Genomic DNA, 57671 nt, shown 5'->3' on the forward strand with positions numbered 1-57671 from the left:
CTCACCAGACAATAACTGCGCTTCAGCGGGCGGTGCTCAACCGGAATACTGGCGGTGCTCAGAAGTCCGAATACTCAGTCAAGACATCGTGCGGCCAAAAGTGGGTGTTATCGGCCCCGATAACACCCACTTTTGGCCGCACGCGCTCGATGCCCAGCTGCAACGATGTTGGCGGCGAGACTGATCGTCTAGCGGCGGGGGAGCGCGAAACCTGTAGCCTCGAGCGGGGTGTCGAGTTCGTCTAGCGCCCGCTGCACACTCTGGGCGTAAATCTCGCCACCGCTCGGGTTCGGGTGGATCTCGTCGCCCGCGAGCGCTCCCTCCACGCCGGTGACACTGGCTTGCCAGTCGGCGACGACGACGCCGCGGTAGGAGTTCGCGAACGCCGTGATCGTGTCGTTGACACCGGGTATCCAATCGCGGTCACCGTAGGCGTTGACAAGCACAAGCTGTCGCCCCGCCGCGGTCTGCCGTATCGCTTCGAGCTCATCGGTCGTAACCGTGCCGTTGGTGCCCAAGCCCACCACGAGCACGTGGCGAAGCGCGCCCTGCGCGGCGGAGTCGGCGATGATCCCCACGCCCGCAGCCATTCCGCGCGACACCGCGGCGTCGATGGATACACCGGGAAATACAGCGTCAAGTTCGGGCGCGCTTGCCAGCATCACCGAGTCGCCGACGGCAGTAATGTCGCCGCCAGCAGCGCGTGGAGCGTCGGGAACGCTGTGTGCGGTCTTCTTGTCGGCGTCTTTGCTTGTAGTGTCCTTGCCAGCGGTGTTCTTGTCAGCGGTGTTCTTGCCGGCGGCGTCCTTGGTGCCCTTTTCGTTATCGGCGCTCTTCTCTCCCGCTATTTTGTCGCGGGCACCGCCCGGGGCTTCAGTGGCGGCAGGAACTCCTGGCGAAGCCGAAGCGGGCGCTGACGCCTCCACGAGCGCGGCCCCGCGCTCGATCGCTGCCTGGGCTGAGCTCTGCGAGGGCGCGGTGCTGACGGCGAACGCGGTCGCAGGCACCGAGGTGATAAGCACGGCGGCGAGCGTGGCGGCCACGATCCGGCGCTTGGGAGTGTAAGAACGTGGCTGCAGCAGCATGCGCAGTGAGCCACGGAGGCCGTATTTGCGCACGGGCTGTTCGACATACCTATACGACAGCGCGGTACAAAACAGGGTGACAGCCAGCGTGACGGTAGCGACCTGCCAGCCTGCGGCAGCAGGGAAAGCGGCGGTCGCAATGAGCAGTAGCGGCCAGTGCCAGAGGTAGAGGCCGTACGAGCGTTCACCGACCCAGCGCATCGGCGCAATATCGATTGCCCGTCCGATCCACGCGCCAGGCCGGGTGACGGCCCACACTGTGGCGAGCGCCGCCAGCGTGGCGAGCTGAAACCCGCCTTGAAAGCTGAGCGCGCTGCCCTCGGGGAGCGCGATAGCGAGCGCGCCAAGCACACCAAAGCCTGTCAGCGCGACGGCGAGGTAACCAAGCTGCGCGCGCGGCCGCGGTGCGAAAGCTGGCCCAGACCGCGTCACGACGATCGACATGGCGGCACCGAGTATGAGCCCAAAGGCGTGCGTGTCAGAACCAAAATAGACGCGTGAAGCGGTGGCGTCGGTGAGCGAGAGCGCCGCCATCCACACCATCGAAGCAACACCGCCTGCGACAAACAGCAGCGCTACTGTGCGCCTGCGAATAATGCGCAGCAGCAGTAACACCACGAGGGGAAGCAGAATGTAGAACTGCTCCTCGATCGCGAGTGACCAGGTGTTGCGAAACAGTTCGGGCGTATCACGCGTGAAGTAATCGGAACCAGCAGCGACGAACACCCAGTTGCTCACGAAGGTCGCCGCGCCCGCGAGCTGTCGCCCGATACCCACCAGCAGGTCGCCGCCGACGAGCGCCGCGAGACTCGTGCACACGAGCAGCACGAGTGCGAGCGCGGGCAATAGCCTGCGCGCGCGACGCTGCCAGAACCCCGACAGTGACACTCGACCGTACTTCTTCTTCTCGCGAATGAGCAACGACGTGATCAAGAAACCGCTGATCACAAAAAAGATGTCAACGCCAAGAAACCCGCCGGGCAGCGCCTGCGGGAAGAAGTGGTAGACAAGCACGAGGCCGACTGCGATGGCGCGCAGTCCATCGAGTCCACCGAAGCGTGCTGTCGAAATGGTGGGAGTGAGGTTCATGCGGTCCGGTTTCATGCTGGTCGCGGTGCCTCATGGCAACGCATACAGCCTTCGAGTGTACGCCGTGTCGGTGAATCTCGCACGTGCGAAGGCCCCACGCATGGCAAGATCAAGGGGTGACAGAAGAAGTAGAGCTCACCCGGCTGCGTATCGACCTGGCGTATGACGGCACCGATTTCTCTGGTTGGGCGGCACAGCCTGGTCTGCGCACGGTTGAGGGAGAGCTCGAACGGGCGCTCTCGACACTGCTGCGCACGGGCCCCGCACTGCAGGCGCCGCCGCGGCTCACGGTCGCGGGACGCACCGACGCTGGGGTGCACGCGCGCGGCCAAGTCGCGCACATCGATGTGAGCTGTGCCCAGCTGCAGAAGTGGGGCGGCGACAGCCGCTTGCGGGTACGCAAGCTCGGGGGCGTGCTGAAGCGCGGGGCCGCCGACATCGTGATTCACGGTGTCACAGAGGCTCCCGCGGGCTTCGACGCCCGCTTCTCTGCTCTGCGCAGACGCTACGAATACCGGCTGCGTGGCGAGGGTGTGCGCAAAGACCCGCTTGCAACACGGTTTACGGCAGATGTGCCGCGTCCGCTCGACCTCGCCGCGATGCAGCGCGCGAGCGATGAGCTAATCGGGCTCAACGACTTCACCACGTTCTGCAAAGCTCGCGAGGGTGCGACTGCGGTGCGCGAGCTGCTCAGCTTCGAATGGCACGAAGCTGCTGACGGTGCCTTTGCGGCCCGGATCGAGGCCGACGCCTTCTGTCACTCGATGGTGCGCGCGCTCGTCGGCGCGGTCGTCGCAGTCGGTAGCGGCCGCATCACTGAGGCGGAGCTCGCTGCGCTGCGACGGGCACGCGAGCGCACGAGCCGGTTCGCGGTGATGCCGGCACACGGGCTTTCGCTTGAAGAAATCACCTACCCGGGCGACGCCGAGCTCGCGCTTCGTGCCGAGCAGACGCGGGCGAGGCGCGATCCGGTGCGAGAGTAAACCGTGCCGGTGTGGTAAGCTCACTAGTTGGTGCGCAAGCATCCGATTTGTTGAGCCCTCCACGGGCCCTGCATCCCTCGCGGGAACGGGCTACGGAGTGGGATTCGCGAACACCTCCAATTCGACAGAAAGCAGCACGACAGTGACTCGCACTTATTCACCGAAGGCAGCTGAGCAGAAGCACGACTGGATCGTCATCGACGCCAGTGACGTGGTTCTCGGCCGCCTCGCATCGCATGCCGCAGTTCTTCTGCGCGGCAAGCACAAGACGACCTTCGCTCCCCACATGGACATGGGCGATTACGTTGTCATCATCAACGCCGACAAGGTGGTCCTCACGGGCAACAAGGCAGCGCAGAAGAAGGCTTACCGCCACTCGGGTTACCCGGGCGGCCTGCGCGCTACCAGCTACACCGAGCTGCTCGAGAAGAACCCCGAGCGCGCAGTCGAGAAGGCGATCCGCGGCATGCTGCCGAAGAACTCGCTCGGCGCTGACCAGTTCCGCAAGCTTAAGGTCTACGCAGGCGCAGAGCACCCCCACGGTGCCCAGCAGCCCACCCCGTACACCTTCGGCCAGGTCGCGCAGTAGTCGCGCCAACGAGACTTTAAGAGAGAGACTTCACAGTGACTGAAGAGCAGACCGTGGCCACCGAGAGCTACACCACCGAGACGCCCGCAGCGCAGGCTGCCGCGTCGGCACCGCGCCCCGCGCTCACCGTTCCCGGTGCAGCCGTGGGCCGCCGCAAGCAGGCTATCGCCCGCGTGCGCCTCATCCCCGGCGAAGGCAAGATGACCGTCAACGGTCGCGAGCTCGCCGAGTACTTCCCCAACAAGCTGCACCAGCAGCTCATCACCGACCCCTTCACCGTGCTCGAGCTCGCTGGCGCGTACGACGTCATCGCTCGCATCGGCGGCGGCGGCCCCTCGGGCCAGGCAGGCGCACTGCGTCTCGCTATTGCGCGCGCACTGAACGAGATTGACGCCGAGCACAACCGCCCGACGCTCAAGAAGGCCGGCTTCCTGAGCCGCGACGCTCGTATCAAGGAGCGCAAGAAGGCCGGTCTCAAGAAGGCCCGTAAGGCGCCTCAGTACTCGAAGCGCTAACCAGGACCCCACATATGGGACGCCTGTTTGGCACGGATGGGGTTCGGGGTCTAGCCGGGGTCGATGTGACCGCCGAGCTGGCCCTGAACCTCGCACACGCAGCGGCTCTCGTGCTCGGGCGAAATGCCCGAGGCGAGAGCCGTCGCGCTATCGCCGTTGTCGCGCGTGACCCGCGTGTCAGCGGTGAATTCATTTCGGCCGCCGTCGCCGCGGGTCTCGCCGCGGCGGGAGTCGACGTGCTCGACGCGGGAGTGATTCCGACTCCCGCCGCCGCGTACCTCGTGGCAGACACCGACGCCGACTTCGGTGTCATGGTGTCTGCGTCGCACAACCCGGCCGCCGATAACGGTATTAAGTTCTTCGCCGAGGGCGGGCGCAAGCTGCCCGACGACGTGGAAGACCAGATCGAGGCCGCTATGCGCGGGCCCGTGGTCGCGGTGACGGGGCGCGAGGTGGGTCGTATTCGCCGCTTCGCCGACGCCGAAGACCGCTACCTCGTACACCTGCTTGGCACGCTCGAAGGGCTCTCGCTCAAAGGGCTGCACGTCGTCCTCGATTGCGCTCACGGCGCAGCCGCGGGTATCTCGCCCGACGTCTTCTCTGACGCTGGCGCACAGGTGACCGTGATCGGCAACGATCCCGACGGCTTCAACATTAACGACGGCGTCGGCTCGACATATCTTGAGCCGCTGCAGGCGAAGGTGCTCGAAGTGGGCGCTGACCTCGGTATCGCGCACGACGGCGACGCCGATCGCTGCCTCGCGGTCGACGCCGACGGCAACGTTGTTGACGGTGACAAGATCATGGCGATCATTGCACTGTCGATGATGCACCGCGGCAAGCTTGATAAGAACACGCTCGTAGCAACCGTGATGTCGAACCTCGGCCTGAAGCTCGCGATGGCCAACAACGGCATTGACATAGTCGAGACCGGCGTGGGTGACCGCTACGTGCTCGAGGCGATCAACGAGGGTGGCTACTCGCTTGGCGGCGAGCAGTCAGGTCACGTGATCATGAGTGAACACGCCACGACCGGCGACGGGATTCTCACCGGCCTACACATCGCGGCCGAGGTTAAACGCACCGGCAAGTCGCTGGCTGAGCTCGCGACGTGCATGCGGGTGTACCCGCAGGTGCTCGTAAACGTGCGCGGTGTCGACCGTGCGGGCGTCGCGGGCGATGAGGTGCTGCAGCAGGCGGTCACGCAGGCTGAGCTCGCGCTCGGTGGCAAGGGCCGCGTGCTCTTGCGCCCCTCGGGCACCGAGCCTGTCGTGCGCGTGATGGTCGAGGCCGAGACGGCCGAGCAAGCTCAGCAGCTTGCCGGTGATCTCGCGAAGATCGTCAAGGAGCGTCTCGCGGTGTAATTCACACGCGACGCGCCGCCGGCAACACGCAGGGCCCGAAACTCACGACGAACCCTCAGGTTCGCGGTGGGTTTCGGGCCCTGTGCGTTTTTTCGCTCCGGATCACGGGGCGGCGACGCCCCGGCTAGAGCTTGCGCAATAGCACGCTGTGTACCCGATGATCGGCCGCCTTGCGCAGCACCAAACTTGCCCGTGCCCGCGTAGGACGAATGTTGTCGATCAGGTTGGGCTCGTTGATCTTGGTCCAAAAATCGTCTGCGAGCGCGATCGCGGTCTCGTCGTCGAGGTCGGCGTAGCGCCTGAAGTACGAGTTGGGGTTGGAGAACGCCGTCTGCCGCAGCTTCAAGAACCTGTGCCGGTACCAGCGCCAAATATCGGTGGTGCGGGCGTCGACGTAGATCGAGAAGTCGAACAGATCACTCACGGCGACCGGGTGGCCGTGAGAGGGCGGCTGTAACACGTTGAGTCCCTCGACGATCAAAATATCTGGGCGCCGCACAACGGTCACCTCGCCGGGCACAATGTCGTAGATCAGGTGGCTGTAGTGGGGGGCCACGACCTCGCCCACACCCGCCTTGACCTGTGACACGAACCGCAAGAGCGCCCGTCGATCATAGGACTCGGGAAAGCCTTTGCGGTGAGCGATGCCGCGTCGTTCGAGTTCGGCGTTCGGGTACAAGAATCCGTCAGTGGTGACGAGCTGCACATTGGGGGTCTCGGGCCAGCGGGCCAACAGATCGCGCAGAATTCTCGCCACGGTCGATTTGCCTGCCGCGACTGACCCGGCAATTCCGATCACAAACGGGCTCTGACGGTCGTTTTCGCGATGCAGAAAGCCGCGGGTGCGGTGGTGCATGTCTCGGGCGGCGATGGCGTACTGGTTGATGAGGCGGCTCAGCGGTAGGTAGATGTCTGACACCTCGGCCACGTCGAGCGGCTCACCAAGCCCGCGAAACGCGGCAATCTCCTCCTCAGTGAGGGGAGCTTGGGTTTCACCCGAGAGCCTGGCCCACTCATCGCGGCCGATCTCGTCGAACGGGGAGGTGAATTCGGGTCGAATGAGTGCTTGCGTGTCGGTGCTGAGCACGGGGAGACTGTTCTCGGACATTGTGCATCCATGGTGCCACTAAAATGGCACCCATGTGTGGAATCGTCGGATATGTCGGCCCGAATAAAACGGTCGAAGTGCTGCTGAATGGTCTGCGGCGTCTGGAGTACCGCGGTTACGATTCGGCGGGTATCGCCGTGATTGATGACGCGGGCAAAGTCGCCGTGCGCAAGAAGTCGGGCAAGCTCGCCAGACTCATCGAACGGCTTGAAGACGACCCGTTACCCGAGGGTGCGACCGGAATCGGTCACACGCGCTGGGCCACACACGGTGGCCCGAGCGACGAAAATGCCCACCCCCACCTCGGCGATGACGGAAAGCTCGCCCTGATTCACAATGGCATCGTTGAAAACTTCAGCGAGCTGCGGGACGAAGTTTTGGCGGGCGGCGTGTCGCTCGTGAGTGAGACCGATTCTGAGGTCGTTGCCGCATTGCTCGGGCTCGAGTATGCCCGCGTCGGTGACCTCGAGACGGCACTGCGCGGCATCGTGCGCAAACTGCACGGCACGTTCACGCTTTTGGCTACGCACCAGAACGAGCCAGGCAAGGTCGTGGCGGCGCGCCACCACTCACCCCTCGTGGTGGGGCTCGGTGACGGCGAAAACTTTCTCGGCTCAGACGTCGCGGCGTTCGTGTCGTCGACGCGCCGCGCAGTCGCCGTAGACGAAGACAACATCGCCATCATCACGGCCGACGAAGTGCGCATCACCGACTTTGACGGTCACCCCGTTGAGTTCACTGAGTACGAGGTCGAGTGGAACGCCGACGCCGCAGACAAGGGCGGCTGGTCCTCGTTCATGGCCAAAGAGATCAATGAGCAGCCCGAGGCCGTAGCCAACACGATCCGGGGCCGCGTAGACAACGGTCGCGTCGAGATCCCCGAGCTCACCGCGCTGGGTGACGAGCGGCTGCGCGAGATTGATCGCATCGTGATCATCGCGTGCGGCACGGCGTCGTACGCGGGCCAGGTGGGTGCCTACGCGATCGAGCAGTGGGCTCGGATTCCCGTCGAGGTACAGCTGAGCCACGAGTTCCGTTACCGCGACCCGGTACTCTCAGACCGCACCATGGTGATCTCAGTGAGCCAGTCGGGCGAGACGATGGACACCCTGATGGCCGTGAAGTACGCGATCGAGCGCGGGGTCACGACCGTGTCGGTGTGTAACACGCAGAGTGCGACCATTCCGCGGGAGTCAGACGCCGCGGTGTACACGCACGCGGGCCCCGAGGTGGCGGTCGCGTCAACGAAGGCGTTTGTGGCGCAGATCACGGCGCTCTACCTCGTCGGCCTGCACCTGGGGCGCGTGCGCGGCACGCTCTCGGCTGCCGACGAGCAAGCGGCGGTCGCGCAGCTTGAAGCGCTACCCGAGAAGGTACGCGAGGCGGTCGACACGCACGAGCAGATTCAGCAGCTCGCGCAGTGGATGGCCGACACCCGCTCGGTGCTGTTCTTGGGCCGCCACGTGGGGTACCCCGTGGCGCTCGAAGGCGCGTTGAAGCTCAAAGAGATCGCCTACATTCACGCTGAAGGCTTCGCCGCGGGGGAGCTGAAGCACGGCCCCATCGCACTCATCGATCACGGCCAGCCCGTGTTCGTGCTCGTGCCGAGCCCACGCACTTCGCCGCTGATGCACTCGAAGGTCGTGTCGAACATTCAAGAGATTCGGGCGCGCGGTGCCCGCGTCATCGCGATCGTTGAGAAGGGCGACACCGCGGTGCTGCCGTTCACCGATGATGTGATTCGGCTGCCGCTGTCAGACCCGCTGTTCGACCCGCTGCTGCAGGTGATCCCGCTGCAGTGGTTCGCGCTCGAACTGTCGACGGCCAAGGGGCTCGACGTCGATCAGCCGCGCAACCTCGCGAAGTCTGTGACGGTCGAGTAACGCGGTGCGGGGCGTGCGGGTGAGTTCACGATGATTTGCGGGATCGGGGTCGACACCGTCGATCTTGGGCGTTTTGAACGCCAACTCGCGCGCACCCCCGCGCTCGCCGCGCGGCTCTTTACCGCGGCCGAGCGCGAACTGTCCGTCGCGTCACTCGGCGCGCGCTTCGCCGCGAAGGAGGCGCTGATCAAAGCGCTCGGTGGATCTGACGGGGTGAGCTGGCAAGACCTTGAACTGTTGCGCGGTGAGAACCGCGCGCCAGCATTCACCCGCACTGCACCGCTCGTGCGGGCGCTTGCCGCGCGCGGGGCGCACACTGCCCACGTCTCACTCACCCACGATGCGGGCATCGCCACTGCGTTCGTGATCATCGAGGCGTCGCCCGAAAAGGCCGCGACGCCAGAAACTAGTGTGCACGGCGACTGTGCGTGCACGTGTACGGAGCTGAGGCAGCAATGAGAACCGGATCAATGCGCATTGCAGCGATTTCGACGCCCGCGATTCGTCACAACGTGGCGCATATTCGCGAGCTCACGGGCGGCGTGGTGATCGTTGTCGTGAAAGCCAACGGGTATGGTCACGGGGCCGCCATCGCCGCGCGCGCCGCGCTCGAGGGCGGTGCCGGGATGATCGCGACCGCAGATCTCGAGGAGGCGCTCGCACTGCGAGAAGCCGGTATCGAAGCACCGATTCTGTGCTGGCTGCACGGAGCGCGTGTCGACTTCGCGCCCGCCGTCGCAGAGCGCATCGAGATCGGTGTGAGTAATCTTGCACAACTTGACCGTTTGGCTGCCGCCGCTATCGCGGCTGGCACCCCCGCCACCGCACAGCTGAAGATCGATACGGGGCTGAGCCGCAACGGCGCGTCACGCGACGAATGGCACACCCTGTTTGTGCGCGCCGCCGAACTGCACGCCGCAGGTACGGTGCGCGTGCGCGGCATTTTCAGCCACCTCGCGAACGCCGGAGACGAGTGCGACCGGGCGCAGGCAGCCGAATTCGACGCGGCCATCGAGCTGCTGCGTGAGTGCGGCGTGGATCCGGAGCTGATGCACCTCGCCGCGAGCGCCGCAACCCTCAAGTCACCGCACCTGCACTACAACGCAGTGCGCGTAGGCGTCGTCGCGTACGGGCTGAGCCCGCTCGCCGGCACGACCTCGGCGCAGCTGGGGCTCGTACCAGCGATGACGCTGCGGTCTGAGATCGTGGCGCTGCGAGGCGTGCCCGCTGGCACCGGCGTCTCGTACGGCTTTAACCACGTGTGCGAGACCGCCACGACGCTGGCGCTTGTGCCGATGGGGTACGCAGACGGTATGCCGCGTGCCCTGAACGGCGCGGGTGCGTGGGTGACGATCGCGGGTGAGCCGCGGCCGATCGTGGGCCGGATCGGCATGGACCAGTTCATCGTCGACGTGGGGCCGCTCGCTGGAAGGCTGAGCCTCGGCGACGAGGTGGTGCTGTTTGGGGATCCCGAGCGCGGGTACCCGGCCGTTGAAATCTGGGCGGGACTCATGCGCACCATCAACTACGAGATTATTGCGAGTATTGGACCGCGCGTCTTGCGTATCGCGGCAGAGGGGGAATCGGTGTGAGTGTAGTCGAACGCATCGTGGCGGCATCGCCGGACGAGATGCACGACCTGGGAGTGCGGCTGGGACGGGCCCTCGCGGCCGGCGACCTGCTGATCTTGACCGGCCCGCTCGGAGCGGGTAAAACGACACTCACCCGCGGTATCGGCGAGGGCCTCGGAGTGCGCGGCCCCGTACAGAGCCCCACGTTTGTGATCGCCCGCACGCACCCGTCGCTCGTCGGCGGGGCGCCGCTCGTGCACGTCGACGCGTATCGGCTCGCGAACTCCGACGAGCTCGACGACTTAGACCTCGACTTCGACGGCTCGGTGGTGGTCGCCGAGTGGGGGGCCGGGGTCGTCGAGCCGCAGGACTCGTGGATCGAGATCGAGATCGAGCGGCCCGCTGGTGCTGGTGCTGGTGCTGGTGCTGATGACGAGGACTGGTCGGAGGCGCCGATAGAGGCGCGACGTATGACGCTCACGGGGCATGGCCCACGCTGGGCCGAAGGGATATTGGTATGAGCACGCAGTATGCGGTGACCGAGGCTGCAGCGCCCGAGCTCAGCGGGCGCTGCCTGCTCGCGATCGACACGTCGATCGGCACGAGCGTGGCACTTGGCTGCGACGGCCGAGTATGGGCCGTCGCGAGCGAAAACCCGCGCGGCCACGCAGAAGCGATTGGCACACTGCTCGCACTCGTTCTCACCGAGAGCGGCGTGCCAGCGGCACGCATCGACGGCGTGGTGGCGGGCATGGGACCGGGCCCCTTCACCGGGCTGCGGGTGGGCATCGCGGCGGCGCAGGCGTTTGCCGCGGGCCGCGGCGCGCCACTTTACGGTATCGAAAGCCACGAGGCCGCAGCGCTTGCGGCCCTCGAAACGGGAGCCGCCACAGCGGTACGCGTCGTGACCGATGCTCGCCGTAAGGAGCTGTTTGTGACCGACTATGCGGGGGTCAACTGGGCGGGCATTCCCGAGTGCGTGGCGGGTCCAGGGCTCGTCGCGCGTGCAGACCACGAAGAGGTCGCAGGTGAACTCTGGCCCAGCGTGATCGATGCCGCGGCGCTCGTGCGGCTCGCGGCGAGGCGACTAGCCTCGGGCATTGAATTCGCGGGCGATCAAGCGCTCTACCTGCGCGAACCCGACGTCGTAAAACCGGGCCCGCAGAAGCGGGTGAGCGCGTGATACAGGGGGCGGCCGGGCTCGATCCGGAGCGAGCGCCTGCGTCGCCGCACGCCGAAGCGTCGAAGGTGCCGGGGGCGCTCTCGATCCGGAGCGCGACGCTCGGTGACCTAGACGCCGTGTGGGCGATCGAAGAGCGGGTGTTTGCGGGCGAGGCTTGGAGCCTCGCGATGATGCGTGAGGAGCTCGCGGGCGAGCACCGACAATACCTCGTGCTCGAAGACGCGGCGGGCGGTGTGCAGGGCTACGCCGGACTGCTTGCAGTGGGCAGCGAGGGAGATGTGCAGACGATCGCCGTCGCGCCCGAGTGGCGCGGTGCGGGGCACGGGCGCAGACTCATCGAAGCGCTCATCGCGTGCGCGCGCGAGCGGCGAGTGCGCGAACTGTTTCTCGAAGTGCGGGCCGATAACCCCGTCGCGATTGCGCTGTATGTGAGCCTCGAGTTCGAGGAGATCGGCGTGCGGCCGCGCTACTACCAACCAGACGACGTCGACGCGATCGTCATGAAGCTGCAAGTGAAGGATCTGTCGTGAGCGTTACTGAGCCACTAGTGCTGGGTATTGAGACCAGCTGCGACGAAACCGGTGTGGGCATTGTGCGGGGGCGCACCCTGCTCGCCAACACGATCGCGTCATCGATGGACGAACACGCGCGCTACGGCGGGGTCGTGCCTGAGGTCGCGGCGCGAGCGCACCTCGAAGCCATGCGTCCCACAATCGAGCGCGCCGTTGCTGAGGCGGGCGTGCAGCTCGAAGATCTCGACGCGGTCGCGGTGACGAGCGGGCCGGGCCTGGCGGGGGCACTCATGGTCGGAGTCGCGGCGGCAAAGGCGCTCGCGCTGTCACTCGACAAGCCGCTGTACGCGGTGAATCACCTTGTCGGCCACGTCGGCGCCGATCTGCTGCAGGGAGAGGGGCTTAGGCCCGTCGCCGGTTCGACTGGTTCAGTGGGTGAACTCGAACTGCCCACCGTCGCACTACTCGTGTCTGGCGGGCACACCTCGCTGCTGCTGGTGCGCGACCTCGTGAGCGATGTCGAAATGCTCGGTGAAACGATCGACGACGCCGCGGGCGAGGCCTTCGACAAGGTCGCAAGACTGTTGGGGCTGCCCTACCCGGGCGGCCCGCAGATCGACCGCGTGGCGGCTGCGGGTGACCCGCGAGCAATCCGGTTTCCGCGTGGGCTCACCCACCCTAAAGACCTGGAGCGGCACCGCTACGACTTCTCGTTCTCGGGGCTCAAAACCTCGGTGGCACGCTGGGTTGAGAAAAAGCGTGACGAGGGCGGCGATGTTCCCGTAGCGGATGTCGCGGCGAGCTTTCGCGAAGCCGTCGTTGACGTGCTGTTGACGAAGGCGCTCGCCGCCTGCGCCGACCTGGGCGTGCCGCGCCTGCTGCTCGGAGGCGGGGTCGTCGCAAACTCACGATTGCGTGAGGTGGCGGCCGAGCGCTGTGCGGCGGCCGGGGTGGAACTGCGCGTGCCGCCGCTGTCACTGTGCACCGACAACGGCGCGATGATCGCGTCGCTGGGGGCGCAGCTTGTCGCTGCGGGGCATGCACCCTCTGGGCTGGGCTTTGGCGCTGACTCGACACTCCCGGTGACCGAGATTCAGGTGCCGTAGGAGTCGATTTGGTTTGGCTTTTGTGCTTACGCAGGAGATCAGCGCTTATGCAGGATCGATTAGCGGTTTTGATCCTGCATAAGCGCTGATCTCCTGCACGAGCGCTGGCCACGGGGACAAGCTGGCCAGCCCCGCGTAGATGTTGGCGACTGACTGGATACTACGAGTGGCAGTGCGCTGACACGGTAGCGTTGTGGGAAAACAGGTGCCTCGGCGCCGACCGTTCTACGAGGAGACTAAAGTGACAGAGACCCCCAACGACCCGCAGCGGCCTGAAGACCCGACCACTCCTGTCGCACCCGGAGAGCCTGCTGCGCCTGCTGCGCCTGCTGCGCCTGCTGCGCCTGCTGCGCCTGCCTATCGCGCAGAAACGCCGACCGCGCCTGCCGCACCTGCTGGCTACCCGGCGGGCACCCCGGTACCGGGCAAGACCCTCGGTATCGTCGGGCTCGTAGTGTCGATCTTCTTCGGGTTCGTCGGCCTGATCCTGAGCATCGTCGCCGTGGTGCAGTCGAAGAAGGCCGGGGCAAAGAACGTGCCCGGAATCGTCGGTATCGTCATCGGTTCGATAAGCACGCTCCTCGGTATCCTCGTCGGAATCTTCTTCATCTGGGCGACGGCGCAGAGCCTGAGTTGGATCGAGACGTGTGCGGTCGATCCGTACGCGACCATCAACGTGTTCGGTACGCCGTTTGGCTGCGCAGAGCTCGGTCTCGACCCCGAGTCGCTGAACGACTTCTAGAACGACCGAAAGTCGGGCCGATAAGCTCCTGTCATTCTGCGGGAGCTTGCGACTCGCAGAATCCATGGCGCCGTCGGCGCGCGAGCATCGCGCTGCTTGCGGAGCGCTGCTAGCAGCGCTCCGCAAGCAGCGCGATGTGGCCGTCGTCGCCGTCGCGCGTGAGAAACACCGTTGCGCTGGCTTTACCGCGCAGTTTGAGGCGCTTGCGTAACGCGGCGGGGTCGACATCGACGCCCCGCTTCTTGATCTCGAGGGTACCGATGTCGCGCTCGGCGAGCGCCCGTCGCAGCTCCTTCTCTTTCGCTGGCAGCCGGTCGAGCACACGAAAGCCTTGCGCAAACGGTGTCACTGCCAGTGCGTCAGACGTGAGGTACGCGATCTTCTCGCTCAGCATGCCGGCGCCCAGGGACCGCGCAAGGTCGCCGATGAGGCGTGCCCGAATCACGGCACCGTCGGGCTCGTACAGGTAGTCGCCCAGGCCGCGCGTCTCGGCATCAACCGAATCAGCGGCGGCGGTGAGCTCGTGGCACTCGTCACCGCGCATGACCAGCGCCGCGCGCTTTACGCCGGGCCGCGCAACGGCCCCAAACCACAGCCCGGTCTCAACGACTTGGCCGTCAACCGATACCCACTGAGCTTCGGCGCGGTCAGGAATCAGCTCTCGGTCCAGCCCCGGGCCGAGTTTCACCCCCGTGGGCAGCGACTCGGCCACGGCAAACGCAAAGTTGAGCGACGGTGAGTAGTCGTCGGGCGACGCGATGCGCCGCGTATCACGGTGCCCGGCGGTGCGGCGCGCTGGGTCGAGAAATGCCCCGTCACAGCCAGCCAGGTCAAACGACAGCGCGTCGCTGTTGGTTACCGCGGGTATATCGCGGCCCAGGATCGACGCCAGCGCGGCGAGATTGTGCCCCGCAAGCTGGGACGTAAACGGGTCCAGCTCCACCGCCCGCGGCGCGACACCCGCGGCAAGCAGCGCGAGCGACTCTGCCCCGATACCGCAGCCGAGATCGGCGACGGCGCGGCAACCGGCCGCAGCGAACCGCGCGGCGTGCAAACGCGCGACCGGCGCCCGCGTCGCCTGCTCGAGTCCCGCCTGGGTAAAGAGGAGGGAGCCCGCCAAATCGCCGAACTTTGCGCGTGCCTTACGGCGCATCTCTGCCTGCGTCAGTACAGCGGCAATGAGGGCCGGATCAATGCCGCGCTTACGCAGGCTTCCGTTCAACTGGGTGGCCGACACACCGGGTTCGTCGAGGGTTCGGCACACCTCGGTTAGGAGTGCAGTGCCCGCCTCTGAGAGGAGAGCTTCCCACCCCGGAGCGACGGGGGAATCAGGTTGAGCTGTCACGGGGGGATTACGACATCGTGAGGTCGGTGAACGCGCCTCCCGCGGACCCGACGGCACCGATGAAGGCGAAAATCACGAGCGCATAGAACAAGAAGAACAGCAATAGCGAGACGAAGGCGGCATAGCTGATGATGAGACCGGTGAGGGCAATGCCGCGACCTGCGTCGCCATTGCGCTTGATCTGGCTGAGCCCCATATGGCCGAAGATGATGCCAGCAAGAGGTACTACAAACGCAAAAATGATCGCGAGAAAAGCGAAGGTGTTGGTGGCGCCAAGCGTGGTGTTCGACGACGGCACCGGCTGCAGGGGGCGCTGCTGCAGCTGCTGGTAAGGCGCATGGGGTACCTGCTGGTATCCGTGCGGCTGCGGTGCGTGCGGGCCTGGCATGGTGGGGGTAGACATGGTGCTCCTCAAACAAGAGTGGTGGGGCGAGACGACAGGCTGCCCGAGAAATTCTGTAATCAGTCTACGCGCCCAGTTTTTCGTGTTCACTGCGGTGCAATTGTGTTCGCGTTCTCGTTCGCTGTGCGCGATACTCACGCAGAGCGTTGGCACTCCTCTTGCACGAGTGCCAACGTGCGCCATAGACTCTGTGGTGGGCGCGCACGCACTGGGCGAGCGCGCGAACACTTCAGCTATCGGAAAGAGGTCTACTGTGTCGGTCGCCATCAAGCCGCTCGAGGATCGTATCGTTATCAAGCAGGTCGAGGCCGAGCAGACCACTGCTTCGGGTCTCGTTATTCCCGACAGCGCGAAGGAGAAGCCCCAGGAGGGCGAGGTCGTGGCAGTGGGCCCCGGCCGCGTGTCTGACAACGGCACCCGCATTCCCCTCGACGTTGCCGTCGGCGACGTTGTCATCTACTCGAAGTTCGGTGGCACCGAAGTCAAGTACGGTGGCGACGAGTACCTCGTGCTCTCGGCTCGCGATATCCTCGCAGTCGTCACGCGCTAAGTAAAACAGCGCGTTAAAGCGAGCCCCTCAACCATTCGGTTGAGGGGCTCGCTTTCGTCTGCGCTCCTGCGCTGTCCCGATACACTGGGGCAGTGAAACGGTTTCGTGCAGGCCTCGGGTATGGCGTCGGTGCCTACCTCATGTGGGGCACGTTCCCCATGTACTTCGGGCTGATCGCGGTGGTGAATCCGCTCGAGGTGGTGCCGTGGCGCGTGAGCATGACGCTCGTTTTTTGTGCCCTGCTCGTCACACTTACACGCCGCTGGTCCCACGTGGTGAAGATCATCAAGACACCCCGACTGCTCGGCTGGTTCTCGCTGTCTTCGCTGCTGTTGTACATCAACTGGCAGTTGTTTGTGATCGGAGTGATGACCGGCAACGTCATCGAGACCGCACTCGGCTATTTCATCAACCCGCTCTTCACGATTCTCATTGGTGTGCTCGTGAGAAATGAGAAGCTCACGCGCCCGCAGTGGGTTGCCGTGGGCATCGCCGCGGTGGGCGTCGTGATTGCCGCCATTGGCTACGGTAGCTTCCCCTGGATCGCGTTAGGGCTCGCGGTCTCATTCGGCCTCTATGGCGCGGTGCACAAACACGCGGGCGAGAGCGTTGACGGGGTCACCGGGCTCACCGTCGAGACGCTCGTGTCGGTGCCAATCGGCATTGTGCAGATGATTCTCATCGCGAACCTGGTCGGGCTCGAAGCCTTTGCGCACGGGCCCATCATCGCTGTGCTCGTGCTCGCGAGTGGTATCGCGACCGCGATCCCGCTGATCCTGTTTGGTGAGGCCTCACGCAGGCTGCCGCTGTCGTACCTCGGCTTCATTCAGTTCCTCACACCGGTGCTCGGGTTCTTGTACGGCTACTTCGTGATGCACGAAGAAGTGTCGATTACGCGCTGGATCGGGTTCGTGGCGGTGTGGGTCGCACTCGTGATTTTGGTGTCTGAAATGGTGTCGCAAATGCGTCGCTCGCCGGCTGCACAGACCGGCCCGGTTCAGGTGCCGTTAGACTAGTACGACGGCGCCGCCCCCACCCCGGGCTTGCTGGCGCCCCGAAAACTTCACTACACGACAGATGAGGTGCCATGGAACAGCGTGATCCCTTCGCATTCACCGGACTAACCTACGACGATGTGCTGCTTTTGCCTGCGCACACCGACGTCATCCCGAGCGAGGCGGACACGTCCACGCAGCTCACCCGCCGCATTAGGCTCAACATTCCGCTCGTGTCTGCTGCCATGGACACGGTCACCGAAACGCGCATGGCTGTGGCTATGGCGCGCAACGGCGGCCTCGGCATTTTGCATCGCAATCTGTCGATTCAGGATCAGGCCGAAATGGTCGACCGGGTCAAGCGCAGCGAGGCTGGCATGATCACGAACCCCGTGACCACGACGCTCGACGCAACCGTGGCCGAGGTTGACGCGCTGTGCGGTGAGTACCGCGTGTCGGGCCTGCCCGTTGTCGATTCGAACGGTGTGTTGCTCGGCATCATCACCAACCGTGACATGCGCTTCATCGAGCCCAAGGATCGCTCGCAGGTGCGCGTGGCCGACGCGATGACTCGCATGCCGCTGATCACCGCCCCCGCTGGCATTTCACGCGACGCGGCGCAGGCGATCTTTAGCGAGCACAAGATCGAGAAGCTGCCGCTGGTCGACGGCAACGGTAGGCTCACCGGCCTCATCACGGTCAAGGACTTCGACAAAGAAGAGCAGTACCCGCTTGCCACGAAGGACGACGCTGGCCGCCTGCGCGTGGGCGCTGCGGTGGGCTTCTTCGGCGACGCGTGGAAGCGCGCGGGTCAGCTGGTTGATGCGGGTGTTGACGTGATTGTCGTCGACACCGCCAACGGTGACAGCAAGGGCGTGCTCGAAATCATCGCCAAGTTCAAGGCAGACAGTGCATTCAACGGCGTCGACATCATCGGTGGTAACGTCGCAACGTACGCTGGCGCAAAAGCGATCGTCGAGGCTGGCGCCGACGCGGTCAAGGTGGGCGTGGGCCCCGGCTCGATCTGCACCACTCGCGTGATCGCTGGTGTGGGCGTGCCCCAGGTGACCGCAGTGTACGAGGCCGCTAAGGCCGCCACCCCTGCGGGCGTGCCCGTGATCGCCGACGGTGGCCTGCAGTACTCGGGCGATATCGCGAAGGCACTCGTCGCGGGCGCATCATCGGTGATGATGGGCTCGCTGTTCGCCGGAACCGACGAGAGCCCCGGCGACCTCGTCTTCGTGGGCGGCAAACAGTACAAGAACTACCGTGGCATGGGCTCGCTGGGCGCGTTGCAGACGCGCGGCGAGCGCACTTCGTACTCGAAGGACCGGTACTTCCAGGCCGATGTTCCGAGCGACGAGAAGCTCATCGCCGAGGGCATCGAGGGCCAGGTTGCCTACCGTGGCCCGGTGGGAGCGGTCGCGCACCAGATGATTGGTGGCCTGCGACAGTCGATGTTCTATGTCGGCGCGCGCACCATCATTGACCTGAAGGACCGCGGCAACTTCGTGCGCATTACTTCGGCCGGTCTTAAAGAGAGCCACCCGCACGATGTGCAGATGGTCATTGAGGCGCCTAACTACCGCAACTAGCGACGGCTTACGACGTGTCACCGCGCGTGGCGTAACGTGACACAGGGCCCGGGGAGCAAGTCTCCCCGGGCCCTTTGTGTCAGATAGCGGGGCGTCTGCGAAGGCGTGCAGGGTTGGCCGGGTAGACTGGTCGGGTGAGCAACGAGATCGAGATCGGCCGCGGAAAGCGCGCACGTCGCGTATACACCTTCGACGAGATCGGAGTCGTGCCGACCAGGCGCACCCGAGACCCAGAGCTGGTATCGACCGCATGGTCGATCGACGCGTTCCACTTCGACATTCCGGTGCTTGGCGCGCCTATGGACTCGGTCATGTCGCCCGACCAAGCAATCGCACTGGGGCGCCTCGGCGGCCTCGGTGTGCTCAACCTTGAGGGCCTGTGGACCCGCCACGAGAACCCCGAGCCGCTGCTGGCAGAGCTTGCGCGCGTCGAGAACGAGCGCGAAGCCGTCGACCGCATGCGTGAACTGTACGCAGCGCCCATCAAGCCCGAGCTGATTCGCGACCGCCTCGGCCAGGTGCGCGATGCGGGCGTAACCGTTGCGGGCGCCCTGTCGCCGCACCGCACCGCCGAGTTCACCGACACCGTCGTGAACGCGGGCGTCGATCTGTTTGTGATTCGCGGCAACACGGTCTCGGCCGAGCACGTGGCAGAGGCTGGGCGCACCCCGCTCAACCTGAAGCAGTTCATTTACGAGCTTGACGTGCCCGTAATCGTGGGCGGTGCCGCCACCTACCAGTCGGCGTTGCACCTGATGCGTACGGGCGCCGCGGGCGTACTCGTTGGCTTTGGTGGCGGCGCGTCGTCGACGACCCGGGTTACCCTGGGTATCCGCGCCCCCATGGCGACGGCGATCGCCGACGTGGCTGGTGCGCGCATGGACTACCTCGACGAGTCGGGTGGCCGCTATGTGCACGTGATCGCCGACGGCGGTCTCGGCACCTCGGGCGACATCATCAAGGCGATGGCGTGCGGCGCTGACGCTGTGATGCTCGGTTCGACGCTGGCCAAAGCCTCAGACGCCCCCGGCCACGGTTGGCACTGGGGCCAAGAAGCACACCACGAAGATCTGCCCCGCGGTCGCCGCGTAAAGGTCGACCAAGTGGCTCCGCTCGCCGAGATCGTCAACGGCCCCGCCCACACGGCAGACGGCAGCTCGAACCTGATTGGTGCGCTGCGCCGCGCTATGGCCACGACAGGGTACTCGGAGCTCAAGGAGTTCCAGCGCGTGGGCATCGTCCACGCCGAGCGCTAACCCGGCATGTCGGGTTCGAAACGACCCGAGTACCTGGGCGAGCCGACGCTCGCCCGGGTGATGCGCAGGCCGCGCTGGATCCTCGCGCTGTTGCTCGCGCTCGCGGTAGCTGCCGGGTTCGCAGCGCTCGCCCAGTGGCAGGCAGGCTTTGCCGTGCAGTCGAAGGTGCAAGAAGAAATCGACACCGAGACGCCACGGGCGCTGTCTGACGTCGCGTCACCGACGCAGGGCGTTACTGAGGAGGCCGCCGCGAGCGTCGTGCTCGCAGGCGGCGCCTTCGCCCCGGGCGACTTCACCGTCGTCACGAAGCGTGTCAACGACGGCGCTGAGGGCGCCTGGGTCGTCGGCAACCTGGTCACTACAGGCGTTGACGCGGCGCCCGGCGCACACCTCGCCGTCGCGGTTGGCTGGGCACCCACCGAGGCCGCGGCCGAGGCTGCGGCGGCTGCGCTTTCGCGCGATCCGGATCTGATTGATGCGCGCCAGCTTGAGGGGCGGTACATGCCGCCCGAGGCGCCGCAGATTCCCCGGGCCGCGAGCGACCCGCAGTCGCTTGCCGCGATGACGTCGGCGCACCTAGCGAACGTGTGGCAGCACGTGGACGGGCCCGTGTACGCGGGCTATTTCGTGCTGCACCCCGCGGCAGGCAGCGCTGGCGACGCCAGCACTGCGGCCCTCACGACACTTGGGCTTGACCCGATCGATTCGGTCGCGCCGCTGCCCGTCGATGCGGTGAATTGGCTCAACGTGTTCTATGCGATTGAGTGGCTCGTGTTTGCTGGCTTTGCCGTGTTCTTCTGGTACCGCCTCGCGCGCGACGCGTGGGAAAAAGAACACGAGCTCAAGATTCTTCAGGCCGCGGGCGAACAAGAGCCCGCAGCACCCCTCGAAACCGAACGGTAGAATACACACCATGCAGTTGCAGCCCAAGCCCGCCGACTACCCGCGTATTCGCAAGGCGCTCTCGTTCTACAAGGTCACCTCGGTGATCACCGGCATTATGCTGCTGCTGCTGTGCGCCGTGATGGTCATGAAGTATGCGTTCAACGTGCAGCTGTTTCTGTTCACGCCGAACGGGTTCGCCGAGTTTGTGCCGCTCGCGCCAGAGGGCATCGACGCCGACTTTACCGGCAGCGGATTCGACCTGTTTAAGGCGATTCTTATTGCCCACGGCTGGTTCTACGTCGTCTACCTCGTGAGTGACTTTATGGTGTGGAGCCCCATGCGCTGGAACTTCTGGAAGTTCTTGCTCATCGCCCTGGGCGGCGTGATTCCGTTCATGTCGTTCTTCCTCGAAGCGAAAATCGTGCGCGAAGTGAACGATTTCCTCGCGATCGCCGAGGCAGCGCCCGCGGGCGCCAACTAAACTTTTCTTACCTTCAAGCGAAAGGCCAGCATGGCAGAACAATCAGGGACCGCGCAGCGCCCGGTGCTCGTGGTCGATTTTGGTGCGCAGTACGCGCAGCTGATCGCCCGTCGCGTGCGCGAGGCTGGGGTCTACTCAGAAGTCGTACCGCACACGATCTCCGCGGCCGAAATGGCCGAGAAGCAGCCCGTGGGCATTGTGCTCTCGGGCGGCCCGTCGTCAGTGTACGCAGACGGCGCACCCCAGTTTGATAACGCGATCTTCAACCTGGGCGTGCCCATGCTGGGCATTTGCTACGGCTTCCAGGTGATGGCGCGTGCCCTCGGCGGCACCGTCGGCAACACCGGCGACCGCGAATACGGCGCGACCGACGCCACCGTGCTCGGTGATGGCGGCGCGCTGCTCGGTGGCCAGCCTGTCACCCAGAGCGTGTGGATGAGCCACGGCGACGCCGTGCAGCAGGCACCCGAGGGTTTCGACGTGCTCGCCTCAACCGCGGTCACCCCCGTGGCGGCGTTCGGGTCACCCGCGCGAAAGCTTTACGGTGTGCAGTGGCACCCCGAAGTCAAGCATTCAGAGTGCGGCCAGAACGTGATCGAGAACTTCGTACAGCAGATCGCCGGCCTCGACGCCGACTGGAATGCTGGCAATGTGATCGCTGAACAGGTCGAGCGCATTCGCGAGCAGGTGGGCAACGCCCGCGTCATCTCGGCGATGTCGGGTGGCGTGGACTCGGCCGTGTCGACTGCGCTCGTGCACAAGGCGATCGGTGACCAGCTCACCGCCGTGTTTGTGGATCACGGGCTCCTGCGCAAGGGTGAGCGTGAGCAGGTGGAGCGCGACTACGTCGCATCGACCGGAGTGCGCCTCATTACCGTCGACGCTGCAGACACGTTCCTGGGTCACCTCGAGGGTGTTTCTGACCCCGAGACCAAGCGCAAGATCATCGGCCGCGAGTTCATTCGCACGTTCGAGAAGGTGCAGCTCGACCTCGTCGAAGAAGCACGTGCATCGGGCGAAGAGGTCAAGTTCCTCGTGCAGGGCACGCTGTACCCCGACGTCGTCGAGTCGGGTGGCGGCTCGGGCACCGCGAACATCAAGTCGCACCACAACGTGGGGGGCCTCCCCGACGACCTCGACTTCGAACTGATCGAGCCGCTGCGCCTGCTGTTCAAGGACGAGGTACGTGAGATTGGCCGCGAGCTCGGGATCCCCGAGGAGATCGTCGGCCGCCAGCCGTTCCCCGGCCCCGGCCTCGGCATTCGTATCGTCGGCGAGATCACGCGTGAACGTCTCGAAATTCTGCGTGAAGCAGACGCGATTGCACGCGCCGAGCTGACCGCCGCAGGCCTCGACAAGTCGATCTGGCAGTGCCCGGTCGTGCTGCTCGCCGACGTGCGCTCGGTGGGCGTGCAGGGCGATGGTCGTACATACGGGCACCCCATCGTGCTGCGCCCGGTGTCGAGCGAAGACGCGATGACGGCCGACTGGACCCGTCTGCCCTACGACGTGCTCGCGCGCATCTCGAACAAGATCACCAACCAGGTGCCCGATGTCAACCGCGTCGTGCTCGACGTGACATCGAAACCCCCGGGGACCATCGAGTGGGAGTAAGTCCCAGCTAGCGGGCCCTGAGCCCAGCACAAAAACCCCGGCCCCGGCCGGGGTTTTTGTGCTTTACGCGAGTGAATCGTGAGCTTCAGCGATGCCATTGCTGTCGAGGTCAAGTTGCCATTTTAGGCATTCTCAGGGTAATGTCAGGAAGTATTGAGGCGGTCTCGGGGGAGGCCACCTACGGAATTGGGGGATTCCATGTCTAGTTACTTTTCGCATCCCGTTTTTCGAGGTCAGCGGGGGCGGCGGCTGAACGCCCGCCTTACGCCTGCCGCACGGGCGCTGTAATGCTCGCGTACGGGCGCAGCATGGCCGTCACGCCGCAGCGAGCGCGCCACGACCACTTTGCCCAGATTCTTACCGCCGGTGTAGATGCGCACCCCGAGTGTGCGTGGCGCGTCCACTTCAGAAATCAGGTGGCGACCACCCCCATTGTGCGCTCCCACCTGTTTCGGGCCGCACTCGAGTCACGCGCTCAGTGGATCAACTACTCGGGTGCACCAGGCATGGGTCGCACGACACTGCTGCAGCAAATCGAACAAGAGTTGCAGCGCGCGGGTGAATTCTATGTCGGCGTGTGGACAACTCAGCAGGCAACTGCACTCTACGACTGCTTCAATCGCGACGCGGTCACGGGGACGCAGGCGTTTGCCCGCGAGCTGCGCCAACTGATGGCCGAGCGTGGTGCCATGCGCATCACCGTGATCATCGATGACTACGACCTGCACGCGTCGCCGACCTACGCGCGGGTGATGCTCAGCCTGATCGACCTAGTACCGGGGTTTCGGCTCATCACCAGTACCTTCAGCCCGCTCGAGGTGGGCGACGAGCTGGGGCCGCGCATGCAGGACCGCTTTATGCAGCCCTCGAGCGGCCGACTGTTCTTCTCGTACGAAGAATCCAGGCAAGTGTTCATGGCGACGCTGGCGTCTGGCGAGAAATTCGTACTGCCCAGTGACACAGAGATTCGGCAAGCGTTCGGTCAAATGAACGGCATGCCTTTCGGCATCGCACTGGCGGCCGACCGGCGGCTGTTTCCCGCCGAGTACCCCGAGTCTGTGTTCGCTCAGATGATGCAGGCGGTCAACCGGTACCTCCTCGAGACGCATCCCAAGTCAGACCCCAAAGTTGCTGGCCTGGCATCGTTGATCGGCACGTTCGCGCTCATGCCGCGGTTCAAAGACCAACACATCTCACAGCTGTTTCCGGGCGTGACGGACAACGTGTTGCGGGAATTTCGCAGCAATCGGGCGCTTGATCCAGGTAAAGCAGTGCACGCGGGTGAGTATGCGTGGGGGAGCGACTTCTGGGAAGTGCTGAGCGAATGGAATAGCGCTACCCCAGACCTGCGACGAAACTTGGCCGCCAAACTTACTGAAATTGATGACACGGTTGGCGCTTTCGGGCAGTGGCTGCTCTTAGGTGACCTCGCACGATGTGAAAAACTGTTGCGGTCGAGGTTCTTCTTAATCTACGAGACCCTCGCGCCTGAGCTGGTAGAAGACCTGATACGGCTTGGCAACGAGCAATTGCGAGGGTTTCCCACCACACGTCTGTTTCGCAGCCTGCTCGACCCGCACACCACCCAACAAAACCTGCTGAGCAGCATCGCGAACCTGTCGAACACTTCCCGCAGCAGCTGCGCGGCTCAGGTGCTGTTGGCACGCGCGCTCAGGTGCGTACTGCATCTGCGGCTGGGCGGTGCACGCGAAGCAGTGCAGCAGGCGCGCGCGTTGTACACCGAGTGCTACGCCAATATGGCGGGGCAGGGTTTCCTGCAGCTGTCCGACCTGAGCACCGACGCGCAGGCCTCTTTGGCCGAGGCCACGCTCGTTGCGGCGCACGTGCTTGTGGCGGCCGGTACCACACCGCAGGGGCTCGACCGGTTACCGAGTTTCGTTGGCTTTTCGCACCTGGCGAGTCGCGCCGAAGTGCTCCAGGGGCTCATCGACGTAATGCGTGGCCCGGTCGACAAACAACCCGGCCGAGTCAGGTCGCGGGCACCAATCGGCTACCGCGCGCTTGTGCTTTCACCGTCGCACGGTTTCAAAGAGATCGCCGCGTACGACACTTTCGACCGGGTCTTCACGACGCTTTGTGAAAGCCCCGGATCGAGCCGTGCTGAGGCCATGCTTGCGTCTGGAATACGTGAGAATGTCGGCAACACGGGGCCAGCGTTTCCGCGTCATGAGCTCCCTACGAGTACGCGAGCGTTTTGGGAGTGTCTCACGCTGGTGCACGCAGGCGAACTGCGTGAAGCGGTGCGGTTGCAGGCGGCCAGTGACATCGCAGAACCAGCGGCATCCCTGTTTGAGGCGGCGCTCGCGCGCGCCAAGGGACAGTACAACGAAGCACTCGCGTGTGGTGAACGACTCGAAGGCAAATGGGGTGTGCGCGTGGACGCCGCCGTACTGCTGCTGCGGGCGTGCGCCCTCACCCGTCGTGGACAGCGAGAGGCGGCACGTCACGCCGTGTACGACACCGAACGCTTACCCGCCATCGCGGTCGCGCAGGCCTTTATGCTGCTGGGGCGTGATGAAGGCGAGACGCTGGCCGACCTTGCGCACGACACGGGCGTGTATCGCCAGCTGGTCGAGGCAGCGCAGGCGATGCGTGGTGAACAGCCGCAGACTCAGTCGGTGACACCGCCGCAGGCGCTCACGAAGACCGAAATTGAGACTCTGCTCGCCCTGCGACGCGGGCTCAACACCCGCGAGATCGCCGATGAAGTGCACGTGAGCGTCAACACTGTGCGCACGCACGTGCGCGCGATTGCGCGCAAGCTGGGTGCGAGCGGCCAGGCCGAGATCCTGCGCAAGGCACATGACCTCCAACTGCTGAGCGCCTGAGCTCCGGGTCTGCGCTGGGCGCGGATCCGGAGCTGGGCCGGCTGGCAAACCTGCCCGCAGCAAGAGTGGCTGAGGTAGGTGGGTGAGATTTGACGCGTGCTTGCCAGTGACACGGATCCACTCGCCGCCCCATCGTAGGTTGGAGTGCAACGTCACCCGGGCATCGACGCGGCTGAGGGGCCTGATCCTCGTACGCGCCCGGTGGCACGACGAGGGGAGGTGGCTGAAGGTGCTTGAACCTCAGCAGAGCGTTGCCGATGGATGGTATCCAGACCCGCAGGGTGGCCTGTGGCTGCGGCGCTGGGACGGAACTAGCTGGACCGGTGAAACACGAGGGCTGGGTACCCAGAGTCAGCGCGAGATCGCCGCCGAAATGACCGGCGGATTTGGGCTCGCGGCCCCCGAGACGGGGTGGGCGGGGGTAGCGCTCGCGCTGCACTCAGCGCTCGTGGGCGGCGATCCGGTGACCGTGATGGTGACGCTGCCAGACGGCTCGCGCTTCGCCGTCAACACCCTCGATCACACATACTTTTGGCCGAAGGACCCGGGTGAGCTCGCTGCGCAGCTCGAAGGTTTCGAAATCGCGTATCAAACTGCGACGGCCGGATCGCTGCCGCAGGCGAGCAACCTCGATGGCTTACTCTGGCGCATTAGCCAGCGCGCGTTTCGACAGCGGCTCGCGCCGTGGCTGCAGGAGGGGGACCTGTATCGCATGCAGAGGTGGCCAAACCTCACCACGATTAGTCCCGAGCTTGATGACATGCGGCAGGCCGCGATGCTGGCCAACGGTATGTTCACGATCGAAGAGCTCGCCGGTTTCTCAGACCGCCAGTACCAGCCCACGAGGGCGCTGATTAACGCGCTCAGCCTCATGAACACGCTCAAAGTGGCCGCACCGAGAGACACGGGCGCGATTCGGCCGGGGGCCGCGCACGTCGCGCCGGTGGCTTCGCCTGGGCAACAAGCAGCAGTGGCCGCAGTGCGCAAGCCGGGGCTGTTTCAACGTCTACGCAACCGATTGGGGCTATAACAATGGCAGAGCACGTCATCTTGTTTGCAGGCCCGATGGGCGCAGGCAAGACCACCGCAATACAGTCGCTCAGCGATATTGAAGTCGTGTCTACCGAAGCGTTCAACACCGACCACTCGGTGTCGGCGAAACCCACGACGACCGTAGCGCTTGACTACGGCGAGATCGGTATTAACCCGGGCGAGAAGATACGGCTCTACGGGGTGCCGGGGCAGCGACGGTTTGACTTCATGTGGGCCATCTTGAAAGAGCGAGCCTTTGGGCTCATGCTGCTGGTGAACGCTGACGCACCCAACCTGGCACAGGGCGTGCGTGAGCACCTCGAAGCCTTCGAAGACGTTGTTGAACGTGGCGGCGCCGTCGTGGGTATCACCCGCTCTGACGTGCACGGCGCAAACGTGATGCAGCAGGTGCAGCGGGTTGTGGCCGACGCGTTTCCTGGTCGCGCGACGCCCGTGTTTGAGGTGGACGCCCGAGACACCGTACAGATGAGGGTCATGCTGATGACCCTCATCGCCGACGTAGAAACTCGCGAGAGCATGAAGGGGAGAATGTAATGTACCCGGAAGAAGCGGTGCTGGCCGACCAGCACAACCCGGTGACCGTGGCCGCGTGCCAGCGCGCACTTGAAGAACTGAGCCAGTCGTGTAGGTCACTGCAGGTGGCGGCATTTGCGACCGACGACGGGTTCGAGATCACGCGGTATCCGGTCTCACTCACCGACCACGATCAGCGGCTCACCAGCATGGCGAGCTCGCTGCAAGCGCTCACCGAGGCCGTCGCGCTCGACAGAGCGATCGGTGAAGCGCAGTACACGCTCATCGAGGCCGACTACGGCAGAGTGCTGCTGCGTCGGGTACCCAAGCAGTCGTTTGTGCTGCTCGCCGTGTTCGGGGCCGAAGAGCGCAGTGGGCAAGCGATTCTGAGCTCGCGCAATATTCTGCAGGAACTTGGCGGGCAGCTTGCAGGTTCGAGCCCCGCTCCCGCACACGGATTCTAACGACAACCGACAACACGTTGACCCCCAGAGAATAGGAAGACACCATGTCAAACATCAACGACACCCTCGCAAAGCTCATCACCGACGTTGACGGCGCGATGGGCGTGCTGCTCGGCGACAGCGAGTCGGGCATGCTCCTGGCATCGGCTGGCGGCGGCCTCGACCTCGAGGTAGCGGCTGCTGGTACGACCGAGTTCATGCGCGCGAAGCTGCGCACCATGCGTTCGCTCGGCCTCGACGAGGGCCTCGAAGACATTCTGGTGACACTCGAGAGCCAGTACCACGTCATTCGCCCGCTCAAGTCGAAGCCAGAGATTTTCATCTACTTGGCCCTCGACCGCTCCAAGTCGAACCTGGCGATGGCGCGACTTGCGGTGAAGTCTGCAGAGCAGTCGATCTCGCTCTAACCTGGCCCCGCTGGTGAAGGGCCTCTTGCGTCACGCGAGTGGCTGCTAGGGGCCCTTTACCTCTCCCACTGCTGCTTGTGCGCTCTGTGACGGGCGCTCTCTCGAGAGGAACCACCCGTGAAAATTGCAGAGAGTCTTGTGAACGCTGGCATCGTCGGTCCTGACCAGATGCGCGCACTAGTGGCAGAGTACGGCGATGGCGAAGGGCTGCGTGCAAAGCTCATCGCAGAGGGACTACCAGAGGCTCAGATCGTGCAGGCGGTGGCCCACCGGCTGGGGGTGCCGTTTATTGACCTGAACGCTGAGCAGCTTCAGCCCGAGACCGTGGCACTCGTGCCAGCGGCACTGTGTCGCAGGTACCGGCTGATTCCGGTGCGGCAGACGAGGCGACAGCTGGTCGTGGGAATGGTCGACCCTAGCGACTTGATCGCGGTGGACGACGTGGCGACGGCGACCGGGCACTCGATCGCCGCCGTCGCAGTGGCGCCCGGGGCGCTCGACCTCGCGTTCGGTCGCTACCTGAGGTCTGACGACGAACTGTCTGAGCTATCGGTGCAGATGGACGCCGGTGCAGAAGAAGCACACACCAACGAAGTGGTGGCCGAGCACCTGCTCGATGGCGGCACAGATGACGCACCCGTGGTGCGGTTTGTTAGCCTTCTTATTTCGCAAGCAATTGACGACCGGGCAAGCGATATTCATATTGAACCGGGGGAGCAATTTCTCACGGTGCGCTACCGCATTGACGGGGTGCTGCATGAGACGCAGCGGGCGCCACGCGCCATTCAAGACGGAGTTATTTCGCGCCTCAAAATCATGGCGTCGGTAGACATTTCTGAGCGACGCAAACCGCAAGACGGCCGTATCTCGGTGACGCACGCGGGGCAGAAGATCGACCTGCGTCTCGCCACATTGCCCACGGTGTGGGGCGAAAAAATTGTGATGCGTATTCTCTCGAGCAGTACCGGGGGGCTGACGCTCAAGGATCTGCGGTTCTCTGAGATCAATGAGAAGAATTTTCGTGACGCGATCACCAAGCCGTACGGCATGGTGCTGGTCACGGGCCCCACCGGATCGGGTAAATCAACGACGCTGTATACGGCACTCACGACCGTGGCAACGCCCCAGGTTAACGCGATTACGGTGGAAGACCCTGTCGAGAGCCGGGTGCCGGGCATCAACCAGGTGCAGGTGAATCACAAGGCGGGGCTCACGTTTCATACTGCGCTGCGTTCGATCTTGCGCTCGGACCCCGACATCGTGCTGGTCGGTGAGATCCGTGATGAAGAGACAGCAGCAATGTCGATCGAGGCGGCGCTGACGGGCCACCTGGTGCTATCGACGCTGCACACCAACGATGCTCCAAGTGCACTCACGCGGCTCACAAACATTGGGTGCGAACCGTTTCTGGTGGGCACCGCGGTGAACGCGGTCGTGGCGCAGCGACTCGCGCGTAAACTGTGCACGCGATGCCGCGAGCCATATGCTGAGCAGCCAGAGAAACTGCGCGCTCTGAAGGTTTCGTTCGACGAGCAAGCGCCGCCGACGTTCTATCGACCGGTGGGATGCCCCGAGTGCTCGGGCACAGGCTATCGCAGCCGGATCGCGCTGCACGAGGTCATGGTGATGACTGAGGAGCTTGAACACTTGGTCACGGGGCAGGCGACCGGCACAGAAATGCGCGAGGCGGCGCTGCGCAACGGCATGGTCACGCTGAGGGAAGACGGATTTCAGAAGGCCAAACTGGGAGACACGACGCTGGAAGAGGTGCTGCGCGTTTCGGCGTAGGGTCTCATATCCAAAATATGCGCGAGTAGTTCCGCTCTAGAACGCTTCATAAGCGGAACTAGTCGCGCATATTTTGCTGCAGCTGCCCATCCGAAAGCGCTGCACTACGCGTTCGCGATTTCGCCGTAGATCGAGAAGATCGGCAGGTACAGTGCGACCACCATGCCACCGATGATGATGCCGATACCAACGATCAAGATCGGCTCAATTGAAGATGTGAGCTGCTCGGTCGCGGTCTTCACCTCGTCATCGTAGAAATCTGCGATGCTCTCGAGCATGTCGGGCAGCGTGCCCGATTCTTCGCCCACCGTGATCATCTGCACAACCATGGTGGGAAACACACCCGACTCCTCGAGCGGTGTCGAGAACGACCGACCCTGTTTCACCGAGTCCTGCACTGCCCGCACGGCCTCTTCAATCGCCCAGTTGTTTGAAGCCTGGCCCACGATGTCGAGTGCCTGCACGAGCGGTACGCCCGCCTTCAGCATCATCGACAGCCCGCGCGAGAATCGCGCGACCGCGACCTTCGTCGCGAGTGGCCCCGCGACGGGCAGCTTCAGCCGCCACGGGTCGACTACTCGGCGCACCGAGTCCTTGTGCTTATTGCCCTGCCACCAAAAGAACCCACCGACGCCAAAGAGCAGCAGCAGCGGCACGATCCAGATCATGTTGTCAGAGAGCGTGACGAGCACCTGTGTCGGCAGCGGCAGCTCAGACCCCATGCTCGAAAACATTTCGGCGAAGATTGGCACGATGAAGATGATCATGCCGAGCGACCCCAAAATCGCGATACAGAATACGATGATGGGGTAGGTGGTTGCAGCTTTGATTTGGTTCTTGAGCTCGGCCTCACTCTTATAGGTGGCGGCAGCGCTCACCATCACGTCGGCCAGAAAACCGCCCATCTCGCCCACGCGCACGAGGTTGACCATGAGCGGCGGAAACATTTTGGGGTGTTTGCCCATCGCGTTTGACAGGGTTGATCCGCGCTCGATATCGGTTTTAATGACCTGCAGGGCACGCTGCAGGCGCTTGTTCTCGGCCTGCTCTTCGAGCACTGTGAGCGTGCGCAAGAGGGGCAGACCGGCGTTCAAGAGTCCCGCCATTTGCTTCGCAAACACGGCAAGGTCGTCTGAGGGCAGGTTCTTTTCGAGCCAGGGAATACTGATTTCGGTGTTGAGCCCGGTTTTTGAGATGGGTGCGACTTCGAGCGGGGTGAGTCCGCGCGCACGCAGCGTCGACACGACCTGGTCGCGGCCGGCTGCCTCAAGCTTGCCAGTGACCCGCTTTCCGGTGGCGTCGGCAGCTTCGTAACTGTACTCTTCGATCGCGGCCATCAGCTCAGCCATCCTTTGTTCTCGTTGCCCTCGACGGTGCCGAGCCACGACTCTTCGACGAGCCCCGAACGCACGTTGAGCCCCTCGATCACGGCCTTCGGGTCGGCGGCGCGCGATTGCGCGGTCTCGGCTGAGATCTGTCCCTGCTCGTACAGCTTGCGCAGATCCTGATCGAGCGTGTGCATGCCGAGAGAGCGACCGGCCTGCTGCATCGAGTAGATTTGGCTGATCTCGCCCTCGCGAATCAGGTTCGCGATCGCGGGCGTATTCACGAGCACCTCGGTCGCGATCACGCGACCGGGCGCGTTATTGCGCGGCAGCAGCGTCTGCGTGATGATGCCCTGCAGTGCGTCACCAATCTGCGACCGCACCTGCTGTTGCTGCTCGGGCGCAAACGCATCAACCATACGGTTGATCGACTTCGCGGCCGACTGCGTGTGCAGGGTCGACATCACGAGGTGCCCGGTCTCTGCGGCCGTGAGCGCGATCGAGATCGACTCCGGATCACGCAGCTCACCGATCAAGATGATGTCGGGGTCTTGACGCAGAACGCGGCGCATGGCTTCAGAGAACGACCGGGTGTCGCTGCCAATCTCGCGCTGGTGCACGAGAGCGGTCTTGCTTTGGTGGCGAAACTCGACGGGGTCTTCGATCGTCACGATATGGAGCGGCAGTTTGCGGTTCACTAGGTCGATCATCGCTGCGAGCGTGGTCGACTTACCCGATCCGGTGGGGCCGGTAACGAGCACGAGGCCGCGGGGGCGCGTGACGAGCTCGCCCGCGATCGCGGGCACGCCAAGCTCTTCGAACGGCTTTGTTTCGGCCGGAATGAACCGCATCGCGAGCGCCAGCTTGCCAAGCTGTCGAAACACGTTGACACGAAACCGTGCGACGCCCGGCACTTCGACCGAGAAGTCGTATTCGTCGGTGTCGGCGAGCTCTTGCAACTGTTTCGCCGTCATCATGCCCTCGAGCGCGCCACGAAACCACTCGGTTGAGGCGGGCGCTTCGCCGCCGGGGATCACGGTGAGGGAACCGTCAACGCGCATGAGGGCAGGGTGGTGCTCGGTGAGGTGAATATCAGACGCGCGCGCAGTCTGTGCGGCTACCGCGAGGTCACGCAGTGAAACGGTGACGCCGGGGTTGCCCGCCGCAAACGCAGGTTCGTCAAAATGTGGGCTTTCGAGGTCGTTGAGACTGTCGAGCCGGTCGAGGTCGTCGAGGCTCACCGGTTCTTGTGTGAACGAGGCCTGCGAGAACTGTGTCGGCACGGCAGGCAGCGGCGTCGTGTCGGGCGTCGCCGCGACTACCGGCACCTCTAGGGTGCGTTCGCGCTCACGCATCTCGCGCCTCGTGAGTCCGCGGTCATTGGTATCCCAGCTCATGATTTCTGCTCCGTCAGGTGAAACGTGGTCATGGTGATTAAGAGTTTGCCGACGAACGCTTCTTCAGCGGTACCGGTGTCGTCTGGCTGGTAGTCGGTGGCGGTGACGAGCAGCAGCGGCTTTGCGCGTCCCAGCGCGTCAAGAAATGCTACGGCCGCAGCCTGGTCGGGGGCCTTTACCTCTAGCACGATCTCTGACTGCTGCCGCGGGTCGCCCGGCGCCTCGGCCGGTGCGCCGGCACTGGCCTCGCCCGCTTCGCCCGCCGCAACGTCCTCGGCCGCTTCTACGGCCTCCGCGGCATCTGTGTCTGCTGCTGTGTCAGGTGCCGGATCAACTGGTGCTGCCCCCTCCTCGAGCGGATCGGTGCGCGGTGTGAACGGCACTGGTTTACCCACCGTTGTAAGCGTAGGGATGAGGCCGTGAGCGGTCATTGCCGCTCCGATCGCGTCGGCGATGGAGGCGCTGTCTACCGAGGCGGGCAGCTCTTCGCGCAATTTTGCGATGCTCGCCTCGATCTCCCCCTGAGCAGATTTCGCTGATTCCAGCTCAATGAGCCGCGCCTCGTAGGTGGCGTTGTTCTGCTGGGCCTCAGCAATTTCGGCTTGGGAACGCTGTACCCCCTCATACATGGGGAGGCCGATCGCGGCGATGCCGAGCCCAAAAATGCCTACGATCACCATGAGTCCGAGTAGCGAGAGCAACTTCGCATCAATTTTCATTGGACTGCTCCTCTTCTGTGGTCGCGCCGGTGGCGTTTGCGGCGGCGTCGGCCGCGGGCGCAGCGGGGGCTGGCGCTTCTGATTCAGCGATATCGGTCGACGCTTCAGACTCCGCAGCGTCTGCTTCCTCGACTTCTTCTTCAGACTCCGCAGCTTCCGCTGTCTCATCGGTGTCGGTTTTCTCTTCGGCCTCAACGCTTGTGTATACGGTCTGATCGAAGGTGACCTCGAGCGTGACCACAAACAGGCCGGTCGTCTCGTCTTCGGCCCCGCCGATCAACACAACGCTCGTGAGTGAGTCGATTGCGCCGATCGCTCGCAGCAGCCCCACGGGCGAAACGAAATTGCCGCTCACGTCGACCGTGCCGGTGAGCCCCACCGCGTCTGAGTCACCTGCAGGGGCGGCACCGCTTGCGAGCTGAAAGGCGCTCAGGGTGGCGCCCTCAGGAATCGTTGCTCGCATCGCGTCGATCACCGGCTGCCACTTTAGTTGAGTAGCCATCGCTTCGTCCCTGTACGATTCGAGGTCTTTCTCTGTCTTCAAGGTCAGCTGAATATCGGCCTCGGCCGAGACCCGTGAGATCAGCTCATCGGTCTGAGCCTGAACCTGCGCAAGCTGCAACGCGGTGACCGTCTGCCAGCCAAAGAGCATCAGGCACCCTGCCGCGACGATCACCAGGGCAGAGACGATGCGAAACCCCCACTGCTTGATCAGGCGAGACTGCTGTCGGGCACGCAGCACCGAGGGCGGCAACAGGTTGACACTCGGAGTGCCGCCCGCCAGAGCGGTGGCCTGCTTGGGTTCGCGCTTCAACTGCATGGGCATTAGAGGCCTCCCATCATCGCAAGCCCCACCGGGGTGAGCAGCTCGAGATCTTCTTGACCGTGGCGTGACCGCTCCTCCTGCTGGGTGAGGTGGTGACCGCCCACGCGGGTGACAGGCATGGGCAGCCGGTCTTGAAATGCGGGTTGCACACCGGGAATACCAGCGCCCACCCCGGTGATGAGCACTCGATCGATCGTGGTGCCCGTGCGGTCGACGTGAAACCGCATCGTGTTGAGGATCTGCGACACGAGATCGTCGATCTTCTGTGGCGCGATGGGCACCTGATCTCGCGCGGGGGCACCAAACAGCCTGGCCGTCGCGGCGTTGCGCTCGCCGCCGAGGTCCGCGCCGCCGAAGGCGGGCATCCCGCCCGAGTCAGCTAGAGCGGGCACAGGCTCATCTGCAGATACACCGCCCGCAGATACACCGCCCGCAGACACACCACCGTCGACGGCAAACTCGGGCGGCGGCACCGCTTCGGTGAGGTCAAGCGGCATGATGCGCACAAACTTGGGTACGCCCTGCTGTGCGATCACCACGTACCCGGTGTGCGGGCCGAGGTGCACAACGGCGACGGTCTCTTCAGACTCGGTGAGCGTGTCGATCGCGCGCAGCAGCCCAAACGGGGCGAGGTCGACCTGCTCGACAATGAGTTTCGCCTGCCCCACTGTTTCCACGAGCTCGGTCACGGTTTCAAGCACGGCTGCTACGAGCAGCCCGGTCACCTGCTCACCCTCCTGCGACACCGCATAAAAGTCGATCACCGCTTGGTCGACGGGCACCGGCAAAAGGTCTGCGACTTGAAACGGCAGTGCCTGCTTCAACAGATCCGGAGCCATTGCCTGCGTGCGATAGTCACGCACCAACACCCGCCGGCTACAGATGCCGAGCACCACACGCTTGCTCTTGAAACCCGTCTTGCGCCACAGCTCTTGCAGCGCCGCCACGACGGCGGTGCGGTCGAGCACCTCAGAGTCTTTGGCGGCACCGGCGGGCAGGCGCACTGATCCGTGGCTCATGATCTTGGGATTCTTGCCGAGGGTCACTTCTGCCGCGCGCACCTCCTCCTCGGTGACTTCGAGCCCCACAATGGTCCTTGCCATGTCGACTTGCCTTTCTGCGTAGGTGGTAGGCCCGGGTTAGCGGGCAAAGAATGTGTTCAAGTACCAGGTCACGAGGGGGTCGCCGAGGGTGAGCCCGATCCAGGCGCCCAAGAGCATCCAGGGGCCAAACGGCACGCGGGTTTTGCGGCCCGCGCGCCTGCGCGCGACGAGCGCCAGGCCGTAGACGCCCCCCGCGGCAAACGCCGCGAAGGTGCCCACGATCACGGCGGGCCACCCGACCCATCCGAGCGCGAGACCGAGCGCGAGCGCGAGTTTCACGTCGCCCAAGCCCATACCGCCGATGGACCAGAGCACGAGGTAGAACAGGGCGAGGCCCGCCGATGCGATGAGCGCGGTGAGAGCTGCGCCCCAGTCGCGGGTCGTGGCGGCCGACACCAGCACGCACAGCGCAAGTACCAGGGCCGTCGGGTAGACGATCGCATTGGGCAGGCGCTGCGTGTCGAAATCGATGAGCGCGAGCGCGATCGATGCGGCCGCGAGAAACAGGTACCCGGCGAGCATGGCGGGCGGCAGGGCGGGGGAGTAGAGGCCCCACCAGGCGACGGCCGCGAACGCGACCATCGTCGCGAACTCAACGAGCGGGTACCGCGCCGAGATCGGTGCGCGGCACCCCGCACACTTGCCTCGCAGCGCGATCCAAGAGGCGATCGGCACGTTCTGCCAGGGCCGGATCGGCGCTTCGCAGTGAGGGCACCTGCTCGCGGGCACGAGCGACTTGCCCGCCGGCACACGGTAGACGACAACGTTGAGAAAGGATCCGATGGCAAGACCGAACACTGCGGCGAGGCCGATCAGGAGGCCGGGGGATACGACGGTCGCGAGGGCGCCGGGGCCCGCGATGACGGCGGGGGCGGCGAAGGCGAGGGTCAGAGTGAGGACTGTCATGTTAGTTCAGGTCTCGCTCTTCGGTGAGCTCCCAGGCCGTCACGTTGCCGGTGGCAGTGTCAAAGACTTCGTTCCAGCCCGGAAATCCTGAGGCACGGTATTTGAATGATGGGAGCCCATCGAACTGATTGACAGCCATGCTTCCGTTCCACCTGCCGAGCCCGAGCAGGGTGAAGTTTGCTGAACAGTTCGTGTAGAGCATAGGGGTAATTGTCGCGTCGATCTCGGCCCCGTGGAGTGGAATACCAAAGTTGCTTGCGCCGCAGTTTTCATCGGGTGAAATGAACCAGAGTTTGTGTGGGGTGCCACCGCCGCCAGAAGAGAATCGTACGCCCTGCCAGTCGAACGATTTTGCGACGATCATCATGTCGGTTTTGAGGCTCATTTTGTAGGGGAAGATAGCGCCGGTGAGAGCTCGGCTTACCTTGATGCCGTTCGTGCAATGGCGTGCATCGATTACGGTTGGTTGGGTGTAGCTGGCCATTTTTCGCATAGCATGACCCGACGAGAGGTCACCCAAACCGAGCAGCCACGGCACGCTGGCTTGGCAGTCACCCGTCCATTTCTCGTAGTTGAAACCTCCGGGGGAGCTTCCCGGCGCCGTGCCAGCGGCTTTGGGGTAAAGGGCGTCGATGTCTGCGTTGCTCACGCCGCGCCAATGCGGTTGGTACGTGAGTTCGGGCACGGGGGGCGTGGGTTCACCCGAGTTTGAGATGCGTTCGCCGCGAATGGTGGCAAGAAAAGTGCTTACCGTGCCCTCTTCTGACACGGCGTCACCCTTCACATTGACGAGCAAAACAGCGTTGATGTTCTTCTTGGCTTTCACGCTGCCGCCCACGGTGGCAATTCCTAGGAACGTCACTTTGCCCTCGGCAGATACTATGTCACCATCAACGGTTGCGCCTGCGGCGATTGTGATGTCGCCTTTGGCATAGACGCTGCCTTTGACATTGACTCCGGCGATAAGGGAAATACTGCCGTTCTGAGAGATCAGATCACCTTTGGTGGAAACGGCGGCGGTGAGGTGAATGTTGCCCGAGGCAACGAGCGAGCCACGCATGTTGCAGGCGGCTGTAGCGGTGACGATGCCGTTCGCTACATAGACTGAGCCGTCGATCGTGCCGCCCAGTGCGCAGTTGAAGTTGCCGCTGCCGCCGTCTTCTGGAATCACCCAGAGGTCGGCCATGTCTTCTTCGTCGTCTGCGGTGATTCCACTGAATACGCCGGTGGTGAGGGTCTTCTTCGTGATGAGTGCGGGGGCCAGCACGTCGTGTTGCACGTCGTAACTGAAGACCGATCGACGGGTTACGGCGCCGCTATAGTCGTCACCAACAGGGGCGGCGACTTCGAGAATCGCTTCGCCTGCCGAACACGAGAAGCGGTAGTAGTAGTTCAGGCCCCCAGAAGTTACGGGGTACATTGCTTGTGGGTCTTCGGCTCCTGGCGCAAACTGTTTCGGTGCAGCGGTGGGGTCTATTGGATCGGGGTTCTCAGGCCAAAACCCTGGGGTGGTCGCGCAACCAGCAAAGACGCCCCGTTCGATGTTGCTGGTTTGGTCGGCGATGCCGGCGTCGACAATGGCTTCAGCTGCGGTATATTTCGCCGACTGGCTCAGCGTGCCGGTGGTGCTGGTGGTGAGGGCGGCGGCGGCGAGACCACCGATGGTGAGCACGAGCATAATCACGAGCACGGTGACGAGAGTCGAAGCGCCCTCGTCGCGCAGCGAACGGTGTAGCCGCCGACCTGTGTGTGACCTCATTGCTGCCTCTCTGCCGGTGTGCCGCGGTACCGCCCTGGCTGCGGTTGTGGCTGTGTTCAGTTGAGTTTCATGCACAGTGACATCACCAACTCCCAGCACACGGGTTCGTGACGCCCGCAGTGTTGATCCGGCCCTGAATGTTGGCGCCGCCGGTGACTACGACGGAGGTTTTGCCTTCTTCGCCCCCAATATCGAACGTGAAGTGGGCGCCGCGGGGCTGTACGCCACCGGAGCCTGTGCTGCTGACGACGTGCCGGCCGGTGCCGGCGTCGGTCTTCCACCGGCTCACCCTGCTGTTGCCGGGAATCGGGTCGTCAGCGTAGTTGCGGTAGGCGTTGTGATAGAAAATGGTGTCGCCGTCGGCCCGGTCTTCCCAGATCCAGACCTCGCAGATCAGCCCGTCGTCGGTCTCTTTGGTGAGGTTGAGCTGCGTCTGCGGGAGGCCTTGAGTGTTGGTGAAGGTGGGAAAGATGCGGGCAGAGACCGACTCGCGTATCGCCTTGTTGACCTGTGCCGCGGCAGCATTGGCCTGGCTCGTGGCGAGGGTGCGTTCGGTCGCGCCCTGTTGAGCGGCGAGCCCGTTGCCAAAGAGCGAGGCGAGCACGGTGAGCACGAGCGCCGAGATCAGCACGACCATGATCAGTTCGACGAGGCTCATGCCGGCGTCTGATTTGGGGTGATCTGCGGCAGACATTAGGCACCCGCCTTGGCTACCCGCACGCGACTCTTGAGCGTCGCGACGGTGTCGCTGTCTTTTTTGACAGTGATGGTGACGGGAACAGTGCGGGGGTAGCCGCTGGTGGGGCAGGACCCGACCGTGATGAACGCGGTAAGCCCCGTGCCGGTGTCTGTTATGCCCGCAGAGTTCTGCCTAGCTTGGAGCGCGTTGCAGCTGGTCGTGCTGGTGCCGGGGTCTGAAGGAAATGCGGCCTGAATGCTAGTGAGCTCGCTGCGCGCAAAGTTGGTGCCAGCGAGCGTGTTCTTGTTGACGACCGAGTGCTGGGTTACTCCGATGATGAGCGGCAGTACGGCGAGCGAGAGAATGCCCATGAGAAACAGGGAGATCACGATCTCGACCATGCTCATGCCGGCATCCCTCTTGTCATCCTGCGCACGGGTCTTCCTGCTTTTGTCATCCTGCGCGAGGGTGACCCTCTTGTCATCCTGCGCGAGGAACGAGTCGCAGGAGCCATCCCAAGCGACCTTGCGCCCACGGCGGCGGGAGTCGCAGGATCCACCCCGCATCACACGACGAACGAGACCCTGCATACGGCGTGTAACCAAGTACAGCATGCGGCTCATCCTCTCGAGGAGCGAAGGTTATGGGGTGGGGCACCCGGGCCCGGCGGTCGCGTCGGGTCCGCCGTCGGTGCGGGTCACGAGTACGCATATCGTGTCGACGGAGTCGGGTTGCCCCGACTCCCACTTCACCTCGAACGGTGGGTCGACGCTTGCGGCACTGGGGAGGGTCGCAGCGTTGCCGGCCGAGAGCTGTACAGCGGCGTCGGTGGCGACGTTCGCGGCGAGAGCCTTGCCTGTGCTCTGGCGAGCCTCTTCTTGAATTCCACTGAATATGGGAACAGCGGTTACGGCGAGAATGCCAAGAATCGCCACGACCACGATCAGTTCGACGAGCGAAAAACCCGTGTCTGCCGGTGTCATGTTGTCGGTCACGCTGCCGACCCTGGCTGGTTCGTGATTCATGACGCCCTCGAAATATGTGACGCTATCCAGTGATAAACAAAGTTGGTAGGGCTGAAAGTCCCGGGCCACGGGTTCCTGGCGGAGTCAGGAATCCGGGACCCGAGACTTGGCTCACGGTGCCTAAGGGGTGCAGCCAGGGCCCTTCTCTGCTGATTCCCCACCTTCGTGTGTTGCCTCGACGCAGATTTTGTCGATATCGGTAGGAGTGCCGCCGATAAAGGCGTAAGAGAAATCATCGTGATCAGCAGGTACTTCCGCGTCGTCTCCGCCAGCCATCGCAGCCGCAATTTGTGAAGCTGCATTTGCGGCAGCGGCATCCGTGGCGCTCTGGCGAGCAGTTGCCTGAATGCCGCTGAAGATCGGGATGGCGACCGCGGCGAGGATGCCGAGGATCACGACGACGACGATGAGCTCAACGAGCGAGAATCCCTGCTCGCCGTCTTCCTTGCGGGCCTTCGCGGCCTCAAGGTAGGACTTGATGGTGGTACGCATCTTATTCTTCCTAACTGGTGAGTACTCGCTCGCGCGAGGGCGAAATCTGAAACAAACGCGCCGCCAGAGGAAGCTCTGTAACACGCTTGCTGATTCACAAGTTTGGAGTGAGTGGGCGCAGCTCGGCGCACATAGGAGGTGGGTGAGGCGATAATCACCAAGCCCCATCACCCACCGTTATGCTTTCGTTACCGTCGGCTGGTTTGCGGCTCGCACCAGGTAAAACAAAAGTGGGCCCGGTTCAAAAGAACCGTGCCCACTTGAGTGAGTGCTGCTAGATTGCAGCCGCTGTGATTAGTCGCCGCGCAGAATCGCGAGGATGCGCAGGATCTCGACGTAGAGCCAGATCAGCGTCACCATGAGGCCGAAGGCCGCCGACCACGCCCACTTCTCGGGCACGCGGTTACGCACGCCGTTCTGAATCAGTTCGAAGTCCATCACGAGCGAGTACGCCGCGAGCAGCACGGCGAGACCACCGATGAGCACACCGAGCGGAATACCAAATACGGTTGCGCCGCGCATGCCCCACGGGTCGTCGGTCGCACCAAACATCATCATGCCGACGTTGATGAGCGAGAACACGAGGTACCCGACCATCGCGACCAAGAAAATCTTGGTTGCGCGGGGGCTGGTGCGCACCTTGCCGCTGCGAAACAGCAGCAGGGTTACACCGAACACCGAGAGGGTGCCGATGATCGCTTGCGACACGATGCCGGCCCACTGCGCCTCGAAGATGCCCGAGATGCCGCCAAGGAAGACACCCTGGAACACCGCGTACAGAATGATGAGCGGAACGCTCGGCTCCTTCTTGAAGGAGTTGACGAGGCCGAGCACGAGGCCAATGATTGCAGCGGGGATTGCGAGTGCCGGCAGGAACCAGCCGACCGCACCAAACGCGAGCACGATGAGAAACAGCGCCACGGTCTTCGAGATCGTGTTCTCGTACGTCATCGGGCGGTCTGACGGGGTGACCTGCGGCGGCTGCTGTGCGCCGAAGCCCTGATCGGTGGCCGGGGCGTCTACGCCGGGGCGCTGCGTCTCGGCTGCGGGCTGATCGTAGATGCGGCGCAGCTCATCGGCGGTAAGCGTCTTGCCGTTGAGTGCGGGGTTCTTACTAAGAGCCGGGTTGCTCATGCGTCGGGGATCCTTTCCTCGCGTATGTATGCGCCCAGCCTATCGAAGAGCGCCCAGGCTGCGGCTGTGATTTAGCCTGTGTAACTGCCCAATTGTGCTGAGTGATTGTGCCGCTGGCGAATGGTCAAGTATCCGCGTCTAGTCTGGTGGCATGCACAGCACGGCTCAGCGTACGCTCGTCATCGGTCACCGCGGCGCCCCGGGGTATCGCCCCGAGCACTCAGAGGCCTCATATCGGCTCGCATTTGAACTCGGAGCAGACGCGGTCGAGCCCGACATTGTGGTGTCGAAAGACGGGGTGCTCGTGGTGCGGCACGAAAATGAAATCTCTGGCACCACCGACATCGCGCACCGCCCCGAGCTCGCGCACCTGCGCACCACAAAGACTGTCGACGGTGAGAAGTTGACGGGCTGGTTCACCGAAGACCTGACCTGGGCCGAGCTGTCGACGCTGCGCTGCCGCGAACGGCTCTCGAAACTGCGCCCAGACAACACGGCATTCGATGGCCAGCAGCCCATCTTACGGCTGCGCGATGTGCTCGCGATCGTTGACGACGAGACGAAGAAGCGCGGCCGCACGCTCGTGCCCGTTATAGAAGTCAAGCACGCAGCCTTCTATCTCTCCGTCGGCGTCGATATTGGCGAGCTCCTCAAGGGCGAACTCGAGCAGGCCGGCTGGAGCGACAAGGGCGACGTGCTCGTTATCGAATCGTTTGAGCTGGGCGTGCTTGACCGGCTGAAGGCGGCGGGGGTACACGCCTCGTTCGTGTTCTTAACCGAGCGCCTTGGTGCGCCCGCAGATGAGCCGTTGCCCGGTGCCCCACACCGCAGCTACGCCTGGTACCGCAGCGACGAAGGGCTCGAGCTGCTGGCGGGCCGTGTCGACGGCATTAGCGTGGCCAAGAGCAGCCTCTTGAAACTGAATGCGTTGGGTCGAGCCACGGGCCCCACTGATCTGGTGGCGAGAGCACATGCGCGAGGGCTCAAAGTGTTCACTTGGACGCTGCGCCCCGAGAATCGTTTTCTTAACCCCCGGTTTCAAACCTCGCTGCACCCCGCCGAGTGGGGCAAGTGGCAGGCAGAGTTCGACATGATTCTCGCCACGGGCGTCGACGGCATCTTCGTAGACCACCCCGATCTCGGTGTCACGCTTCGTGACGCTCATTTAGCTAACTGACTCCTGGATCCTGCGAGTCGCAAGCTCCCGCAGGATGACGTGGGGGAGGTAGTTCCCGCAGGATGACGTGGGGAGGTAGTTCCCGCAGGATGACGGGGAAGATCCGCTACCGCCCGGCGCACTCACCCACGAGATTCGCCTCCATGAGAGCCCGCAAACTTGATCCGGAGGCGCCTCGATCGAGCAGATAGCCGAGCTTCGCGATCGCAGCCTCGACCGTTAAATCAGAGCCGTCGATCACGCCGGCCGCGGCGAGCTCGCGGCCCACCGCGTAGCGCGCCAGGTCGACGCCGCCGCCCGCGCACTGCGTGATCGCGACGACCGGCATGCGCGCGCCGATCTCGCGCAGGGTACCGAGCATGCCCGGCCGCGCCATGGGCGCGTTGCCGCTGCCGTAGCACTCGAGCACGAGCGCGTCGGGGTTACCAAGCGTTGCGCACCTGAGATCTTCGGCCGTCACACCGGGCACGAAGCGGTACGCGAGCACGCGCGCCGAACGCGGCCGCGTCTCGCCCTCGCCCGTGGGCACCCCGAGCGCGCCCTGTGCGAGCGGGCGCTCGGCGCGAAACGCCTCGAGCGCCTCGGTGTCGTGCTTCTCTGCCCGCACCGCCGGCAGCAGCTTGCCGCCAAACGCGATCGACACGGGCGCGGCCTGCGACGCACGCACCGACGCGCGAATCGCGAGCGACAGGTTATCGATCGCGTCAGTGCCTTCGGCGCCGTGCGCGAACTGGCTGCCCGTGACGACCACGGGGCAGCCGAGATCTGCGAGCTCAAACGCGAGCCTGGCCGCCGTGTACGCGAGGGTATCTGTGCCGTGCGCGATCACGACGCCCCGCGGCCGGTGCGTGCGCACGCGCGCCCTGATCGCGCGCGCAATGCGCGGCGCGGTATCGGCCTCAGCGTTCGCGCTGTCGATCGCCGGCAGCAGGTGATTCACGCGCGGCTCGACGCCCAGCGGCGCGCAAATGCCCTCGACGATCTGCTCGAGAATCTCTGGAAAATCCGGATCAGGCGCCAGCCCCGCATCGGTTGCCCGCATGCCGATCGTGCCGCCCGTGGCAAAAACGAGAACAGAGGGCTTGGAGGCGGTGGCAGACACGGTGGCGGGGGCAGCAGACATACCCTCTATTGTGACTGATCGCCCCTGGCATAGAAGCCATCGCCCGATGTCAGGGGTGAGGCCTAGACTGGAACGCACAATGAGCGACTTCGAACTTCTTGACCCCTCGGGCCTGCCAATCGGTGATGCTACGGGCGCGGGCGGCGCCGATCCGCTGCTTGACGGGCTCAACCCCGCTCAAGAGCGGGCAGTGGTGAGCCGGGGCCCCGCGCTGCTGATCGTGGCAGGAGCGGGCTCTGGCAAAACCCGTGTGCTCACACACCGCATCGCGCACCTGATTCGGGGGCGCGAGGCTTGGCCGAGCCAGATCCTCGCGATCACCTTTACCAACAAGGCCGCCGCCGAGATGCGCGAGCGCATCGGCGGGCTGCTCGGAGGCGCTGCCGAAGGCATGTGGGTGTCAACGTTCCACTCGGCGTGCGTGCGTATTCTGCGCCGCGAGGCCGAGCGTTTTGGCTACGTCTCTGGCTTTACGATCTACGATTCGGCCGACTCGCGCGCGCTGCTCAAGCGCATCATCAAAGAGACCGACGCGGCAAGCTACGGTTTCACCCCGGCAAACGCGGGCGGCAAAATCTCCAAGCTCAAGAACGAGCTGTCAGACGTCGACGCGTTTCGTGCGACCATGAACGAGGCGGATCCACGCGACCGCCTGTTCGCTGAGATCTTCACGATGTACGAGCAAGAGCTGCGGCGCGCCAACGCCTTCGACTTCGACGACCTCATCGGGCAGACCGTGCACCTGTTTCGCGCGCACCCCGACGTCGCCGCCGTCTACCAACGACGCTTTCGGCACATTCTCGTCGACGAGTACCAAGACACGAACCACGCCCAGTATTCGCTCATTCGCGAGCTCACCAGGCCGGTGTCGGCCGAGCAAGTGGAACACCTGATGCCGCCGGCGCGCGCCGGCGAGCTCGACGCCTCAGGGCAGGTGCCGCCGGCCAGCCTCACCGTCGTCGGCGACTCAGACCAGTCAATCTATGCGTTTCGCGGCGCCGACATTCGCAACATCGTCGAGTTCGAGCGCGACTTTGTGGGCGCAGAGGTTGTGAAGCTCGAACAGAACTACCGTTCGACACAAAACATTCTGTCGGCCGCGAACGCCGTGATCGGCAACAACTTCGACCGGCAAGAGAAGAACCTGTGGTCCGCCGAGGGCGACGGCGAAAAGATTGTCGGGTTTACGGGCTACTCGCAGCACGACGAGGCACGGTTCGTTGCCGAAGAGATCGAAGACCTGCACCGAGCGGGCCTCGCCTACGGCGACGTCGCAGTGTTCTACCGCACCAACTCACAAACGCGAGCCCTCGAAGAGCTGCTGATTCGTTCGGCGATTCCATACCGTGTGCTCGGTGGCACCAAATTCTATGAGCGTGCCGAGATTAAAGATGCGATGGCCTACCTCACGAGCATCGCAAACCCCTACGACCCGATCGCGTGGTCCAGGCTGCTCGGTGCCCCCAAGCGTGGCATCGGGCCGATGGCCGAGGCGCACCTTGCTATCTTCCAAGAGACTGAGGGGCTCTCGTTTCACGAAGCCATGCAGCGCGCCGCCGAAGTGCCGCAACTCGGCCCCAAGCTGCGCACCACCGTGCTTGAACTCGCAGACCTGTTGACCCGTGCCGCGAACATGGCGGCGGGCGGCGGGGCCACCGACGTATCGGGCGAGGAGGCGACCCCCGCGCCGGTGGGCGATGTCATCAAACTGATTCTCGATGAGACGGAGATGATCGAGAAGCTGCGCGCCAAGCGTGATCCGCAAGACGACGCACGAGCCGAGAACCTTGAAGAGCTCATTGCCGTGGCCCGCGAGTTCGATGTGAAACAACCCGGTGCAGGCCTCATCGCGTTTCTCACCGAGGTGAGCCTCGTGGCCGCCGCCGACGACCTCGACGACACGAGCGGAACCGTCTCACTCATGACGATGCACACCGCGAAGGGACTCGAGTTCAAAGCGGTGTTCATCACGGGCGTCGAAGAGGGGCTGCTGCCGCACCAGATGTCGATGGACGAGACGGGCGGCGTCAACGAAGAGCGGCGGCTCATGTACGTGGGCATCACGCGTGCGCGCGAGCGGCTGTATCTCACGCTCGCCTCCACACGCGCCACCTTCGGCGACATCGCCGCGGCGCTACCCTCACGGTTTCTGCAAGAGATTCCCGAGGGGCTCGTGCACTGGCGGCAGTCGCCCGGCGAGGTCACCAGCCGGGGCGGCACCCAGTCCCGGGCGCTCAACGCGCCGCGAAGCGGCGGTGCTAGCGGCGGGTTCTCCTCGCGCACCAGCAGAGAGTCGAACGTGACATTTGGTGGGGCCAGCAGCATGAGTGGCAGCGCCGCGGTCTCAGAACCCGCGAGCGGCAAGATGCAGTCGGCGCTCGAGCAGTGGCGCGAACGCAAGCGGCTCGCCAAAGCGGCACAGGCCGCGGGCGGTGGTTTTCCCAACACGATCGGCATCGACGCGCGCGACAACAGCGGTCTCGCGCTTGCGGCGGGCGACCGCATCAAGCACGAAGACTACGGTGAAGGGCGCGTCACGAGCGTCACCGGCGAGGGCAGCAAACGCGTCGCTCACGCTGTCTTTGACTCGGTGGGGGAGCGCAAGCTGCTCGTCAAGCTCGCCCCCATCACCAAGGTCGACTAACAAGATCGACTAATAAGGTCGACTGACAAGCGCGCCCGGCAGGCCCGCGAGCTACGTGCGCTCGCGGGCTTTGATCCGGATCAAAAACAGCTGAGGCCTTCACCCCGCGGGATGAAGGCCTCAGCCGGTTACCACCGGCGGTTGACGTTTGTGCTCGTGCGGTTGACGAACCCTAGCGGGCGGGGGCACCGCCCAGCAGGGTCTGAAAGTCGGCGACGACGTGATGGAACGCGTCCTCGTTGGTTTCAATGTCGCCCGCGCCTTTGACCCAGTCCATCATCTGCGCCGAAACGATCGAGTGCACGATCGTGGCGGCAAGCCAAGCCTCGCGCTCAATCGACTCGAGCTTGCGGTGTTCAGGGTGCAGATGCAGCCACGACAGCGTCGCCACAAACAGCGGGCCCGATGACTCGAGCATATTGATCTGTGACATGCGTGCCGCCTCGGGCTGTTCGGCAAACAGCTGCATGCGCAGGCGTGCGACCTCGGTGTTGACGCTGCGATGACCGATCGCCGCAAACAGCAGACGATAAATGCCCAGCGGCAGATTGTCGGGCGAGGTATCAAGGATCGCGAAGGCTTCGGGGCCTTCGGGAACAGTGATGGCGCGCCCGACAATGGCGTAGTCGCGCGCTGAGAAATAATTAAAGAAGGTGCTTCGTGAGATGTCGGCCATTTCGCAGATGGCCTCGACGGTGACGTGTTCGACACCGTTCTCAAGGGCTAGCTTTACCGCTGAAGATTCGATTGCGTTTTCAGTGGCGCGGCGCTTGCGTGCGCGCAGGCCCTCGGGCTTTGGGTCCTCGGGGGTGTTCAAGAGTGTCTTCTCCAGCCGAGCCACGAGTCGGGGTGAATGGTGCGCCAGTGGTAAGGCTTGTGAGCGAGGCTTCGCTATGGTGGCACGGCTGTCCATAACATTAGTAGTAAAGACTGAGAAGCGGCCCCCTGTTTTAGGTGCGCTTGTGATTTCGATCAGGTGTCATGAATCACCCCTTACAAATGCGGTGCTAGACTCGTTCATTGGTCGACTTATCTCGACATCGAGACATTTTCTGCCTCGTGTTTCCCAGCAATCACAAGCAAAGGACAGTACGTGGATCTGTACGAGTACCAGGCGCGAGACCTCTTTGAGCGATATGGAGTGCCGGTGCTTGCCGGCATCGTCGCCGATACTCCCGAAGAGGTGCGCGCAGCCGCCGAGAAGCTTGGCGGCGTCGTAGTAGTGAAGGCCCAGGTCAAGATCGGTGGCCGCGGTAAGGCTGGCGGCGTGAAGGTTGCCAAGAACCCTGACGAGGCGTTTGAAGCCGCGAAGTCAATCCTCGGGCTCGACATCAAGGGCCACGTGGTTAACCGCGTAATGGTGGCCGCGGGCGCGAACATCGCAGAGGAGTACTACTTCTCAGTGCTGCTCGACCGGGCAAACCGTTCATACCTCTCACTGTGCTCAGTTGAGGGCGGTATGGAGATCGAAGAGCTTGCAGTGGAGCGCCCCGACGCGCTCGCGCGCATCGAGGTCGACCCGATCACGGGCATCGACGCGGCTAAGGCTGAAGAGATTGCACGCGCGGCACGCTTCCCCGAGGAGCTCGTGGCCAAGGTAGTGCCCGTGTTCCAGAAGCTCTACGAAGTGTACGTAGGCGAAGACGCCACCCTCGTTGAGGTGAACCCGCTCGTGCTTACGGGCGAAGGTGAGATCGTGGCGCTCGACGGTAAGGTCTCGCTCGACGAGAACGCCGACTTCCGTCAGCCCGAGCACGCTTCGCTCGAGGACAAGGCAGCAGAGGACCCGCTCGAGGCCAAGGCTAAGGCGCAGGATCTCAACTACGTGAAGCTCGACGGCGAGGTGGGCGTCATCGGTAACGGTGCGGGCCTCGTGATGTCGACGCTCGACGTAGTCGCTTACGCGGGAGAGAACCACGGCGGCGTGAAGCCCGCCAACTTCCTCGACATCGGCGGCGGCGCTTCGGCTGAGGTTATGGCCGCAGGCCTTGACGTGATCCTCGGTGACCCGCAGGTCAAGTCGGTGTTCGTCAACGTCTTCGGTGGCATCACCGCGTGTGACGCTGTGGCGAACGGCATCGTGGGCGCGCTCGAGAAGCTCGGTGAGTCGGCAAACAAGCCGCTCGTGGTGCGACTCGACGGCAACAACGTTGAAGAGGGCCGCCGCATTCTGAACGAGGCTGCGCACCCGCTCGTAACCCAGGCCGCGACGATGGACGAGGGCGCCGATAAGGCCGCCGAGCTCGCCAACGCCCGATAGCCCGCGCACCTAGACTTTAAGGAACTTAAGAGAATGTCTATCTTCCTAAACAAGGATTCGAAGGTCATCGTCCAGGGCATCACCGGCGGCGAAGGCACTAAGCACACCGCACGCATGCTCGCGGCTGGCACCCAGGTTGTTGGTGGCGTGAACGCGCGCAAGGCGGGCACCACCGTGTCGCACGTCGACGCCGCGGGCAACGCCATTGAGCTGCCCGTCTTTGCGAGCGTTGAAGAGGCAATGGCGCAGACCGGTGCAGACGTGTCGGTCGCGTTCGTGCCGCCGGCGTTCACCAAGGACGCAGCAGTCGAAGCCATCGACGCTGGCATTGGTCTGCTCGTCATCATCACCGAGGGTGTGCCGGTCAAGGACTCGGCTGAGCTGTGGGCGCACGCCAAGGCGACCGGTGGCAACACCCGCATTATTGGCCCCAACTGCCCCGGCATCATCACGCCGGGTGAGGCGCTTGCGGGCATCACTCCCGCGACGATCACCGGCAAGGGCCCCATCGGCCTCGTGTCGAAGTCGGGCACGCTCACGTACCAGATGATGTACGAGCTGCGCGACCTTGGGTTCTCGACCGCTATCGGCATCGGTGGCGACCCCGTCATTGGTACGACGCACATCGACGCGCTCGCCGCGTTTGAGGCTGACCCCGAGACGAAGGCGATCGTGATGATTGGTGAGATCGGTGGCGACGCTGAGGAGCGCGCAGCCGAGTACATCAAGGCGAACGTGACGAAGCCGGTTGTGGGCTACGTTGCAGGCTTCACCGCCCCCGAGGGTAAGACCATGGGCCACGCTGGCGCCATCGTGTCGGGCTCGGCGGGCACCGCTCAGGCGAAGAAGGAGGCCCTCGAGGCCGCCGGTGTCAAGGTGGGCAAGACGCCCACCGAGACCGCAGAGCTGCTGCGTACGGCTTTCGCAGCGCTGTAGACACGAAGCATCTTATGCGCGCAAGCGCATAGCGAAGCGGCCGGGGGAGACCCCGGCCGCTTCGCTATGCGTTTGGGCAGGGGTGAAGTCAAAGTTAAAGTTAACAAAATTGGGCCTCATTTTGTCAAAGTTAACGCCCGCGCTCGTCGAGAGATCATCTTTTCATGCGCTGGGAACTGGCCCAAGATGTGCCTGCGAACGCAAGAACGAACGCGACCGTGAGCCAAGCACGCGTACGCACCGATCGCGTCACACACGGTAATGCAGCGGGTGGCACCCCGCGGGCCGCGGGATACTGGGCGTAACCCCACCTCGTCGTCCCAGGAGCCCTCCCATGTCACAGCCCGCAGCCCAGCGCCCCGCCCAGGCCCGCCCCGTCGGTGCCCACCTCGTCGGCAGCATCAACTTCGACAATGCAGAACAGACCATGCGTACTGCGGCAGAGCATCTCGGAGGGCACATCAAGCGCATCCCCGACGGCGAGGTGGGTGAGCGGTTTCACTGGATCGCGTTTCAGCCGGGGCGCATCGCCCAGACTCCGGGTATCGAACGCGTCGGCGACACCCCCATTCAGCTGCGCACACTCGACCTGCGCGCCGTGCGCCTCGCCGACGGGGTAGAAGCCGCAGATCTCAAGCTTGCGCCGCTCGGATACGCTGCGGCGGCGCTCGAATCGTGGCAAACTTTTGCGCGGTTGCAGGCCGACGGCGTGATTCCTAGCGACACCCGCTTCCAAGTGTCGCTCCCCACCCCGCTCGGGGTGGTCGGCAGCTTCGTGCGCGCCGAAGACCGAGCCGCGTTTGAGCCCGTATACGAGGCAGCCCTCGCGGCCGAGCTCGAGCAGATTCTTGCGGCGATACCACATGACAAGCTTGCGATTCAGTGGGATGCCGCGCTCGAATTCGCGATCCTCGAGGGCAGCGCCTATGCCGCCCGCGGTGGCCAGAAGTACGAGTGGTTTGACGATGTATGGGCGGGTACGAGTGAGCGACTCGCGCGTCAGATCGGCCGCGTACCCGCGACCGTCGAGGTGGGGGTGCACCTGTGCTACGGCGACGTTGCAGAGAAGCACTTCGTCGAGCCCGGCGACACCGCTTACCTGACGAGGTTCGCAAATCTCGTCGCTCAGCAGGCAGGGCGCACACTCACGTGGCTGCACCTGCCGGTGCCCATCGAGCGTGACGACGCCGCCTACTTCGCGCCGCTCGCAGACCTGGCGATCGACGACGCGACCGAGCTCTACCTCGGGCTTGTGCACCGCGAAGACGGTGTGGAGGGAGCCGAACGACGTATCGCAGCCGCCCGCCAGTACGTGGCGCGCGAGTTTGGCGTCGCGACCGAGTGCGGCTTTGGCCGCGCCCCCGAGGGGGTGACCGTGCCGCTGTTTGAAACGCACCGCGCGGTGAGCCGCGCACTCTAGTTGTGTGGGTTAGTAGCGTGTCCCGGCCCTCCGGCTCCGTCACCAAATAGTGCGCCGGTGGCCTCGTATCGCCCGTATGGTGGCTTCCAGCAAGAAGTCACCCCGGTCGGGTCGGCGTACAGCAGCACTTTCATCATCATCGCTGGGTCATACGGGGGTGCGCCCTTTCTGGTTCTCGTGCGACGCGTACACGAGAGGGAGGCCGAGTGGATGATCAACGATCTCGGAGATGAAACGGGCTTCTTCGTCTTCGCCGAGCCAGTCGCGGCAGCATCCAGGTGAAGCAATCCATCGTCTACACCATTTCCTGCGCTCGTCTTTTGCTATTTGATCAAGGGTTTGCTTGCCTTGTGGGGCGTGTGTGGGTGATGTGTCTTGGAGGTGGGTTGGTGGCTGGTGGTCTATATGCCGAAGGGCTGGCTGGTGTCCTTGGGCGCAGACTGCCCGGGCCATTCATTGCCCACGAGTCGGCATCGAAATGACGAGTCGTCACGATAAAAGCGTATTTATCGTGGCGGCTCGTCATTTCGGTGCGTAGTCATGCCTGCTCGCGGCTGTGGTCATATGGCGGGACGCATTACCGACCCACGCAGCTAGGAGGGGCTACACAAACGCGGGCTCGCAAGACGGCCAATCAGCTCAGTGGCTACCAGTGGTTACCAGCGGCGCAGAGTAAGCTTCTGAAGCAATGAGAGCGATAATAACGGCCGTGGTCGCGGCGATTGAAGGCTGCGCGGCGGCACTGGCGGGTATCGCGCTGATCGCCCTCCCTGCGCTCCTTCTGTGGGTGGTGACATTCGGTATAGCGGCCGAACCGAGCGACGTGGCCGCCGCCGTCGCGGGCACCTGGCTGCTCGCGCACCTGGTGCCTATGCAGTTCGAGCTCTCGCAGGAGACCATGCTTGGCATGGGGCTCGGGCAAGATGCGCTCACGTTCACGCTGTCGCTCGCCCCGCTCGCGATCACGCTTGTCTCGGTCGCCTTCGCGGTGCGGGCGGGCAGACGACTGAGTCGCCGCGGCCGCAGCGGTGCTGCCGGCATTGTAGGTGGCACCGCAGGGTTCGCCGCGGTCGCATGGGGTGTGGCTACCGTCGCGGGCGACTACAGCGCCTGGCCGAGCGCCGCCGCGGTCGCTGTGCCCGCGCTCGTCTACCTGGCGCCGGCAGCGGTCAGCTTCGCGATCGCGGCCGCGGTAGGGCACGAACACTGGTGGTCACTCTGCGTGCGCGGCATGCAGCGCGGGCTCGAATTTCTCGGCGTGCAAGGATCGGTGGCGGCGTTTCCTGCCCGCGCCGCGACTGTGGCGCGGCTCACCGCAGGAGCCCTCGCGGGCGTCATCACTGTCGCCGCCGTCGCCCTCGCCGTCGCACTTGCGGCGGGGTTTGCCGACGTGATCGCAATCGCACAGGCACTGCAACTCGACATGCTCGGCTCGCTGCTACTGTTTCTCGCGCAGCTCGCCCTGCTGCCCGTCGGCGTAATTTGGGCGCTCGCGTGGCTGAGCGGCGCGGGTTTCGTGGCGGGTGGCGCGTTCTCGCCATTTCATGACACCGCGGCGTCCCTCCCGTCGCTGCCCATACTGGGCGCGCTGCCCAGCAGCTGGGGGTCGTTCGGCGCGCTCGCGCCGGTGTTGCTCGTGCTCGCGAACCTGGCAGTCGGCGTGCTACTCGCTCAGAGCGCTGAGCTGCGCCGTGCCTCGTGGCCGATCGCTCTCGCGCTGCCAATGATCGCGGCGGCCTGCACAGGCCTCGCCGTGGCTGGTCTCGCCGCCCTCGGCTCCGGATCCCTGGGCCCGGGTCAACTCGCGGCGACGGGCCCAGCCCCCTGGGTGACGGGTGGGCTCGTCGCTGCCGAGGTGGCCGTGGGTCTCGTGCTCGGTGTTGCGGCGGTGCGACTCGATTATTCACGGGTGCGCGAAGTGCTGCCCGAACCGGTGGCGCGGTGGAGTGCGGCTCGCGCAGACAGGGCCGCGGGCTCAGCGAGCGCAGGGTTCGCCGGAGCGGGCTTCGCCGAGGCTGAAACCGTCGACCTGTCGGCGGTACGCGATGAGCGTAGCCTTCACGATGACTACGACACAGAGCCTGCGGGCGCTCCCGTTGTCGACCTGTTCGCCGAGGTACTGCACGAACCGGTCGGGGCACGTGCTGACGACGACGCCTACGGCACCGACTCTTACGGCACCGACTCTTTCGACACCGAGGCGCTCGACACCGAGGCGCTCGACAGCGACTCTTTCGACAGCGACTCTCTCGACACCGACGTGATCGCGTCTGACGCGCTCAATGCCGTACCCTCTGACGGGGAGCCACTCGATACGGGCGAAGTTCGCGCGGCGGCGGGGGATCCGGAGCAGGCGGCTGCGCCCGAGCGCGCCGAAGACACTGCGTTCGACATTGAGACGATGAAAGACACAGGCGAAGTGCCCGAGCCTGCCGCGCCGCGCGAAGGCCCGCGAGATGCCGGGCGACCGGGCGAGCGTGCGCGCAGCGCGCTCGAAGACGCCGAAGCTATCGAGCGCGCGTTTGCCTGGGACGCGAATGATTCGGGCGGCCTCGATGACCTACGTGGCGGCGGTGCTCGCGCTCGTGATGACAGTGGCAGCGATGACGCGGCGGCAGGATCTGAGAGTAAGCGCGGGCGCTTTCTGCGGCCGAATTGGCGCGGATCGAGGAAGTAGGGCTATGGTGGGGTCTGTAATCCACGGGAGTCCCTGCGCGAGGGGCTGAGAGGAAGCACGCGAGCTTCGACCGTTTAACCTGATCTGGTTCATGCCAGCGGAGGAAGGACGGCTCAATGAAGCCTGCAATCTCAACCACTCTCGGTGTACTCGCGGTCTCGGCTTTGGCGCTGACCGGCTGCGCGACTGACAGCGTAGGGCAGGCGGGCGCGCAGCCCGCAGCCGGCGGTGACAAGAGCGTCACGCTGGTGGTGCACAGCTCGTTTCCGAACGAGGAGTTCGCGGCCGCCGCGAGCAAAGCGACCGGCTACGACGTCGAGGTGATCGAAGCCGGTGACGGCGGTGAACTCACCAACAAACTCGTGCTCACGCAGGGTGCCCCGATCGCCGACGCATTCTTTGGCGTCGACACGATCTTCGCATCACGGCTCATCGACAGCGGTGCAGTCGAGGCGTACACACCCGCCGCGCTGCCTGCGGGCGCCGCCGACTTTGCGATCGAAGACTCGGGGCTTACCCCCGTCGACTTCGGCGCGACCTGCGTGAACATTGACACCGGCTGGTTTGCCGAGCAGGGTATCGCCGAGCCTGTCACGTACGAAGACCTCACGAAGCCTGCGTACCGTGATCAGACGGTGCTGCTCGATCCGACCGCATCGTCGACGGGCGCATCATTTCTCGTGGGCACGGTTGCCGCGTTTGGCGACGAGGGCTACGTGAAGTACTGGCAGGACCTGCTCGATAACGGTGCTCGCATCGAGCAGGGCTGGAGCGACGCTTACTACGGCCAGTTCACGCAGGGCGGCGAGTCGGGCAAGAAACCCATCGTTGTGTCGTACGCCTCGTCACCCGCGTTCACCGTGAACGAGGCGGGCGACGCCACGACCACGAAGGCGCTGCTTGATACCTGCACGCGACAGACCGAGTACGCTGGCGTGCTCGAGGGGGCAGCGAATCCCGAGGGAGCGCGGGCCGTCGTCGACTACCTCGTCTCACACGAGTTTCAGAGCACCATCGCCGACGCGATGTACATGAACCCCGTCGACGACACCGTCGAAATGCCCGAGGCGTGGGCCCAGTTCGCTCCTGAACCGACCGCCAAGCAGGCGCACGACCTGAGCGCCGCCGAGATCGAGCGCGGCCGTGAGGGCTGGCTGCGCACCCTTGGCGACGAGATCGGGTTGTAGCCCCTGCCGACTCGCAGCGCAGGCCGCGCGCACGCCGCACGCCGCACTTCTTACGCACGCCGCACACCCCGCGGCCAGGCCCTCTGGTGGAGCCTGGCGGCGGGGTTGCCGCTCGCGTTCTTGACGCTGTTTTTTGTGTGGCCCGTGCTGTCGCTCATCGCCACGGGATTTTTATCGGGCGGCAAGTTTGATGCGAGCGGGCTCGGCGAGGTCTTTGGCTCGCCCCGCACGTGGCGGGTCATCGGGCAGACCCTTGCACAGGCCGGGCTTACCACCGCCGCGTCAGTTGCGCTCGGGCTGCCAGCCGCCTACGTGCTGTATCGGCTCGAGTTTCGTGGCCGCGGTCTTGCGCGGGCGCTCATGACCGTGCCATTCGTGCTGCCGACCGTGGTGGTGGGTGTCGCGTTCACCGCGCTCGTGGGGCCGGGTGGGCCGCTCGAATGGACGGGCCTCGACCGTTCACTCACGGTGATCGTGGCGGCGATGACCTTCTTCAACGTGCCGGTGGTTGCCCGCACGGTGGGCGGCTTCTGGGCGAGGCTCGACGACAGCGCGTGGGCCGCCGCCCGCGTACTCGGGGCAGGCCGGGTGCGCGCCTGGACCAGCGTCACCCTGCCCGCGCTCGCCCCGGCGCTCGCGTCGGCGGCAGCGCTCGTGTTCTTATTCAGTGCGACATCGTTCGCGATCGTGCTCGTGCTGGGCGGCCGCGCGTTCTCGAACGTCGAAACCGAAATCTACCGCCTCACGGTGCAGTTTCTCGACCTGCGGGGCGCGGCCGTGCTTTCGCTCGCGCAGTTCGCCATCGTGGGAGCAGCGCTCGCGGTGTCGGCGTGGCTGCGGCGCCGGGGCGAACGCGCGACCCACATCGTACGAGAAGACGAGCGCGGCGCCCGCCCCACGCTCGCAGACCTCCCCGCGATCGCAGTGTTCGCGGCGACGCTCATGCTGCTGCACGCGCTCCCTATCGCGACGCTCGTGGCACGCTCACTGCGCGGGCCAGACGGCACATGGAGCCTCGCAAATTACGTGGCGCTCGTCATTCCGCCCCCCGATTCCCCGCTGCGTGGCAGCGTGTTTGATGCAGCGTGGCTATCACTCAGGATCGCGCTCATCGCGGCGCTCCTCGCGATGGTGCTCGGCACCCTCGTCTCGCTCGTGCTCTCACGCAGGCCGCGGTCGGCCGCTCTGCGCCGCGGCATTTCGCTCTTCGACGGGCTCGTCATGCTGCCGCTCGGAGTCTCGGCGGTGACGCTCGGCTTCGGGCTCCTCATCACGATGAACAAGCCGCTCGGCATCGGCTTCGACCTGCGCACATCGGTCGTGCTGATTCCTATCGCGCAGGCGCTCGTCGCGCTGCCGCTCGTGGTGCGCACCATGCTGCCGGTGCTGCGCGGCATCGACCCCGAGCTGCGCTATGCCGCCGCCGTGCTCGGCGCGGGCCCCGGCCGCGTGCTGCGCGCCATCGACCTGCCGCTCGTGGGCCGCAGCGCGGGCCTCGCCCTCGGCTTCGCGTTCGCCGCGTCGCTCGGAGAGTTCGGTGCGACCTCGTTTCTCGTGCGGCCCGGCGCCCAAACGCTGCCGGTCGTGATTGCCGAGCTGATCGGCCATCAGGCCCCAGGCAGCTACGGCGCGGGCCTCGCCGCCGCGGTCGTGCTCGCATCGATTACCGCGACCGCGATGGTGCTCGCCGAGCGGTTTCGCACCGACCAGCTGGCGGCGTTCTGATGGGCGGCACGACGCTGAGCGACGCGCTGCGCCGCGATGAGCTTCCTGGGCCGGCAGACTACGACGTGCTGCTCATCGACGGGCGATCCGGATCAGGGAAAACCTCGCTCGCCGAGCGTGCCGTGGCCGCGGCACGCCTGTGCGACCTCGACCCGCAGCTGCTGCACGTGGAAGACCTGTACCCCGGGTGGGACGGGCTCGCGGCAGGCTCGCGCTCGCTCGCCGGGGTGCTCGCCCAGCGTGCTTACCGCCGGTATGACTGGCTCGCGGGGGAGTTTGGCGAGCGCGTGGTGATCGGGCCCGAGCTGCCGCTCATCATCGAGGGGTGCGGCGCGCTCACGCGCGAGTCGCTCGCCGCGGCGCAGGCGTTTGCGGCGGGGCGTGCTCGTGCGACTGGGCAGCCCGACGACCAGAGTATCGTGGCGCCCGGCGCGCGCGTGCTCAGCGTGTGGCTCGAGTGCCCGGCAGATGAGCGGCAGGAGCGTGCGCTTGCCCGCGATGGAGACACGTATGCCCCGCACTGGAACCGGTGGGCCGAACAAGAAGACGCGCTCTACGCGCGCACGCGTCCGTGGCTCCTCGCTGACCGCATCGTGCGCAGCGCGAATCAGCCGGCGGAGCACTGAGAGTGCCCGCGCGGCGGGTAGACTAGTCGGGTGCTGAAACTTGCGGTTTTGATCTCTGGCGGCGGTAGCAACCTGAAGGCGCTCATCGACGCGACCGAGCAGCCCGGGTTTGGGGCGCGCATCGTGTGCGTTGGTGCCGACACCGACGCCCCGGGCCTCGCCCACGCAACCACGGCGGGCATTCCCACATTCATCGTGCGCCCGCGCGACTACGGCAGCCGCGAAGAGTGGGGGCAGGTGCTCGCCGCCGCGATCCAAGAACACGGTGTGGGCACGGGTCCCGAGCCGGGACTCGTCGTAAGTGCGGGGCTGATGCGGATCCTGCCGGGCGGTTTCGTACGCGAATTCTCGCCGAACCTGATCAACACCCACCCCGCCCTGCTGCCGCACTTCCCGGGCGCGCACGCAGTGCGCGACGCGCTCGCAGCGGGTGCCACCGAGACCGGTGTGACCGTGCACATTATCGACGAGGGCGTTGACACCGGGCCCGTGCTGCGCCAGGCGCGCGTAGAGATTGAGTCGGGCGAGGCCGAGCCCGAGCTGCACGAGCGCATTAAGCAGCTCGAGCGGCCGCTGCTTGTTGAGACCGTGCGCGAGATCGCT

The 57671-nt window shown here is 64.6% G+C and carries 54 protein-coding genes and 1 riboswitch (1 of these 55 running past the window's edge); of the genes, 36 read left to right on the forward strand and 18 right to left on the reverse strand.

The annotated features are described in order from the left end of the window. Positions 1-188: 188 nt before the first annotated feature. Positions 189-2174 carry an acyltransferase family protein gene (locus ACXR2W_RS03765; protein ID WP_458814957.1) on the reverse strand — a complete coding sequence of 662 codons (1986 nt, stop codon included), beginning with the start codon at positions 2172-2174 and terminating at the stop codon, positions 189-191. A 116-nt stretch (positions 2175-2290) separates the two neighbouring features. On the opposite strand from ACXR2W_RS03765, the gene ACXR2W_RS03770 reads away from it, so the two are divergent. The 4 genes from ACXR2W_RS03770 (at position 2291) to glmM (ending at position 5625) form a co-directional block, all read left to right on the forward strand. Next, positions 2291-3157 carry a tRNA pseudouridine synthase A gene (locus ACXR2W_RS03770; protein ID WP_458814959.1) on the forward strand — a complete coding sequence of 289 codons (867 nt, stop codon included), beginning with the start codon at positions 2291-2293 and terminating at the stop codon, positions 3155-3157. A 142-nt stretch (positions 3158-3299) separates the two neighbouring features. After that, positions 3300-3746: a 50S ribosomal protein L13 gene (gene rplM / locus ACXR2W_RS03775; RefSeq protein ID WP_458814961.1), complete on the forward strand. Its 447-nt coding sequence runs from the start codon at positions 3300-3302 to the stop codon at positions 3744-3746. A gap of 35 nt (positions 3747-3781) precedes the next feature. Further along, the gene (gene rpsI, locus ACXR2W_RS03780; RefSeq protein ID WP_458814963.1) at positions 3782-4261 is read left to right on the forward strand and encodes a 30S ribosomal protein S9; all 480 of its coding nucleotides are present in this window, start codon (positions 3782-3784) and stop codon (positions 4259-4261) included. Between the two features lie 14 nt (positions 4262-4275). Then, a complete protein-coding gene (gene glmM / locus ACXR2W_RS03785; protein ID WP_458814965.1) occupies positions 4276-5625 on the forward strand; it encodes a phosphoglucosamine mutase in 1350 nt (449 codons plus the stop codon). A 124-nt stretch (positions 5626-5749) separates the two neighbouring features. Here glmM and coaA read toward each other — a convergent pair whose 3' ends face one another. After that, positions 5750-6733, reverse strand: coding sequence for a type I pantothenate kinase (gene coaA, locus ACXR2W_RS03790; protein ID WP_458814967.1), 984 nt, complete (start codon positions 6731-6733; stop codon positions 5750-5752). A 32-nt stretch (positions 6734-6765) separates the two neighbouring features. Between coaA and glmS the strand changes: the two genes are divergently transcribed. The 8 genes from glmS (at position 6766) to ACXR2W_RS03830 (ending at position 13730) form a co-directional block, all read left to right on the forward strand. Then, complete coding sequence (gene glmS / locus ACXR2W_RS03795; protein WP_458814969.1) at positions 6766-8616, forward strand: glutamine--fructose-6-phosphate transaminase (isomerizing); 1851 nt, start codon at positions 6766-6768, stop codon at positions 8614-8616. A gap of 30 nt (positions 8617-8646) precedes the next feature. After that, entirely contained in the window at positions 8647-9075 is a 429-nt protein-coding gene (locus ACXR2W_RS03800; RefSeq protein WP_458814971.1) for a holo-ACP synthase, read from the forward strand. Positions 9076-9086: 11 nt separating this feature from the next. Then, positions 9087-10208, forward strand: a complete 1122-nt coding sequence (gene alr / locus ACXR2W_RS03805; protein ID WP_489948826.1) for an alanine racemase — start codon at positions 9087-9089, stop codon at positions 10206-10208. Between the two features lie 38 nt (positions 10209-10246). Continuing rightward, on the forward strand, positions 10247-10708 hold the full coding sequence (tsaE, locus tag ACXR2W_RS03810) for a tRNA (adenosine(37)-N6)-threonylcarbamoyltransferase complex ATPase subunit type 1 TsaE (protein ID WP_489948831.1): 462 nt from the start codon (positions 10247-10249) through the stop codon (positions 10706-10708). Next, on the forward strand, positions 10705-11370 hold the full coding sequence (tsaB, locus tag ACXR2W_RS03815; RefSeq protein ID WP_458814977.1) for a tRNA (adenosine(37)-N6)-threonylcarbamoyltransferase complex dimerization subunit type 1 TsaB: 666 nt from the start codon (positions 10705-10707) through the stop codon (positions 11368-11370). Before tsaE ends, tsaB begins: the two co-directional genes overlap by 4 nt. Next, positions 11367-11900, forward strand: a complete 534-nt coding sequence (rimI, locus tag ACXR2W_RS03820; protein ID WP_458814979.1) for a ribosomal protein S18-alanine N-acetyltransferase — start codon at positions 11367-11369, stop codon at positions 11898-11900. Before tsaB ends, rimI begins: the two co-directional genes overlap by 4 nt. Next, complete coding sequence (gene tsaD, locus ACXR2W_RS03825; RefSeq protein ID WP_458814981.1) at positions 11897-12988, forward strand: tRNA (adenosine(37)-N6)-threonylcarbamoyltransferase complex transferase subunit TsaD; 1092 nt, start codon at positions 11897-11899, stop codon at positions 12986-12988. The genes rimI and tsaD overlap by 4 nt, the downstream gene beginning before the upstream one ends. A 241-nt stretch (positions 12989-13229) precedes the next feature. After that, positions 13230-13730 (forward strand): DUF4190 domain-containing protein, encoded by a 501-nt coding sequence (locus ACXR2W_RS03830; RefSeq protein ID WP_458814983.1) that lies wholly within the window; start codon positions 13230-13232, stop codon positions 13728-13730. A gap of 109 nt (positions 13731-13839) precedes the next feature. On the opposite strand, the gene ACXR2W_RS03835 is transcribed toward ACXR2W_RS03830, so the two are convergent. Together ACXR2W_RS03835 and ACXR2W_RS03840 are read right to left on the reverse strand one after the other, a co-directional pair. Further along, positions 13840-15075: a THUMP-like domain-containing protein gene (locus ACXR2W_RS03835; RefSeq protein ID WP_458814985.1), complete on the reverse strand. Its 1236-nt coding sequence runs from the start codon at positions 15073-15075 to the stop codon at positions 13840-13842. 7 nt (positions 15076-15082) lie between these two features. After that, complete coding sequence (locus tag ACXR2W_RS03840; protein WP_458814987.1) at positions 15083-15478, reverse strand: DUF4190 domain-containing protein; 396 nt, start codon at positions 15476-15478, stop codon at positions 15083-15085. A gap of 253 nt (positions 15479-15731) precedes the next feature. Between ACXR2W_RS03840 and groES the strand changes: the two genes are divergently transcribed. From groES to ACXR2W_RS03905, 13 genes are all read left to right on the forward strand, one after another. Then, the gene (gene groES, locus ACXR2W_RS03845) at positions 15732-16028 is read left to right on the forward strand and encodes a co-chaperone GroES (protein WP_458814989.1); all 297 of its coding nucleotides are present in this window, start codon (positions 15732-15734) and stop codon (positions 16026-16028) included. A 92-nt stretch (positions 16029-16120) separates the two neighbouring features. Next, positions 16121-17044, forward strand: a complete 924-nt coding sequence (gene rarD, locus ACXR2W_RS03850) for an EamA family transporter RarD (protein WP_458814991.1) — start codon at positions 16121-16123, stop codon at positions 17042-17044. Between the two features lie 71 nt (positions 17045-17115). Further along, on the forward strand, positions 17116-18618 hold the full coding sequence (gene guaB / locus ACXR2W_RS03855; protein WP_458814993.1) for an IMP dehydrogenase: 1503 nt from the start codon (positions 17116-17118) through the stop codon (positions 18616-18618). Between the two features lie 134 nt (positions 18619-18752). Further along, positions 18753-19874, forward strand: a complete 1122-nt coding sequence (locus ACXR2W_RS03860) for a GuaB3 family IMP dehydrogenase-related protein (protein ID WP_458814995.1) — start codon at positions 18753-18755, stop codon at positions 19872-19874. A gap of 6 nt (positions 19875-19880) precedes the next feature. After that, a complete protein-coding gene (locus ACXR2W_RS03865) occupies positions 19881-20777 on the forward strand; it encodes an SURF1 family cytochrome oxidase biogenesis protein (protein WP_458814997.1) in 897 nt (298 codons plus the stop codon). Between the two features lie 10 nt (positions 20778-20787). Next, positions 20788-21240, forward strand: a complete 453-nt coding sequence (locus tag ACXR2W_RS03870; RefSeq protein ID WP_458814999.1) for a DUF3817 domain-containing protein — start codon at positions 20788-20790, stop codon at positions 21238-21240. Positions 21241-21270: 30 nt separating this feature from the next. Further along, entirely contained in the window at positions 21271-22854 is a 1584-nt protein-coding gene (gene guaA, locus ACXR2W_RS03875) for a glutamine-hydrolyzing GMP synthase (protein ID WP_458815001.1), read from the forward strand. A gap of 308 nt (positions 22855-23162) precedes the next feature. Further along, positions 23163-25703, forward strand: a complete 2541-nt coding sequence (locus tag ACXR2W_RS03880) for a helix-turn-helix transcriptional regulator (RefSeq protein ID WP_489948827.1) — start codon at positions 23163-23165, stop codon at positions 25701-25703. Between the two features lie 229 nt (positions 25704-25932). Further along, complete coding sequence (locus ACXR2W_RS03885; protein ID WP_458815005.1) at positions 25933-26733, forward strand: DUF2510 domain-containing protein; 801 nt, start codon at positions 25933-25935, stop codon at positions 26731-26733. Between the two features lie 2 nt (positions 26734-26735). Beyond that, positions 26736-27290: a GTP-binding protein gene (locus tag ACXR2W_RS03890; RefSeq protein WP_458815007.1), complete on the forward strand. Its 555-nt coding sequence runs from the start codon at positions 26736-26738 to the stop codon at positions 27288-27290. After that, entirely contained in the window at positions 27290-27733 is a 444-nt protein-coding gene (locus ACXR2W_RS03895) for a roadblock/LC7 domain-containing protein (RefSeq protein WP_458815009.1), read from the forward strand. The genes ACXR2W_RS03890 and ACXR2W_RS03895 overlap by 1 nt, the downstream gene beginning before the upstream one ends. A 44-nt stretch (positions 27734-27777) precedes the next feature. After that, entirely contained in the window at positions 27778-28140 is a 363-nt protein-coding gene (locus tag ACXR2W_RS03900; RefSeq protein WP_458815011.1) for a hypothetical protein, read from the forward strand. 117 nt (positions 28141-28257) lie between these two features. Next, a complete protein-coding gene (locus ACXR2W_RS03905) occupies positions 28258-29928 on the forward strand; it encodes a GspE/PulE family protein (RefSeq protein WP_458815013.1) in 1671 nt (556 codons plus the stop codon). Between the two features lie 104 nt (positions 29929-30032). On the opposite strand, the gene ACXR2W_RS03910 is transcribed toward ACXR2W_RS03905, so the two are convergent. The 12 genes from ACXR2W_RS03910 to ACXR2W_RS03965 form a co-directional block, all read right to left on the reverse strand. Next, positions 30033-31277: a type II secretion system F family protein gene (locus ACXR2W_RS03910; protein ID WP_458815015.1), complete on the reverse strand. Its 1245-nt coding sequence runs from the start codon at positions 31275-31277 to the stop codon at positions 30033-30035. After that, a complete protein-coding gene (locus tag ACXR2W_RS03915; RefSeq protein WP_458815017.1) occupies positions 31265-32650 on the reverse strand; it encodes a type IV pilus twitching motility protein PilT in 1386 nt (461 codons plus the stop codon). Before ACXR2W_RS03915 ends, ACXR2W_RS03910 begins: the two co-directional genes overlap by 13 nt. Continuing rightward, a complete protein-coding gene (locus tag ACXR2W_RS03920) occupies positions 32647-33369 on the reverse strand; it encodes a hypothetical protein (RefSeq protein WP_458815019.1) in 723 nt (240 codons plus the stop codon). The genes ACXR2W_RS03915 and ACXR2W_RS03920 overlap by 4 nt, the downstream gene beginning before the upstream one ends. After that, complete coding sequence (locus tag ACXR2W_RS03925) at positions 33359-34195, reverse strand: PilN family protein (RefSeq protein ID WP_458815021.1); 837 nt, start codon at positions 34193-34195, stop codon at positions 33359-33361. The genes ACXR2W_RS03920 and ACXR2W_RS03925 overlap by 11 nt, the downstream gene beginning before the upstream one ends. Next, entirely contained in the window at positions 34195-35298 is a 1104-nt protein-coding gene (gene pilM, locus ACXR2W_RS03930) for a pilus assembly protein PilM (RefSeq protein WP_458815023.1), read from the reverse strand. Before pilM ends, ACXR2W_RS03925 begins: the two co-directional genes overlap by 1 nt. Before the next feature lie 36 nt (positions 35299-35334). Further along, a complete protein-coding gene (locus ACXR2W_RS03935; protein ID WP_458815025.1) occupies positions 35335-36204 on the reverse strand; it encodes a prepilin peptidase in 870 nt (289 codons plus the stop codon). Position 36205: 1 nt separating this feature from the next. Next, positions 36206-37963: a hypothetical protein gene (locus tag ACXR2W_RS03940; protein ID WP_458815027.1), complete on the reverse strand. Its 1758-nt coding sequence runs from the start codon at positions 37961-37963 to the stop codon at positions 36206-36208. A gap of 82 nt (positions 37964-38045) precedes the next feature. Next, a complete protein-coding gene (locus ACXR2W_RS03945; protein ID WP_458815029.1) occupies positions 38046-38657 on the reverse strand; it encodes a type IV pilus modification PilV family protein in 612 nt (203 codons plus the stop codon). Continuing rightward, complete coding sequence (locus ACXR2W_RS03950) at positions 38657-39265, reverse strand: type IV pilus modification PilV family protein (protein WP_458815031.1); 609 nt, start codon at positions 39263-39265, stop codon at positions 38657-38659. The genes ACXR2W_RS03945 and ACXR2W_RS03950 overlap by 1 nt, the downstream gene beginning before the upstream one ends. A gap of 18 nt (positions 39266-39283) precedes the next feature. Further along, entirely contained in the window at positions 39284-39667 is a 384-nt protein-coding gene (locus ACXR2W_RS03955; protein WP_458815033.1) for a type IV pilin protein, read from the reverse strand. Between the two features lie 120 nt (positions 39668-39787). Next, complete coding sequence (locus tag ACXR2W_RS03960; RefSeq protein ID WP_458815035.1) at positions 39788-40159, reverse strand: prepilin-type N-terminal cleavage/methylation domain-containing protein; 372 nt, start codon at positions 40157-40159, stop codon at positions 39788-39790. Positions 40160-40453: 294 nt separating this feature from the next. Then, on the reverse strand, positions 40454-41293 hold the full coding sequence (locus tag ACXR2W_RS03965; protein ID WP_458815037.1) for a Bax inhibitor-1/YccA family protein: 840 nt from the start codon (positions 41291-41293) through the stop codon (positions 40454-40456). 151 nt (positions 41294-41444) lie between these two features. On the opposite strand from ACXR2W_RS03965, the gene ACXR2W_RS03970 reads away from it, so the two are divergent. Continuing rightward, complete coding sequence (locus ACXR2W_RS03970) at positions 41445-42470, forward strand: glycerophosphodiester phosphodiesterase family protein (RefSeq protein WP_458815039.1); 1026 nt, start codon at positions 41445-41447, stop codon at positions 42468-42470. Positions 42471-42576: 106 nt separating this feature from the next. Here ACXR2W_RS03970 and ACXR2W_RS03975 read toward each other — a convergent pair whose 3' ends face one another. Next, positions 42577-43593, reverse strand: a complete 1017-nt coding sequence (locus ACXR2W_RS03975; protein WP_458815041.1) for an asparaginase domain-containing protein — start codon at positions 43591-43593, stop codon at positions 42577-42579. Between the two features lie 79 nt (positions 43594-43672). Between ACXR2W_RS03975 and ACXR2W_RS03980 the strand changes: the two genes are divergently transcribed. After that, positions 43673-46237: an ATP-dependent helicase gene (locus ACXR2W_RS03980; RefSeq protein ID WP_458815043.1), complete on the forward strand. Its 2565-nt coding sequence runs from the start codon at positions 43673-43675 to the stop codon at positions 46235-46237. Positions 46238-46409: 172 nt separating this feature from the next. Here the strand turns inward: ACXR2W_RS03980 and ACXR2W_RS03985 are convergent, their stop codons facing one another. Continuing rightward, positions 46410-47054, reverse strand: a complete 645-nt coding sequence (locus tag ACXR2W_RS03985; protein WP_458815045.1) for a TetR/AcrR family transcriptional regulator — start codon at positions 47052-47054, stop codon at positions 46410-46412. Between the two features lie 276 nt (positions 47055-47330). Here ACXR2W_RS03985 and sucC point away from each other — a divergent pair, with 276 nt between their 5' ends. From sucC to purN, 9 genes are all read left to right on the forward strand, one after another. After that, positions 47331-48497, forward strand: a complete 1167-nt coding sequence (gene sucC / locus ACXR2W_RS03990; RefSeq protein WP_458815047.1) for an ADP-forming succinate--CoA ligase subunit beta — start codon at positions 47331-47333, stop codon at positions 48495-48497. 33 nt (positions 48498-48530) lie between these two features. Further along, positions 48531-49433, forward strand: coding sequence for a succinate--CoA ligase subunit alpha (gene sucD, locus ACXR2W_RS03995; RefSeq protein ID WP_458815049.1), 903 nt, complete (start codon positions 48531-48533; stop codon positions 49431-49433). 164 nt (positions 49434-49597) lie between these two features. Next, entirely contained in the window at positions 49598-49738 is a 141-nt protein-coding gene (locus ACXR2W_RS04000; RefSeq protein WP_458815051.1) for a hypothetical protein, read from the forward strand. 29 nt (positions 49739-49767) lie between these two features. Next, positions 49768-50853 (forward strand): uroporphyrinogen decarboxylase/cobalamine-independent methonine synthase family protein, encoded by a 1086-nt coding sequence (locus ACXR2W_RS04005; RefSeq protein ID WP_458815053.1) that lies wholly within the window; start codon positions 49768-49770, stop codon positions 50851-50853. Positions 50854-51541: 688 nt separating this feature from the next. Continuing rightward, positions 51542-53530 (forward strand): cell division protein PerM, encoded by a 1989-nt coding sequence (locus ACXR2W_RS04010; protein ID WP_458815055.1) that lies wholly within the window; start codon positions 51542-51544, stop codon positions 53528-53530. Positions 53531-53543: 13 nt separating this feature from the next. Next, positions 53544-53653: riboswitch (TPP riboswitch) on the forward strand. After that, positions 53647-54717, forward strand: coding sequence for a thiamine ABC transporter substrate-binding protein (locus tag ACXR2W_RS04015; protein ID WP_458815057.1), 1071 nt, complete (start codon positions 53647-53649; stop codon positions 54715-54717). It overlaps the preceding riboswitch by 7 nt. A 120-nt stretch (positions 54718-54837) precedes the next feature. Next, positions 54838-56442 carry an ABC transporter permease gene (locus tag ACXR2W_RS04020; protein WP_458815059.1) on the forward strand — a complete coding sequence of 535 codons (1605 nt, stop codon included), beginning with the start codon at positions 54838-54840 and terminating at the stop codon, positions 56440-56442. Beyond that, positions 56442-57068, forward strand: a complete 627-nt coding sequence (locus tag ACXR2W_RS04025) for a nucleoside/nucleotide kinase family protein (RefSeq protein ID WP_458815061.1) — start codon at positions 56442-56444, stop codon at positions 57066-57068. The genes ACXR2W_RS04020 and ACXR2W_RS04025 overlap by 1 nt, the downstream gene beginning before the upstream one ends. A 30-nt stretch (positions 57069-57098) precedes the next feature. Beyond that, positions 57099-57671, forward strand: partial view of a phosphoribosylglycinamide formyltransferase gene (purN, locus tag ACXR2W_RS04030; RefSeq protein ID WP_458815063.1) — the 5' portion only. The gene runs 27 nt beyond the window's last position; 573 of the gene's 600 nt are visible here — the first part of the coding sequence; it begins with the start codon at positions 57099-57101; its stop codon lies beyond the right edge, outside the window.

The organism is Leucobacter faecis, from assembly GCF_054456695.2.

Bases quoted from the DNA above. Each gene is read 5' to 3' on its own strand.
- ACXR2W_RS03925 (WP_458815021.1), bottom strand. From the start codon at position 34,195: ATGCCCATGCAGTTGAAGCGCGAACCCAAGCAGGCCACCGCTCTGGCG.
- ACXR2W_RS03840 (WP_458814987.1), bottom strand. From the start codon at position 15,478: ATGTCTACCCCCACCATGCCAGGCCCGCACGCACCGCAGCCGCACGGA.
- ACXR2W_RS03880 (WP_489948827.1), top strand. From the start codon at position 23,163: ATGGCCGTCACGCCGCAGCGAGCGCGCCACGACCACTTTGCCCAGATT.
- tsaB (WP_458814977.1), top strand. From the start codon at position 10,705: ATGAGCACGCAGTATGCGGTGACCGAGGCTGCAGCGCCCGAGCTCAGC.
- ACXR2W_RS03950 (WP_458815031.1), bottom strand. From the start codon at position 39,265: ATGAGCCGCATGCTGTACTTGGTTACACGCCGTATGCAGGGTCTCGTT.
- ACXR2W_RS03980 (WP_458815043.1), top strand. From the start codon at position 43,673: ATGAGCGACTTCGAACTTCTTGACCCCTCGGGCCTGCCAATCGGTGAT.
- ACXR2W_RS03890 (WP_458815007.1), top strand. From the start codon at position 26,736: ATGGCAGAGCACGTCATCTTGTTTGCAGGCCCGATGGGCGCAGGCAAG.
- ACXR2W_RS03960 (WP_458815035.1), bottom strand. From the start codon at position 40,159: ATGCGTACCACCATCAAGTCCTACCTTGAGGCCGCGAAGGCCCGCAAG.
- glmS (WP_458814969.1), top strand. From the start codon at position 6,766: ATGTGTGGAATCGTCGGATATGTCGGCCCGAATAAAACGGTCGAAGTG.
- tsaE (WP_489948831.1), top strand. From the start codon at position 10,247: ATGCACGACCTGGGAGTGCGGCTGGGACGGGCCCTCGCGGCCGGCGAC.
- ACXR2W_RS04010 (WP_458815055.1), top strand. From the start codon at position 51,542: ATGAGAGCGATAATAACGGCCGTGGTCGCGGCGATTGAAGGCTGCGCG.
- ACXR2W_RS03895 (WP_458815009.1), top strand. From the start codon at position 27,290: ATGTACCCGGAAGAAGCGGTGCTGGCCGACCAGCACAACCCGGTGACC.
- coaA (WP_458814967.1), bottom strand. From the start codon at position 6,733: ATGTCCGAGAACAGTCTCCCCGTGCTCAGCACCGACACGCAAGCACTC.
- ACXR2W_RS03975 (WP_458815041.1), bottom strand. From the start codon at position 43,593: ATGTCTGCTGCCCCCGCCACCGTGTCTGCCACCGCCTCCAAGCCCTCT.
- ACXR2W_RS03865 (WP_458814997.1), top strand. From the start codon at position 19,881: ATGTCGGGTTCGAAACGACCCGAGTACCTGGGCGAGCCGACGCTCGCC.
- ACXR2W_RS03970 (WP_458815039.1), top strand. From the start codon at position 41,445: ATGCACAGCACGGCTCAGCGTACGCTCGTCATCGGTCACCGCGGCGCC.
- alr (WP_489948826.1), top strand. From the start codon at position 9,087: ATGCGCATTGCAGCGATTTCGACGCCCGCGATTCGTCACAACGTGGCG.
- ACXR2W_RS03900 (WP_458815011.1), top strand. From the start codon at position 27,778: ATGTCAAACATCAACGACACCCTCGCAAAGCTCATCACCGACGTTGAC.
- pilM (WP_458815023.1), bottom strand. From the start codon at position 35,298: ATGGCAAGGACCATTGTGGGGCTCGAAGTCACCGAGGAGGAGGTGCGC.
- ACXR2W_RS04005 (WP_458815053.1), top strand. From the start codon at position 49,768: ATGTCACAGCCCGCAGCCCAGCGCCCCGCCCAGGCCCGCCCCGTCGGT.
- ACXR2W_RS03940 (WP_458815027.1), bottom strand. From the start codon at position 37,963: ATGAGGTCACACACAGGTCGGCGGCTACACCGTTCGCTGCGCGACGAG.
- ACXR2W_RS04015 (WP_458815057.1), top strand. From the start codon at position 53,647: ATGAAGCCTGCAATCTCAACCACTCTCGGTGTACTCGCGGTCTCGGCT.
- ACXR2W_RS03955 (WP_458815033.1), bottom strand. From the start codon at position 39,667: ATGAATCACGAACCAGCCAGGGTCGGCAGCGTGACCGACAACATGACA.
- ACXR2W_RS03915 (WP_458815017.1), bottom strand. From the start codon at position 32,650: ATGAGCTGGGATACCAATGACCGCGGACTCACGAGGCGCGAGATGCGT.
- guaA (WP_458815001.1), top strand. From the start codon at position 21,271: ATGGCAGAACAATCAGGGACCGCGCAGCGCCCGGTGCTCGTGGTCGAT.
- ACXR2W_RS03965 (WP_458815037.1), bottom strand. From the start codon at position 41,293: ATGAGCAACCCGGCTCTTAGTAAGAACCCCGCACTCAACGGCAAGACG.
- ACXR2W_RS03945 (WP_458815029.1), bottom strand. From the start codon at position 38,657: ATGTCTGCCGCAGATCACCCCAAATCAGACGCCGGCATGAGCCTCGTC.
- ACXR2W_RS03935 (WP_458815025.1), bottom strand. From the start codon at position 36,204: ATGACAGTCCTCACTCTGACCCTCGCCTTCGCCGCCCCCGCCGTCATC.
- ACXR2W_RS03800 (WP_458814971.1), top strand. From the start codon at position 8,647: ATGATTTGCGGGATCGGGGTCGACACCGTCGATCTTGGGCGTTTTGAA.
- sucD (WP_458815049.1), top strand. From the start codon at position 48,531: ATGTCTATCTTCCTAAACAAGGATTCGAAGGTCATCGTCCAGGGCATC.
- ACXR2W_RS04025 (WP_458815061.1), top strand. From the start codon at position 56,442: ATGGGCGGCACGACGCTGAGCGACGCGCTGCGCCGCGATGAGCTTCCT.
- ACXR2W_RS03870 (WP_458814999.1), top strand. From the start codon at position 20,788: ATGCAGTTGCAGCCCAAGCCCGCCGACTACCCGCGTATTCGCAAGGCG.
- ACXR2W_RS03910 (WP_458815015.1), bottom strand. From the start codon at position 31,277: ATGGCTGAGCTGATGGCCGCGATCGAAGAGTACAGTTACGAAGCTGCC.
- guaB (WP_458814993.1), top strand. From the start codon at position 17,116: ATGGAACAGCGTGATCCCTTCGCATTCACCGGACTAACCTACGACGAT.
- glmM (WP_458814965.1), top strand. From the start codon at position 4,276: ATGGGACGCCTGTTTGGCACGGATGGGGTTCGGGGTCTAGCCGGGGTC.
- ACXR2W_RS03920 (WP_458815019.1), bottom strand. From the start codon at position 33,369: ATGAAAATTGATGCGAAGTTGCTCTCGCTACTCGGACTCATGGTGATC.
- ACXR2W_RS04000 (WP_458815051.1), top strand. From the start codon at position 49,598: ATGCGCTGGGAACTGGCCCAAGATGTGCCTGCGAACGCAAGAACGAAC.
- ACXR2W_RS03765 (WP_458814957.1), bottom strand. From the start codon at position 2,174: ATGAACCTCACTCCCACCATTTCGACAGCACGCTTCGGTGGACTCGAT.